The following is a 56427-nucleotide window of genomic DNA, read 5'->3' as shown; positions in this document are numbered from 1 at the left end:
GAGATCACGATGAGCGGGCCGACCCTCCGCTTCCACACCGCCACCCGCGTGGTGCTGACCGGGGCGCCCGCGCCGGCGACCCTCGACGGCGCGCCGATCGCGCAGTGGGAGCCGGTCGCGGTGCCGGCCGGCGGCGTGCTCGCGATCGGCACGGCCGAGAGCGGCATGCGGCTGTACCTGCTGGTCGAGGGCGGGCTCGACATCCCGCTGGTGCTCGGCTCGGCCAGCACCTTCGACCTCGGCGCGATCGGCGGGCACGCGGGGCGCGCGCTCGCCCCGGGCGACGTGCTCGGGCTGCGGACGCCGAGCGTCCCGAACACGGTCGCGATCGTGCCGGAGGAGGAGCGCCCCGCGTTCCCGCACGCCTGGACGCTCGCCGCGCTCGAGGGCCCGCACGCCGCTCCGGAGTTCTTCACCGAGGACGACATGGCGGTCTTCTACGCCACCGACTGGGAGGTGCACTTCAACTCGGCGCGCACCGGCGTCCGCCTGCTCGGCCCGAAGCCGCACTGGGCGCGCGAGGACGGCGGCGAGGCCGGGCTGCACCCCTCCAACATCCACGACACCCCGTACGCGGTCGGCGCCGTCGACTACACCGGCGACCTGCCGATCCTGCTCGGCCCCGACGGCCCGAGCCTCGGCGGCTTCACCTGCCCGGCGAGCGTCGCGACCGGCCACCTCTGGCGGCTCGGCCAGCTCCGTCCCGGCGACACGGTGCGCTTCGTGCCGGTCACCGCGGCGCAGGCGACGGCGCTGCTCGACGCTCCGCTCGACGAGCCCGCGGCCGGCCGCGCGGCGGTCGACGACCACGGCGTGCTGCACCGCCGGCCCGCGCACGACGGCGATCCGTCGCTGGTGCTGCGCCGCAGCGGCGACGCGAACCTGCTGGTCGAGATCGGCGAGATGAGTCTCGACCTCGCCTCGCGGATGCGCGTGCACGCGATCGCCGAGACGCTGGAGCAGGCGGCGCTGCCGGGCGTGATCGAGCTGACCCCGGGCATCCGCTCGCTGCAGGTGCACTTCGACCCGCGGACGACCTCGACCGACGCCGTCGCCGAGGCCGTGCTCGCGGCCGAGGCGCTGCTGCCCGCGACGGCCGACCTGCGCGTGCCGAGCCGCACCGTGCACCTGCCGCTGGCCTGGGACGACCCGTCGACGCGCGAGGCGATCCGGCGCTACATGGCGGGCGTCCGCGACGACGCGCCCTGGTGCCCGTGGAACATCGAGTTCATCCGCCGGATCAACGGCCTGGACAGCGTCGACGAGGTCTACCGCACGGTGTTCGAGGCCGAGTACCTGGTGCTCGGACTCGGCGACGTCTACCTCGGCGCGCCGGTCGCGACTCCGCTCGACCCGCGGCACCGGCTGGTGACCACCAAGTACAACCCGGCGCGCACCTGGACGCCGCAGAACGCCGTCGGCATCGGCGGCGCCTACCTCTGCATCTACGGGATGGAGGGGCCGGGCGGCTACCAGTTCGTCGGCCGCACGGTGCCGATCTGGTCGACGCACCACCAGGCCGGGGCCTTCGAGACCGGCGTGCCGTGGCTGCTGCGGTTCTTCGACCGCATCCGCTGGTACCCGGTGGAGCCGGAGGAACTGCTCGAGCTGCGCTCCGAGATGGCCGCGGGGCGGCTGCCGCTGCGGATCGAGGAGGGCGAGTTCGGGCTCGCGGAGTACCAGGAGTTCCTCGCGGAGAACGCGGAGTCGATCGCGGACTTCCGTGCGGTGCAGGCCGGGGCCTTCGGCGCCGAGCGCGCCGCCTGGGAGGCGTCCGGCGAGTTCGACCGCGTGGAGGCGGTGCCCGCGCCGCCCGCGTCCTCCGCCGTGGAGATCCCGGACGGCTGCGAGGGCGTCGAGGCGCCGTTCGTGGCGACCGTGTTCCGGATCGACGTCGCCGTCGGCGAGACGGTCGCGGCCGGGCAGACGCTGGTCGCCCTCGAGGCGATGAAGATGGAGGCGCCCGTGACGGCTCCGGCGGCCGGGCGCGTGGTCGCCGTGGTCGCCGAGGTCGGGGCGCACGTGGCCGCGGGCACGGTGCTCGTGGTGCTGGAGACGAGGGCCGAGCAGGCCGAGGAAGAGGACGCAGCATGATGGACGACCCCGCGCTGGACCCCGCGCTTCAGGACCCCGCGGCGCGCATCGCCGAGCGCTACCGGCGGCTGGCCGCCCGGCCCGAGGCGTTCATCGCCCTGCGGCCCGAGGCCGAGGTGGCGGCCGAGCTGGCCGCCGTCGATCCGGCGCTCCCGCTCGCCGGGCTGCTGTTCGCGGTGAAGGGCAACATCGACGTCGCGGGGCTGGAGACGACGGCGGCCTGCCCGGCGTTCGCGTGCGCCCCTGCCGAGGACGCGACCGTGGTGGCGCGGCTGCGCGCGGCCGGCGCGGTGGTGCTCGGCTCGGCCAACCTCGACCAGTTCGCGACCGGCCTGGTCGGCACCCGCTCCCCCTACGGCGCGGTGCGGCACGCGGTGGATCCGTCGCGCATCTCGGGCGGCTCGTCGTCCGGCTCCGCCGTCGCGGTGGCGCTCGGCGGCGCGGACTTCGCGCTCGGGACGGACACCGCGGGCTCCGGGCGGGTGCCGGCCGCGTTCCACGGGCTGGTCGGGCTCAAGCCGACCAAGGGCTGGGTCAGCGCCGCCGGCGTAGTGCCGGCCTGCCGGAGCCTCGACGTGGTGACGGTGATGGCGGCGGATCCGGCGATCGCCCGGCGCGCGCTCGACGTGATGGCGGGACCGGACTCGCGCGATCCGCTCAGCCGCAGCGGAGTCGCCGAGCCGTTCGCCGCCACCGCGCGGATCGGCGTCCCGCGGCCCGGGCAGCTCGGCGAGCTCGCGCCCGGCTGGGCCGAGGCGTTCGACGCCGAGGTGGCCCGCTGGAGCGAGGCGGGGGCGACGCTGGTCGAGCTCGACATCGAGGTGTTCCTCGAGACCGCGCGGATGCTCTACGACGGTGCCTTCGTGGCCGAGCGCTACGCGGCGGTCGGCGAGTTCGTCGACGCGCATCCGGACGAGGTGGATCCGGTGGTCGGCGGCATCGTCTCGCGGTCGCGGGAGCTGCCGGCCTGGAGGCTCTTCCAGGACCAGGAGCGGCTCGACCGGGCGCGGGTCGCCTCCGACGCCGTGTTCGAGCGGATCGACGCGCTGCTGCTGCCGACGACGACCGAGCACCCGACGCTCGCCGCCGTCGCGGCCGACCCGATCGGCGTCAACTCGCGGCTCGGGCGCTTCACCAACTTCGCGAACCTGCTCGACCTGGCGGCCGTCGCCTACCCCGCGGGAGTCGTCGACGGGCTGCCGTTCGGCGTGCAGCTGATCGGCCCCGCCTTCTCCGACCACCAGCTCGCCGATCTCGTCTGGAGCCGTTCATGAGCACTGCCGACCGCACCGTCCTCCTCGCCGTCGCCGGCGCGCACCTGCGCGACCAGCCCCTGCACCACCAGCTCGCCGATCGCGACGCGGAGTTCGTCGAGGCGACGACCACCAGCGCCGACTACCGGCTGTACGCGCTGTCGACCGTGCCGCCGAAGCCCGGCGTCGTGCGGGTCGCCGAGGGCGGCGCGGCGCTCGACGTGGAGGTCTACCGGCTGACGGAGGCGGCCTTCGGCTCCTTCGTCGCGGCGCTCCCCCAGCCGATGGCCATCGGCTCCGTCTCCCTCGCCGACGGCTCGCTCGTCAGCGGCTTCCTCGTCGAGCCGATCGCCCTCGCCGGCGCGGACGACATCACCGCCTTCGGCGGCTGGCGCGCCCACCTCGCCCGCTGACCGGCGCCGGATCTCGATACGCCCTCTCCGAGGGCTACTCGATCAGCATGGACGACAGCATGCGGGCCGAGAAGCGGATCGCATTCCCCATGCTGGTCGAGTAGCCCCGCAGGGGCGTATCGAGACCCGCCGTCGTCAGCAGGGCGGGTCTGCAGACTCGGCTTCCGACGCCGGTGGATCTCGATACGCCCTCTCCGAGGGCTACTCGATCAGCATGGAATGCGCCCGCTCCGCGGGCTCCTCTTTCCGCCTGGCTTTCCGCGCATCGAGACCCGCGCCTCCCGCGGGCGCTAGATCGTCGGGAGGAGGATCTCGCGGACGAGGGCGTCGAGGCGGGCGTCGGCGTCGAGGAACTGGCGGAGGGTGCGGCGGGTGGCGCCGAACGAGCCGAACTCGTCGACGGTCATGCCGTCCTCGAGGTAGGCGCGGCGGAACTCGGGGAGCTCCAGCAGCGCGGCCAGGATCTCGGCGGGGACCGGGACGTCGATCTGCGCCGGGTCGACCTCGATGCGGTTCTCGTGGATCAGCAGCTGCCACTCGAACGGCGGCGAGACGACGAGGTCGCCGCCCACCAGCTCCGACCACTGCAGGTGGTTGCGGAAGGCGGCCGAGAGGATGCGGGAGCGGTAGCCGCGCTCGCGGAAGATCCGGTACGCCTCCTTGAGCGCCGCGACGCCCGCCCAGTCGAGGTACCCGGGCTGCACGAGGCGGCGGTCGGCCGCCACCGACGCCTTGATCCAGTCGTCGAGGCGCCCGCCCATGATGGTGACGACGGAGCCGAACTCGTGGTCGGGCAGCCCCTCGGCCGCGCGGCGGTCGAAGCCGCGCTCGATCGCCTCGGCGACGGCCACGGCCTGCGCGACGGTGAACGACACCGTCGCGTTGATGCTGACGCCGCGGTAGGTCGCCTCCTCGATCGCGCGGATGCCGATCGCGGTGGCGGGGATCTTCACGATGATGTTCTCGGCGAGCTCCGAGAAGTGCACCGCCTGAGCGACGAGTGCGTCGGCGTCGCGGTGCAGCCGCGGGTCGGTCTGCACCGAGAGGCGCCCGTCCCGTCCGCCGCTCGCGCGGAACGCGGGGAGCAGCAGCTCGGCCGCCTCGATCGACATCTGCTCGATGGCCAGCCAGCCGAGCTCGCTCTCGCCCGCGGTGGGGTGCTGCTCGGCGAGCGCCGCGATCCGCGGACCCCAGACGTCGAGGTGCTTCTCGATCGTGGTGAGCGCGATAACCGGGTTGCAGGTCGCGCCGACCGCGCCGAAGGCGATCGACCGGCCGAGCTCCTCGAGGTCCGCGGAGTCGTTCCAGAGGCTGGTCGCCGTCGCGGCGCCGGCCCGCAGCGGCTCGTACGGGGCGGTCGCTGCGTCGGCGGTCACGGTGGCGCTCATGGTTCTCTCCAGGGGGTGGGGCGCGTCGGCGCCGATTGCGGTGATGCTCATTCTAGGTCGATTCTGTGCAAATGTCCTGACATTAGGGCAGCACTTGCCCGCCGAGCAACTAGCCCAGCAGCGGCTTCTGCGCCGCCCGCTGCTCCGTGTACTCCGCATACGCGCGCTGCGTGCTCGGCAGCTCCGACACCTCGGCGACGGGAACGTCCCACCAGCCCTCACCGCTCGGCGCGTAGAGCAGCGGATCGCTGTTGATGTGGATGAGCGTCGTGCGGTCCGACGCCTTGGCGGCCGCCATCGCGGTGCGCAGATCGTCGATCGAGGACTCCCCCGGCTCCACCTCGATCACATCGACGCCGTAGCTGCGCGCGTTCGCGGCGAGATCGACGGGGATCACGCTCTCGTCGAGCCCGCGGTACTGCGTGCCGTAGCGGCCGGAGCCGACCGTCTCGGACAGGTGCCCGATCGAGGCGTAGCCGTGGTTCTGGATCAGCACCACGATGATCTTCAGCCCCTCGGCCACCGCGGTCACGAGCTCGGTGTGCAGCATCAGGTAGGAGCCGTCGCCGACCATCACGACGACGTCGCGGTCCGACCCCGACGCCTCCGCCCCGCGCTTGACGCCGAGGCCGCCGGCGATCTCGTAGCCCATGCAGGAGAAGGCGTACTCGACGTGGTACCCGAGGCTGTCGCGCACCCGCCACAGCTTGTGCAGATCTCCGGGCAGCGAGCCGGCCGCCTGCACGACGACGTCCTCGGGCGCGGTCGAGGACTGCACGGCGCCGATGATCTCGGCCTGGCCGGGCAGCGCGAGGCCGGAGGGGGCGAACGCGGCGTCGACGGTCGCGTCCCACTCCGCCTTCTCGCGGCGGATCCGCTCCGCGAGCTCCTCGGACACGTGGAACCGGCTCAGCTGCTCGCGCAGCGCCTCCAGCGACTCGCGCGCGTCGGCGACGACGGGCAGCTGCGAGCCGTGCTTGTAGGCGTCGAACGCGGCGATGTTGACGTTCACGAACACCACGTCGTCGTTCTGGAACACGGTGCGGCTCGCGGTGGTGAAGTCGCTGTAGCGGGTGCCGATGCCGATGACGACGTCGGCGTCGGCCGCGAGGCGGTTCGCGGCGGTGGAGCCGGTGGCGCCGATCCCGCCGAGGTACTGCGGGTGGTCCCAGGCGAGGGCGCCGCCGCCTGCCTGGGTGGTGGCGACGGGGACGCCGGTGGCCTCGGCGAACGCGCGCAGGGCCTCCTCCGCGCCGGAGTAGATCACGCCGCCGCCCGCGACGACGATCGGGTTCCTCGCGCCGGCGATCGCGGCGACGGCGCGCTCGAGCGCACCGCGCTCCGGGACCGGGCGGCGCAGGTGCCACTCGCGCTCCCGGAGGAACGCGACGGGCACGTCGAGCACCTCGGCCTGGACGTCCTCGGGCAGCGCGATAGTGACCGCGCCGGTCTCGGCCGGGTCGGTGAGTACGCGCAGCGCGGCGAGGGCGACGGAGTAGAGCTGCTCGGGCCGCTGCACGCGGTCGAAGAAGCGCGAGAGCGGCCGGAACGCGTCGTTCACGGTGATGCCGATGTCGTGCGGCAGCTCCAGCTGCTGCAGCACCGGGTCGGCGACGCGGGTCGCGAAGGTGTCGCTGGGCAGCAGCAGCGCCGGGAGCCGGTTGGCGGTCGCGAGGGCGGCGCCGGTGAGCATGTTGGCGGCGCCCGGGCCGACGGAGGCGGCGCTCGCGTAGGTGCCGAGCCGGCGGTGCATCCGCGCGTAGCCGACGGCCTGGTGCACCATCGCCTGCTCGTTGCGCGCCTGGTGGTACGGCATCAGGGTCGGGTCGAGGGCGTTCGACTGCGCGAGCGCCTGGCCGATGCCGGCGACGTTGCCGTGGCCGAAGATGCCGAACATCCCCGGGATCGTGCGCTCGCGGTGGTCGCCGTCCACGGTCCACTGCCGGGCGAGGAACTCGACGAGCGCCTGGCTCACGGTCATCCGCTGGGTCTTGTCGGCCATCAGTGCTGTCCTCCGGTGGTGCTGGGTGTGCTGTCGGTCGTGTCTGTGCTGATCGTGCTGTCGGGCGTGTACGGGAGTCGGGGGTCGATGTCCTGGTCGTCCCAGGTGCTGCGGATCCAGCCGTGCGCCGGATGGTCGCTGATCAGCCAGGCCCGCTCCTCGCCCGGGCCGGCCATCACGTTGAGGTAGTAGAGGTCGTAGCCGGGCGCCGCGACCGCGGGGCCGTGGTAGCCGAACGGGACGAGCGCGATGTCGCCGGTGCGCACGGTCGCGTCGATCGCGATCTCGCCGGCGGGCGAGGTGGAGGTGCTGAACATCCCGAACGGCTCGGCGCCCGCGGGCGCGTCGACGCCGCGGCTGACGGCGGTCTCGAAGTAGTAGATCTCCTCGAGCCGCGACTCGTGGCCGGGGACGTCCTCGTCGTGCTTGTGCGCGGGGTAGCTCGACCAGTTCTCGGCCGGAGTGATGACCTCGCAGACGATGAAGCGGTCGGCCTCGAGCGCGCTCGGGGTGCCGAAGTTGTGCACCTGCCGGCTGGAGCGGCCGGCGCCGCGGAGCTCGACGGGGACCTCCGCGCGCGGGATGTAGCGGCTCGGGTGCGCGGTCGCGGCGGGGGCCTCCGCGATCGCGACGCGGCCCTCCCCCGACACCGTCGCGGAGGACAGCGTCGAGAGGTAAAGGACGTCGCTCGGGCCGTCGAAGACCGAGGCTCGACCCGCGAGGACGGTGGTCTCGGCGGGGCCGTCTGCCGCGTGCCGGACGGTGAAGGAGCCGGCGAGCGGGACGACGAGGCGCTCGACGCCCGCCGCGGGGAGAGCGAGCTCGTCGCCGAGGCCGAGGTCCGCGACGCGGAGGCCCGTGTGCCGCCAGCCGGGCAGGCCGACGTCGACGACGGACTCCCAGCCGTCGCGGGCGAGCGCGCCCCGCGGGAACAGCCACTCGTTGTGCGTGGTCATCTCGGGCCTTCCGTCGTGTCTCGGTGCGGGGGGGTGCTGGTGGGGCGGGTCTCGATGCGCCGCTGCGCGGCTACTCGACCAGCATGTGGCGCCTCATGCTGATCGAGTAGGGCGCGGAGCGGCCGTATCGAGATCCACCGTCCTGCAGGGGGCGGGTCTCGATACGCCGCCTGCGGCGGCTACTCGACCAGCATGTGGCTGGCGGGCGGTCGCCCGGCCGGCATGCTCGGGCGGCTGCACGGCCGGCGGTGGGTGGGTCTCGATACGCCGCCTGCGGCGGCTACTCGACCAACATGTGGCGCTTCATGCTGATCGGGTAGGCCGCGCAGCGTCCGCATTCATGCTGATCGAGTAGGGCGCGGAGCGGCCGTATCGAGATCCGCCCCTCCTGGTGGCGTGCCTCAGTTCTGGGGGAAGCCCAGGTTGATGCCGCCGTGCGACGGGTCGAGCCAGCGGCTCGTGATCGCCTTCTGCTGCGTGAAGAAGCGGACACCCTCCGCGCCGTGGGCCTTCGTGTCGCCGAACAGCGACGACTTCCAGCCGCCGAACGAGAACGTCGCGACCGGCACCGGGATCGGCACGTTGATGCCGATCATCCCGACCTCGACCTCGTTCTGGAAGCGGCGGGCCGCTCCGCCGTCGTTGGTGAAGATCGCGGTTCCGTTGCCGAAGGCGCCGGTGTTGATCAGCTCGACGCCCTCCTCGTAGGAGGCGACGCGGACGATCGAGAGCACCGGTCCGAAGATCTCCTCGGTGTAGGCGCGCGAGGTGGTCGGCACCTTGTCGAGCAGCGTCGGGCCGAGCCAGAAGCCGTTCTCGTCGCCGTCGACCTCGATCCCGCGGCCGTCGATGACGACCTCGGCGCCGTCCTGCTCGGCGATGCCGATGTAGGAGGCGACCTTGTCGCGATGCGCCTCGGTGACCAGGGGCCCCATGTCGCAGCCGCGGCGGCCGTCGCCGATGCGCAGCTTCGACGCGCGCTCCTGGATCTTGCCGATCAGCTCGTCCGCGACGGGCTCGACCGCGACGACGACCGAGATCGCCATGCAGCGCTCCCCCGCCGAGCCGAAGCCGGCGTTGATCGCCGAGTCGGCGACCAGATCGAGGTCCGCGTCCGGCAGCACCAGCATGTGGTTCTTCGCGCCGCCGAGGGCCTGGACGCGCTTGCCGTGCTTCGTCCCGGTCTCGTAGACGTACTGCGCGATCGGCGTGGATCCCACGAACGAGATCGAGCGGACGTCGGGCGAGGTCAGCAGCCCGTCGACGGCCTGCTTGTCGCCGTTCAGCACCGTGAAGACGCCGTCGGGCAGGCCGGCCTCCTTCCACAGCTTCGCGAGCCAGATCGCGGCGGTCGGGTCCTTCTCGGACGGCTTCAGGATCACGGTGTTGCCGGCCGCGATCGCGATCGGGAAGAACCACATCGGCACCATCGCCGGGAAGTTGAACGGCGAGATGATCCCGACCACGCCGAGCGGCTGCTTCGTCGAGTAGACGTCGACGCCGGTCGAGACCTGCTCGGAGTACTCGCCCTTGAGGTGGTGCGCGAGCCCGGTCGCGAACTCCACGACCTCCTGCCCGCGGGTGATCTCGCCGAGCGCATCGGAGACGACCTTGCCGTGCTCGGACGTGATGATCTCGGCCAGCTCGCCCTTCTTCGCCTCCAGCAGCTCGCGGAACGTGAAGAGGATCTGCTGGCGCTTGGCGAGCGACAGGTCGCGCCAGGCCGGGAACGCGGCCTTCGCCGAGGCGATCGCGGCGGCGATCTCGGCCTCGTCGGCCAGCGCGACCTCCTTGGTCGCGACGCCCAGCGCGGGGTCGAAGACCGGGGCGGTGCGGCCCGAGGTCGACGGCGACTCGCGCCCGTCGATCCAGTGCGGGACGACGGCGAGCTGGTGGAGCGGGGTGGTTCCGATGGTCTCGGACATGGTTCCTGTTCTTTTCTCGAAGGGGAGGGATGGAGTCAGCCGTGCACGAGCGCGGCAGCGGTGTCGACCGCCGCCGCGACGTCGCCGTCGGCCGGATAGAGGAGGGTGCGCCCGACGACGAGGCCGCGGACGCCGGGCAGTGCGAGAGCCGCACCCCACGACGCGTAGGTCTCGTCCGGGCTGCCGGTCGGATCGCCGCCGAGTAGCAGGGTCGGCAGCGTGGTCGCGGCCATCACCCGCTCCATCTCGGGGACGACGGGCAGCTTCAGCCAGGTGCAGGCCGAGGAGGAGCCGAGCCCGGAGGCGATCGCGATCGAGGTGATCACGGCGTCGGCCGAGAGGTCGTTGACGACGGCGCCGTCGATCCACTCGCTGAGGAACGGCTCGAGCATGATCGGCACGCGAGCGGCGGCAGCCGCGGTCACGGCGGCCGCGTTCGCCTCCAGCGTTGCGACCGAGCCGGCGTCGGCGAGGTTGATCCGCAGCAGCGTCTTCGCGAAGTCGAGGCCGTCGCGGACGATCCCGTCGATGTCGTAGCCGGTGAAGCGGTCGTCCATCTCGAAGGAGGCGCCGCGCAGGCCGCCCCGGTTCATCGATCCGACCACGACCTTGTCGTCGAGCAGCCCGAGGAGCGCGAGGTCGTCGATGATGTCCGGCGTGCCGAGCACCCCGTCGACACCGGGCCGCGAGAGCGCGGTGGCGAGCCGGTCGAGCAGGTCGTAGCGGTCGGCCATCGCCATGGCGTCGCCGCGCACGCCGAGAGCGCCGCGGGCGGGGTGGTCGGCGGCGACGAGGAGCAGCCGCCCGTCGCCGCCGAGCAGCGGACGGCGCCGGCGCCCGGCGAGCGCCCGCGCGACGGCGGCCGGGTCCTCGGCGCGGAGCCGGCGCAGCTCCGCGAAGTCGCGATCAGAGCGTGACATCGGTGCGCTCCTTCAGGAAGGTCTCGACCTCGGCCGTGGTGGGCATCGCCGTCGAGCACTCGCGCCGCGAGGCGACGATCGCGCCGGCGACGTTCGCGAAGCGGAGGATGCGCTCGAGGTCCCAGCCCTCGACGAGCCCGTGGATGAGCGCCCCGCCGAAGCTGTCCCCGGCGCCGAGGCCGTTGACGACCTCGACCGGGAACGGCTCGACCTCGACCGTCTCGGAGCGGGTCTTCGCGAGGACTCCGCGGGGGCCCTGCTTGACGATCGCGAGCTCGACGCCGCGGTCGAGCAGCGCGTCGGCCGCGCGCGACGGGTCGGTCTCGCCGACGGCGATCTCGCACTCCTCGCGGTTGCCGACCGCGACGGTGACCCACTCCAGCGCCTTCGCGACCTCCTGCGACGCCCGCTCCGGCGAGCGCCAGAACATCGGCCGGTAGTCGAGGTCGAGCACGGTGAACGGCCGGCGGTCGCGCGCCTGCCAGGCGACGAAGTGCGCCGAGCGGCTGGGCTCCTCCGTGAGCCCCGTGACGGTCGACCAGTAGACCGTCGCCCGGACGATCGCGTCGAGGTCGAGCGACTGCGCGGTGATCGCCAGGTCGGGCGCCTTGGGCTTGCGGTAGAAGTACAGCGGGAAGTCGTCCGGCGGGAAGATCTCGCAGAACGTCACCGGCGTGGCCAGGTCCGGCTCGGTGCCGACGAACTCGTCCGAGACGCCGAGCCGGACCAGCTCGCGCTTCACGTAGCGGCCGAACGGGTCCTCACCGGCCCGCGAGATCAGCGCGGCGGAGTGCCCGTGCCGGGCGGCCGCGATGGCGACGTTCGCGGCGCTCCCGCCGAGGTACTTGCCGAAGGTCTCGACGTCCTCGAGCCCGAGGCCGTCCTGCAACGGGTAGATGTCGACCCCGACCCGGCCGATGGTCAGCACGTCGTAGGGCGTGGTGGAGGTGCTCATACGACCCTGTCCACCTCTCTGTCGGCCGTGGCTCCGGCGGTGACGACGATCGGGGATCGAGGCCGGGACTCCGGCCGGCTCAGGAAGGCCTCCTCGAAGGCGTCGAGCGCCGCCTCGGAGTCGGTCGACGGCCACGCCTCGAGCCCGACGACCCCGTCGTAGCCGAGGACGCACAGCTCCTGCGCGACGGCCGGGTAGCGGATCTCGCCGGTCCCGGGCTCGCAGCGGCCGGGCACGTCGGCGACCTGGATCTCGCCGATCCAGGGCAGGCAGCGGCGCACGAGCTCGAGCAGGTTCCCCTCGCCGATCTGCGCGTGGTAGAGGTCGAGGTTCAGCCGCAGACCCGGGCGGTCGACCGCGCTGACCAGCGCGAGGGTGTCCTCGGCGCGGGCGAACGGGGTGCCCGGGTGGTCGACCGCCGTGTTGAGGTTCTCGAGGGTGAAGACCCGGCCGCGCTCCTCGCCGAGCGCGGCGAGCCGGCGGAGGGTGTCCTCGGCGCGATCGCGGTCGTCGGGCGTCACCTCGGTGCCGGGCCGGACGGGCAGGCCGCCCGGCGCGAGGCCGGTGCCGTGCAGGTTCAGCCGCGGGCTGTCGATGATCTCGGCGGCCGCGAGCGAGATCTCGGCCGTGCGGAGCGTCTCGGCGATGCCGTCGGGCGTGATCAGATCGCCGGTGAGGTAGCCGGTCATCGACGAGAAGGTCGCTCCGATCGCCGCAAGCGCGGGCAGGTCCTTGGTGGACCAGTCCCAGATCTCGACCTCGAAGCCGCGCTCGTGCAGGCGGCGGACGCGGTCGACGAACTCGAGCTCCGGGAAGAGCATCTCCGCGGAGGCGGCGAGGCGGACGGTCACGGCCGGCGCCCTACAGCTCGACGCTCACCGAGACGCGCTCGACCGCGGAGCGGGCGGCGGCGTCGGCGAGGACGAGGGCGGCGCGGCCGTCGGCGAACGTGGGGCTCGTCGACTCCTCGCCGCGGGCGAGCTTGATGAACTCGGTGAGCTCGGCCCGGTAGGCCACGGAGTACCGCTCGAGGAAGAAGTCCTGGTACGGCGGCTTCGCCTGCACGCTCGTGCCGTTCGAGACGCTGACCAGGCTGGTGAGGGCGTTGGCGACCTCGATCGAGCCGTCGGCGCCGAAGGCCTCGATGCGCTGGTCGTAGCCGACCGAGCTGTGCCGCGAGTTGGTGATCGAGACGAGCGCACCGGAGGCGGAGCGGAGCGTGACGACCGCGGTGTCGAAGTCGCCGTGCTCGCGCGCGCCGGGGTCGAAGGTCGTCGCGCCGGTCGCGGTGACCTCGACGATGTCGGGGAGGAAGAAGCGCGCCATGTCGAAGTCGTGGATCGTCATGTCGCGGAAGATGCCGCCGGAGACGCCGATGTAGGCCGCGGGCGGGGCGGCGGGGTCGCGGCTGATGATCGAGAGCTGCTCCAGCGCGCCGATCTCGCCGGCGGCGACGCGGGCGCGCGCCTCGGCGAAGGCCGGGTCGAAGCGGCGGTTGAAGCCGAGCGCGATCGGCACTCCCGATGACGTGACGCGCGGCAGGAGCGCGTCGACCCGCGCGATGTCGAGGTCGATCGGCTTCTCGCAGAGCGCGGGGATCCCGGCCGAGATCGCGGCCTCGAGCAGGTCGACGTGCGTCGCGGTCGGCGAGGCGATCAGCACCGCGTCGATCCCGCCGGAGGCGAACATCTCGGCGGCGTCGGTCGTCACCGTTCCGCCGTAGCGGGCCGAGACGGCGTTCGCGCCGTCGACGAACGGGTCGCAGACCCAGGCGAGCGTCGCCTCGGGGTCGGCGGCGATGTTCGCGGCGTGCACCTGGCCGATGCGGCCGGTGCCGACGAGTCCGAAGCGGAGAGGGGTGTCGGTCACGGCGGTGTCCTTGCTGCCCGGGGGCGGTCTGGGGGGTCGGGGTTCGAGAGGGGCGCGGTCAGGCCCAGGCGCGCAGGGCCTCGCGGTTGACGGCCTGGTCGTCGCGGCGCTCGTCGCGGAACGCGGCGAGGTCGGCGTCGGGGGCGTTGAGGACGTCCTGCTCGACGACCACCCAGCCGTCGTAGCCCTGGGCGTCGATCGCGGTCATCACCGCGTCGAGGTCGATGTCGCCGCGGCCGAAGGCGACGAACGACCCGGAGGACCAGACCTCGCGCATCCCGCCGCCGGCCGCGAGGACCCGGCGCAGCTCGGCGACGTCGACGTCCTTGAGGTGCAGGTGGTTGATCCGGGAGCCCCAGCGCTCGACGGCCGCGACCGGGTCGCCGCCGCCGATCAGCAGGTGACCGGTGTCGAGGGTGAGGCCGATGTCGACGGCGCCGAGGAAGCGGTCGATCTCCTCCGGCGACTCGATGTACGTGCCCGCGTGGTGGTGGAACGTCGGCTCGAAGCCGGCCGCGCGGACGGTGGCGGTCGCGCGCTCGACGTTGGCGGCGAGCCGCGACCAGCGCGCGTCGTCGAGCGGATCGGCGCCGGCGCCGCGCCCGGGCGAGGAGCGCCGGACCGCGGAGCCGTCGTCGGCGAGGGTCGGCAGCGGGAGCCGCGCGGGGCCGTGCTCGGACGCCTCGGCGAAGAGGCGGAGCGCGGCGTCGAGCTCGGGCAGCGACGCCGCGAAGGCCTCGTCGTCCGAGAAGGGCAGCTGGATCCAGCCGCCGGCGACGTCGAGTCCCGACCGTTCGAGGCGCTGGCGCAGCTCTCGTCCGCGGCCGAGGTAGCCGGCCGGTCCCAGGTCGACGCCGGTGTAGCCCGCCTCGGCGAGCACGTCGACGAGGTCGTCGGGCGAGACCGTGTCGGCGCCCTCCGGGGTGAGCTCGAAGACGCCGAAGCTGACGGGGGCGCCGGCGACCGCGGCCTTCACCGGGACGCTCCGGGGACGACGAACGCAGGGGCGGCGTGCACGAGGGCGCGGCGGATCATCTGGACCATACGGCGGTGTACAACTCCTCGACGGGGCGGTCTTTAATGTCCTTACAATAACACAATGGGACGGACTGCTGAGCTGCCGACGTGCGCTGCATAATGTAGTGACGCCGACGGGTGTCGAGGACGACGGGTGACCGGCGGAGGGGGACGACATGGCGCTGCAGGAGGAGCACGCCCTGCCGATGGACCTCTTCATGGACCTCGACCGCTCCGGGCCCATCCCGCTCTACCACCAGATCGCGACCCGCCTCGAGCGGGCCATCCTCGACGAGACGCTCCCGGCCGGCTCCCGGCTCGAGAACGAGGTGTCGCTCGGCAACCGGCTGGGCATGTCGCGGCCGACCATCCGCCGCGCGATCCAGGACCTCGTCGACAAGGGCCTCCTCGTCCGCCGCCGCGGCATCGGCACGCAGGTCGTGCACGGCAGGGTCACCCGCAACGTCGAGCTCACCAGCCTGTTCGAGGACCTCCAGCGCTCCGGCCAGAGCCCCACGACGAGCACCCTCTCCTCCACCGTCGGCACGGCCGACGAGAAGACCGCCGAGGCGCTCGGCGTCGAGGTCGGCTCGCCCGTCCTGCACCTCGTGCGGCTGCGGTCCGCGGACGGGGTCCCGCTCGCCGTCCTCGACAACACCCTGCCGGCCGACTTCGTCGACCTCGACCTCGGCGCCCTCGAGTCGCACGGCCTCTACCAGCTGCTCCGCGCCCGCGGAGTGGCGATGCGCGTCGCCAAGCAGCGGATCGGCGCCCGCGCCACGACCCCCCGTGAGGCGCAGCTCCTCGACCTTCGCAAGGGCGCCGCGGTCCTGACGATGACCCGCACCGCCTTCGACAACTCGGGCCGCGCCGTCGAGTACGGCCAGCACTGCTACCGCCCCGACCTCTACTCCTTCGAGATCACCCTCGTCGACCGCTGACCCGCGGCGGGGTCGCCGCATGCTGGTCGAGTAGCGCGCAGCGCGTATCGAGACCCCCGTGCCGGCGGTGGGCGGATCTCGATACGCCCGCTGCGCGGGCTACTCGATCAACATGAATCGCCGCATGCTGGTCGAGTAGCGCGCAGCGCGTGTCGAGACCCCCGTGCCGGCGGTGGGCGGATCTCGATACGCCCGCTCCGAGGGCTACTCGATCAGCATGAATCGGCTCAGCGGCGGAACCCTGATGGACGGGCGCGAGCATGCTGCACAGCACGGGCGGGCACGCCCGTCCCATGCTGGTCGAGTAGCGCGCAGCGCGTATCGAGACCCCCGTGCCAGCGGTGGGCGGATCTCGATACGCCCTCTCCGAGGGCTACTCGATCAGCATGAAGGCGTCAGTTCCCGTCGCGGCGCAGCCGGGCCTCGCGGCCGGCGATGTGCACGCCGAGACCGGTGATGCCTGCGGTGAACGCGACGATCACGCCGAGCATCCCGTAGACGCTCCCCGCGCCCGCGGCGAACGCGCCGATCAGGAGCGCGATCGAAGCCAGCACGATCAGGACGGCGCCGGCGATCTCGCCGCCGCTGGATCTCCTCAGCACGTCTCGCATGCCTCCAGACTGCGGCGCGCGGCACGCCCGCCGCAAGGTCGCCGAGGTGAACGGAGATCCACAGCCGGCCCCGTTAGACGCCCACCCGCCCCCGCCGCAAGCCCGAGAGCCGCCGCGCCGCGCCGACCAGACTGGAATCATGCAGCAGCTGACCTACGCCTCCAAGAGCATCGTCACCACCGACGCCGTCACCGAGGCCCTCCTCGACCTCGTGACCGCGATCGACCGGCAGGAGCACTCGGAGGCCGTCAGCGTCCCCGCCTTCACCGACGAGGGCGTGCTCATCGAGGCCAAGATGACACTCGACGCGAGCAGCGAGCTCGTCGCCGTGCCCGTGGAGCGGGCCGTGGACGACGAGGCCGCGACCGAGGACGCCGTCGCGAAGGCCGTCGAGGACATCCGCTCGCGGATCAAGAACAACAAGCGCACCGTCGCGCGCCCCGTCGTCGAGCCGGACCCGGAGCCCTACAACTACGAGGAGTTCTGAGCGTTCCGCTTCTTCAGCTCTGCACGCAGAGCGCGACGGATGGTCGATCGGAACGCAGGAACGTCCAACCGTGACTGCCGAGTGCCTCCTCCTTCCTCCTCCCTGATCCACCTGTCGAACTCGAGCGCCGCCTCCTCAGGCGCAGTCCGTCGGCCCTCGACCCACTCCGCGTGCAGGTCCGCTTCTTCGAACGGGCCGCTCGTCACCTCGTCGAGCCGGTCGATCGGCACGATCACCCTCGAGGAGTGGTGGACGAATCGTTGGAGAAGAAGATCGACGCCCGTCGGCGCGAGTGTGGCCACCCGAGGGAGCGCGACGAGCACGGACGACTCGACCACCGACGGCTCGGCGAAAAGTCCCTCATGGTGCCCCGCCGGTCCGAGCAGCGCCGGCAACGGCATGGTCTTGTAGTCGGCCTTCGCCCAGTCGGACCGCGGCCGCGAACAGGGGCGGACAGGGACGACGAGGAGACGCGGCAAGAGCTCCGGCCCGCGTCTGAGCGCGCACGGGTGCTGGACGACCTGCACCAGCTCGTCCGCCGAGTCGAACACGTCTCCGGTGAAGAGCGGACGGTGGGTCTCCACCTCTTCGCCGCATGCCGCGTAGAGGTCGAGCAGCGATGTCGGTGTCTGAAGCTGGAGCACTAGGACGAGGACTTCGGTGCGATCGAGAGCTTCCCGTCTGCTCCGACGACCGTCTCGAACGAGTCGTCGACGCGGGTCGTCCTCCATTCGGGGTCGAAGGCGTCCAAGACGGCCTCCTTCGGGACGGATTCGTAGTCGACCGCGTGCTGGATCAGGAGATCTCTCCTGTCGGCGATGAGGAGATCGAGACCGGTCACGAAGACGTCGCGGACGATCGGCATCTCGAGCCAGGAAGCCGGGTCCGAGATCATCCGGTCGTGCAGTTTGTCCAGCACGGCCGCGAAACCCGCAAGACGGAGCCGATTCTCCCCCGTCATGGTTTCGCCCTGACGCCACTTCTTCACGGCAGCGACACTGACGCCGACCACACTCGCGATGTCGCGCCAGGCGATCCCCTGGTCGCTCAGGTACTCGAGCACCTCGACAGGACTCTCGGCCGCACGCTTGTTCGTCAGAGCGTCCAACTCCGCGTCACTCGCCTGCCGGTGCAGGACATGGACGCGCTTGGTCAGAGTCCAGGACTCGCGGCGCAGGACATCCGCCTGACCGACCATGGCGCGAGCCGCCTCGCCACTCGATCGCTGCGTCGCCGTCTCGTACAACCGTCCGCCGGTGAGACGGTCCGAACGTGTTCTCTCCGCCATCAGAGCAGCACTTCCTTCCTCAAGCGATCGGTGATGAGTTTCTCGAAGATCGTGCCGATCGGAGCATGAAGTCGATCGCACGTCGCGAGGGTGCTCTCGACATCGAAGGTCTCGAGCCGGGCACTGTCAGCCCTCGTCCACGACGCATCCGTGTCGAGGAGGAAGAACGGGCCGCCCGGGCTGGGACTGCGGCGGACGAGGGTGGGTGTCGATTCGATCGCCTCCTCCCGCGCGGCCGAGTACCGCACTGCGACGACATCTCCCTCCTCGTCGAGCGAGAACGCTGCGAGACCTCGGTGGACCTGGAGATGAAGGCTGTCGCCGTCCAGATCGAACGCCGGAGCGGTCACGCTCGGCACGAGCCACTCCGACCAGTCCACATCACCGTCGCCGTCGCCGTCGCGGTCGGGAGGCTGCGGGACGCGGATCTCGTTGATGTACCGAAGACCGACGCGCTCGGAGGCATCGATGGGGCTGATCCCGTGACGCGCTCGGATCGCGGCTTCGATCGTGGTCCGGAAGCCGGGCCAGCCCTCGTACGACGTCGTGCTGATCGTCAGCGCCTCCGGCCCGAAGGAGATGTTCAGATGCCGACCCCGGGACATGAGCAGGGGACCCCCTTCGACCTCCAGCCGAGCGATCGGAGCAAGGTCGCCCAGGACCGCTTTGACGGCGTAGACCTCTTCCTGACGCAACGGGCTCGGTGGGTGCGCGAGTTCGAAGACGACGAGTTCGAGCGGCGCGTTCACGTATCCGGATCTGAGCGTCATCCCTCAACGATACTGAAACGGCAACCAGAACAGTGACTTACTCAGTTCCGCTCCTGCTCATGGCGTGGAACGACCGGTCGAAGGAGAGACCGCCACCTCGCTCGCAGGCGAGGAGAAGCGGGCTCGTGCTTCAGAGCCGCCCGTCGAGGTCCTTGACCACGCGGCCCGACTGCAGCACGGCTCGCACCGCCGAGGGGTCGCCCAGCGCGGCGATGTCGGCCAGCGGGTCCGCGTCGGTCAGCACCAGGTCGGCGAGCTTGCCCGGCTCGACCGAGCCGAGCTGCGCGTCGAGCCCCAGCAGGCGGGCGCCGCCGAGCGTGCCGGCACTCAAGGCCTGGAGCGGAGTGAGCCCGACGGCGACCAGCTGCGCCAGCTCGGCGAGGTTCCGGCCGTGCGGGTGCACTCCGGCGTCCGTGCCGAGGGCGAGCGGGACGCCCGCCGCGACGGCTCGGTGCACCGAGTCCAGCCCCCGCTCGCGCAGCAGCTCGCGCTGTCGCAGCCGCTCGGCGGTGGTCGTCGCGGGGTCGAACTCGCGGACCAGGATGCTCAGGGTCGGCACGAGGGTCGTCCCCCGCTCGCGCATCAGCGCGATGGTCTCGTCGGAGAGATCGTAGCCGTGCTCGATGCTCGTCGCGCCGCCCAGCACGGCGTCCCGCGCGGCGTCGTCGGAGAGGGCATGCGCGGTGATCGGCCGGCCGCCGCGCTCGGCGAGCAGCTCCGCGATCAGGGCGACCTGCTTCTGCGTGATCCCCACGTCCCGCGCGTCGTCGTTCGGGGAGCCGAGCCCGCCCGAAGTCGCGACCTTGATCACGTCGGCACCGGTGCGCACGAGCGTCCGGACCATCCGGACCACGTCCTCGTCCGTGTCCACGAGGCCGGGCGCGGGCATGCCCGGGCGCACGGCCCAGGCCGGCAGGCTGCCGTTGCGGTGGTGCGGATCGGCGTGGCCGCCGGTCGGCGAGAGCATCGCGATCGCGAGGTGCAGTCGCGGGCCGTCGACGGCTCCGCGCGCGACGGCCTCGCGGTAGCCCGGGGAGAGCCCGTCGAGGTCGCGCGCGGTGGTGACCCCCGCGTCGAGCGTGCGGCGGAGCAGCCCGGCGATCTCGAGGACGTCCTCCTCCGGGAAGCGCTCGCGCGCCGTCTCCGGGGCGACGGGCACCATCGCGAGGTGCACGTGCACGTCGACGAAGCCCGGCAGCAGGAACGCGCCGGAGACGTCGACCGTGCGACCGTCAGGCCCGGGATCCGCACGGCGCGGCCCCGCGTAGGCGGTCACGCCGTCGCGGATCTCGACCTCGGAGTCCTCGAGTGGAGCGGCGCCCGTGCCGTCGACGAGCGTCGCGCCGACGAGCCGGAGCACGCCCTCGGCCACGGGGGTGAGGGGCAGTCGGGCGGTCATGCGCTCTCCTTCGCGGGGATCGACGCCGCTCCGGTGAGGCTGAAGCCGGGCGAGCCCGGGTCGGCGTCGAGCAGGCGGCGGGTGTACCAGTGCTGGGGGTCGGCGTAGATCCGCTCGACCGGGCCTGCCTCGACGACCTCGCCGCGGTAGAGCACCACGACCTCGTCGCTGACCCGCTGGACGACGGCGAGGTTGTGCGAGATGAACATCATCGTCAGGCCGAGCGACTCCTTGATCCCGGCCAGCAGGTCGAGGATCTGCCCCTGCACCGAGACGTCGAGGGCGGAGGTGATCTCGTCGGCGATCACGAAGGTCGGGTCGATGATCAGCCCGCGGGCGATCGCGACGCGCTGGCGCTGGCCGCCGGAGAACTCGTGCGGGAACCGGTGCCGCATGTCGGCGCTGAGGCCGACGCGCTCCAGCCAGGCGACGATCAGCTCCTCGTTCCGGCCGACGCGGGCGCGGACCGGGTCGATCGCCTCGGCGAGGGTCTGCGCGATGGTGCGCCGCGGCGAGAGCGAGGAGTAGGGGTCCTGCGGGATCATCTGCGTGCGCCGGCGGTAGGCGTGCATCGCCGCCCGGTTCGCGGCCACGACGTCGACGCCGTCCACGGTCGCCGTGCCGGCGGCCGCGCGGACCGAGCCGACGAGCACCTTGGCGAGGGTCGACTTGCCGGAGCCGGACTCGCCGACCACGCCGACGGTGCGGCCGCGCTCGACCCGCAGGTCGACGCCGTGCAGGACCTTCGCGTGGCCGAAGACCACGTCGAGACCGCGGACGTCGACCATCGCGGAGGACGCGGCGGCTCCGGTGGCCGCGGCGGCGCTCACGAGCGCACCTCCGGCGGCGTCGGCACGGTCACGACCGGCGTCGCGGCGAGCAGCTGCCTCGTGTACGGATGCATCACGGTCTCCTCCGAGAGGTGGGCGATGTCGTCGATCCGCTCGACGATGCGGCCGTCCTTCATCACGAGGACGCGGTCGCAGAGCGCCCGGACGACGCCGAGGTCGTGCGAGATGAAGAGCACGGCGGTGCCGGAGTCCTCGTTCATGCGCTTGAGCACGCTCAGCACCTCGCGCTGCACCGTCACGTCGAGCGCGGTGGTCGGCTCGTCCGCGATCAGCAGGTCGGGCTTCGCGCTCATCGCCGAGGCGATCATCGCGCGCTGCTTCATGCCGCCGGAGAGCTGGTGCGGGTACTGCCGCAGGCGCCCCTCCGGATCGGAGAGCATCACCGAGCGGAAGCCGCGCAGCAGCAGGTCGAGCGCGTCGCGACGGGAGTGGCGCAGGCGGATCCGCAGCACGTCCGAGAGCTGGGTGCCGAGGACCATGGCGGGGTTCAGCGCGGTGCCCGGGTCCTGGTAGATCAGGCCGATCTTCGCGGCGAGCACCCGGTCCGGGACGGGGCCGAGCAGGTCGGTGCCGCCGAGCTCGAGCCGGCGCGCGGACGCCTCCAGGCCCTCGCCGAGCAGCTTCGCGACCACGGACGCCGTCAGCGACTTGCCCGAGCCGGACTCGCCGACGATGCCGAGCACCTCGCCGCGGCGGATGGCGAAGGAGAGGTCGGAGACGAGCTCGCGGCCGGTCGCGCCGTGGCGGACGGTGATGCCGTCGGCGACGAGCACGGCGTCGGCGGGGGCGGGTGCGGCGGTCGAGGAGTCGGCGGTCGCGGAGCCGGTGGCCCTCGTCATCCGGGCCCGCGTCGTGTTCGAGCGCGGGTTCGCCGCCGCCGCCAGGCCGTCGCCGACCAGCAGCGCCGCGAAGGAGGCGACAGTAAGGGCAAGCGCCGGGCCGAGGATGACGACCGGGTTCACCGAGATCCGGCTCAGCCCGTCGTTGAGCAGCGTGCCCCAGTCGAAGGCGGGCGTCTGCGCGCCGAGGCCGATGAAGGAGAGACCCGAGATCTCGACGAGGGCGCCGGAGAAGGCACCGGCGACGAGGATCAGCGTCGGCTCGGCCATGTTCGGCAGCACGTGCCGCAGCGCGACGAGGTGCGTCGGCACTCCGGTCAGCCGGGCCGTGGTGACGTACTCGCTCGCCGCGATCTTGGAGGCGAGGTTGGCGGTCAGCCGCGCGAAGCCGGCGATGTTGGCGACCGCGATGGCGACCACCACCTGGACGACGCCCTGGCCGAGGATCGCGGCGACGATGATCGCGACGAGCATCGTCGGGTAGCTGACGGCCAGCTCGATCGCGCGCAGCCCGAGCTCGCGGACCCGGCGCGGGGCGAGCCAGACGCCGATGCCGACCGCGATGCCGACGATCGCCGAGAGCACGGTCGCGGCGAGCGCCATCAGCACGGTCGAGCGGGTGGCGACGAGGGTGCGGGCGAGCATGTCGCGGCCGAGGGTGTCGGTGCCGAGCGGGTGCTCGGCGGTCGAGCCGAGGCTGGGGCTGCCGCCGAGGCCGGTGGCCTGGCCCTCGAGCGCGATCGGGGCGATCAGCGCGGTGAGGGCGATCACGCCGAGCAGGCCGAGCCCGATCACGAGCCCGGGATTCCAGGCGAAGGTGCGCGCGCCGGCGGGCTTCAGGCCGCGGACGGCGGGGAGGGACTCAGCCACGCTGCTCTCCGAGGGTGCGCGGGTCGATCAGACCCAGGATGACGTCGATCACGAGGGTGATCACGAGGGAGATGAGCCCGATGACGAAGACGGCCGCGCGGATCACCGGGTAGTCCTTGTCGATCGCGATCGCCTGGACGATCACGCCGCCGAGGCCGGGCCAGGCGAAGACCGCCTCGGTGATCAGCGCCGAGCCGAGCAGCGCGGTGAGGATGATGCCCGAGAGCGTCAGCGCCGTGGTGAGCAGGTTGGGCAGCATGTGCTTGGCGTAGAGGGTGAGCGCGGGCAGCCGCCAGCCGCGGGCCGTGCGCATGTAGTCCTGCTCGAGGATCACCGCGGTCTCGCGGCGGACGATCCTCGCGACGGAGCAGGTGCCGCCGACGGTGAGCGAGGCGATCGGCAGGATCGCGGCGGTGCCGAAGTCGTAGGCCGGCGAGTACGCGGGCGGCAGCACCTTCAGCAGCACCGCGAAGACGACGACGAAGCCGGTCGCCAGCACATAGGTGGGCACCGAGGAGATCAGCCCGGTGACGGTGCTGAACACCGCGTCGAGCCAGCGGCGGCGGTCGCCGCGGGTCGCGACGCCGACCGCCATGCCCAGCGCGATGCCGAGCACGAGCAGGAGCAGCACCGCGGAGATCGTGATGGTCAGCGTGTACGGCACGGCCGTCATCACGAGGTCCATCGCCGGGATCGTGTAGCGGTAGGAGGCGCCGAAGTCGCCCTGCAGCACGCCGAGCAGATAGGTCCAGAGCTGCGCGGGCAGCGGCTGGTCGAGGCCGAGCTGGGTGCGGACCAGCTCGACCTGGTCGAGCGAGGCCGACTCCCCCGCGATGGCGATCGCCGGGTCGCCGGGGATGAGCTGCACGATCAGGAAGGTGACCAGCACGAGCAGCGCGAGGTTGACGAGCAGGCCGAGGGCCCGACGGAGGAGGAATCTCCGCCAGGCCCCGCCGAGGGTGCCGGCGCGGACGGCGGCCGGGGTCGGGCCCGCACCTCCCGCGCCGGACGACCCGAGGCCCAACGATGCAGCGGTGGTGGCGGTCGTGGTGCTCATCGCGTCGTCTCCTCGTGTCGTCCGGCTCGGGTGGGCTGCTCGGGTGTTCAGGGCGTCAGCGGATCAGGACAGGATCCGCATGGCCGAGATGTCCCAGTAGCCCGAGAACACCGAGGTCGCGAAGCCGGAGCGGGCCACGTAGCGGTGCGTGTCGGTGATCAGCGGCGTCATGTCGACGCGCTCGAGGATCGTCTTCTGGGCGGCGAGCAGGTTCTCGCACTGCGTCTCGGTGTCCGAGGCGGCCATCGCGGCCTCGTAGTACGCGACGCCCTCGGGGTTGTCGCTGGAGGCGACGTTGGTGCCGCCCTCGGCGTAGGTCGGGCCGAGGTAGCGGGCGATCGTGGTGTGGATGAGGCCGGGGCCGGCGTTCTCCGCCGCGATCGCGACGTCCCAGGTGGCGGGCTCGGTGCGCATGGCCTTCGACCAGTCGGCCGGGTCGAGCGCCGAGACGGTGACGGTGGCGCCCGCGGCGCGGAGCGACTCGGCCAGGTAGTCGGCGGCCGGGTCCCAGTTCGACATCATCAGCAGGCGGATCGACTGACCGGTGAGCTCGGGCGTCGCGGCGGCCGGGTCGTACTTCTGGACGAGCGACTCGTCGTCCAGCGCGCAGCGGTAGCTCGCCGCGTTGACGGTGTACTGCGGCACGCCGAGGCCGTCGAGACCGGCGGAGTTGAAGCCCTGGGTGTCGATCGCCTGGGCGACCGCGGCGCGGAGGTCCTCCTTGCCCTCGAAGATCGAGCCGGAGCCGGGGGCCTCGTTGAAGACGAGGTTGTAGGCCGAGCTGGCGAAGGTGACGGTCGTGTAGGCCGGGTCGTCCTCGAAGCGCAGCGCGTTGGAGTCGTAGAAGCGGGCCAGGTCGACGCCGCCGGACTCGAGCAGGTTGGCGCTCGTGTTGGAGTCGGACTGCACGGTCAGGTTGATCGTCTTGGCGGGCTCGCCCTCGACGTCCTGCCAGTCGGGCCAGGCGTCGTAGTCGTCGCGGAGCGTGTAGGCGGCGCTGACGCCGGCCGACAGGTTCGACAGCATGTACGGGCCGGACCAGGCGCCGTCGACGGTGCCCGCGGCGAGGCCCTCGGGGTCGGCCAGACCGGCGGGGCAGATGATGCCGGTGCCGGGGCGGGTGACGCCGCCGAGCAGCTGCGAGTAGGGCTCGCTGAGCGAGATGGTCAGCGTGCCGGCCGCGTCGTCGGGGGTGAAGGTCGCGTCGCCGGAGCCGAAGGCCTGGTTCTTCCAGGTCTGCGCGCCCGAGTCCTCGAGACCGGTGAGGTACGTGAAGGAGTCGGCGACGACGGTCGGCGTGATCGCGGTGCCGTCGGCGCAGGTGGCACCGTCGCGGAGGGTGAACGTGTACTCGGAGGCCGAGACGGCGTTCCACTCGGTGGCGAGGCCGCCGATGTAGCCCTCGGTCTCGCCCTGGCGGAGCAGGGTGTCGAAGCCGAGGCGCGCGACGGTCACGTCGGCGTCGGCGGAGGCCTTCGCGGGGTCGAAGGTGGACGGCGCGTACCAGAGCTCCGCGTTGATGGTGTCGGTGGTGCCGGCGGTGCCGGTGGCGCTCTGCGGGGCGCTGGTGGTCCCGCAGGCGGTGAGCGCGAGGCTCGCGACGGCCGCCAGTGCGACGCCGGCGAGCAAGCTCTTCCTGACCATGGTGCTGTCCTCCAAGGGGTACGGGTGGTGCATCGGGGGCGGGGCGGAGTTGCTCGGGGGGCCGCTCAACTTGGATCCAATCTAAGGCAATACGGATCCCATTGTGTTTCGTCGGGATTACATCTGCTCGGCGTCCCCCGCCGCGTGCCCGTGCACCGTCCGCCCGCCGACCACCGTGCGCAGCACGCGCGCCCCGGCGAACTCCTCCGCCGAGCACTCCCCCGGGTCGACCGAGAGCAGCACCAGGTCGGCGAGGAAGCCGGCGCGGAGCATCCCGCGGCGGTCCTCCGCGAACGCCGCGTGCGCCGCGCCCCGCGTGTAGCCCTCGACGGCCTCGAGCACCGTGAGCGCCTGCTCCGGACCGAGCGGGTCGGGCAGGCGGCGCATCCGGCGGCTCACCGCGGTCGCGACCACCCGCCGCGGATCGAACGGGAAGTAGGGGGCGTCGGAGCCGAGCGCGATCACGGCGCCGGAGTCGCGCCAGTCGCGCATCGGGTTCACCGGGTCGGCCCGCGCGCCGAGCCGCTGCGCCAGTCCGGCCGCGTTGCTCCAGGCGATCGAGGGCTGCAGCGAGGCGACGACGCCGAGTCGGGCCGCGCGCTCGCGGCTCTCGGCGCTGGGCTCGAGGTAGGCGTGGATCAGCTGGCAGCGCAGGGCGGCGATCCACTCGGGCGGGCCCGCCGCCTCGAGGGCGTCGAGCACCTCGGCGACCGCGCGGCTGCCGACCGCGTGCACGCCCAGGCCCCAGCCGCGGGCGACGCACTCCGCGGCGAGCCGCGCGAACTCGGGCGTCTCGATCCGCTGCACGCCGTGGCCGCCGCCGCCGGGCCAGGGCTGCTCGAGGAGGGCCTGGCCCTTCATCCCCTCGCCGTCGTAGTAGACCTTGATCGGGCCGAGGCGGAGCAGCTCGTCGCCGTCGCCGGTCGTGCCGTCGACGGTGTCGAGGAGGGCCAGCGCCTCGTCGACGCCCGGGACTCTGGCGGTGCCGAGCTCGGGGTAGGGCATCGCGACGACGCGCAGTGACAGCTCGCCGCGGGCGTGCGCCGCGCGGTAGGCGGCGAGCTCGTCGAGCGTGACGGCCGGGTCGATGACGCCGGTGAAGCCCAGCTCGTGCAGCAGCGGCTGGATGCGGAGGAGGGCCGCGCGGCGGTCCTCGGGGGTGGGCGGGGTGTCGCCGAGCCAGTCCGGGGCGTCCGGATCGGCGTCCGCGTCGGCGAGCATCGCGGCCGAGAAGGCGTCGGCTCCGGCGCCCGCGTCGAGCAGCTGCAGGGCCTTGAGGCCCGCGCGCTGGGCGTGCGAGTGCGCGTCGATGAAGCCGGGGAGGAGGGTGCCGTCGAGGTGCTCCTCGGGGGTGCCGGCGGGGGCTGCGGCACGGACCTCCTGCAGGGTGCCGACCGCGGTGATCCGGTCGCCCTCGATCAGGAGGGCCTCGGCGAGCGGGTGGTCGGGGTCCATCGTGCGGATGCGGGTGACGAGGAGGCGGGGCGCGGTGCCGTTCTGCGACTCAGGCATCGATCGTCTCGCGGCGGTCGAGCCAGTCGTGCACGTCGGCCGCGGTGACGAGGGCGTCGCGCTGGAGGTACTCGATCGCCTCGAGGGTGGCGGCGTGCGCGCGCTCGCTCGAGCCGGCGACGCAGTCGGTGAGCACCCGGACGGCGTAGTCGTGCTGGTGCGCGTCAGCCGCCGTGTAGTGGATGCAGACGTCGGTGAGGCCGCCGACCAGCAGCAGCGTGCCCGCGCGGTACGCCTTCAGCACGATCTCGAGCTCGGTGCCGAAGAAGGCGGAGTAGCGGCGCTTGCGGATCACGAACTCCTCCGGCCGCGGCTCGAGCCAGGACGCCAGCTCGGTGCCCGGGTCGCCCTCGAGGCAGTGCGGGCCCTCGGCGCCGTCGAGCTCGCGGCCGATGTCGATCAGGTCGCGCTTGTGCACCTCCTGCACGAAGACGACCGGCACGCCGGCACTACGGCAGTGCGCGATCAGGTCGCGCACCCGGGGCGTGCGCTCCGCTCGGCCGCTCATCACGGGGATGCCCGGCGTCGGCAGGCCCGAGGCGGCACCCCCCTGGATGTCGACGACGAGCAGGACGGGAGTGCCGGAGACGGCGAGCATGCGGGTGGATCCTTCCGGGTGGTGCGCGGGTCGGGTGAGGTGCCCCCACGTCCCCGGCGGAGCGAGGGGCGAGGCCCGTCGTCCGCCCGGCAAGTCTGGCCAGGCGATCGTTCGGGCGGGGGTCGGCCGTGTTTCCCCGGGGTAAAACCTCGGATCGCTCGGCATGTGGAGGAGAGTCGGCTCCTCCGGTGCGCAGAAGTTGTCGTACTCGCGCACCCAGTACGACAACTTCCGGAGAGGGGCGTGAGCAGCGCAGGGCTCGGCGGATCCGCTGCGCAGAAGTTGTCGTAGCGGGTGGGCGAGTACGACAACTTCTGCGGGGCGGTGCGGCCGTCAGACCGGGCGGGCTGCGCGGCGGCGGCGGTGCGGGAGCAGGGTGGCGACGGGGACCGGGGCGAAGGCGTCGGCGACGGCGACCCAGACGGTCGCGTCGGGGGCGTGGTCGCCGAGGAGCTCGGCGCAGACGCCGCACGGCTCGATCAGGTGCCGCGAGCCGCCGGGGCGCTGCAGCACTCCGACGATCGAGACGACCGGGGAGCCGGCGACGACCGCGGCGCTCAGTGCGGCCGACTCGGCGCAGACGGAGGCCCGGCCGGCGCTCGCCTCGACGTGCAGGCCGGTCACGATCCGCCCGTCCACGAGCCGCAGCGCCGCCGCGACCTCGTGCACGCCGGTCCGGTAGCGCGCATCGAGGATCACCGAGGCGGTCTCGAGCAGCTCGCGGTCCGGTGCGGACATCCCGGCGGGAGGCCCGTCGAGCACCGGCCGATCGAGCACCGGGCTCTCCGGCACGGCTCGCTCCGGCACCGACGGCACCGGCACCACCCGCTCCGACGCCGCCCCCTCGGTCACGACCAGCCCAGGATCCGCGCCATGTTGCCGCCCTCGACCAGCGCGCGGTCGGCCTCGTCCGGGATCGCCTTGGCGATCTTCATCCGCTCGAGGTCGAAGTCGCTGCCCGGCCACTCCGAGCCGAGCAGGATCTTCTCGGCGCCGAGCCGGGCGTAGGCGCGCTTGACGTCGGACATCAGCGTCGCCGAGGTCTCGAGGTAGATGTGCGGATTGCGCTCGGCGACGATGATCGCCTCGGGCACGTTCCAGACCGCGCCCATGTGGGCGATGATCGTCGGCACTCCGGGGAAGCCCTTGGCGATCTCCTCGATGGCGAACGGCGCGCAGAACGCGTCGTCGAGGGCGTTGATCAGCACGGGCAGGCCGAGCTCGTCGCAGACCTCGAACAGCGGGTCGAGCAGCCCGTGGTCGGCCACGTGGTAGCCGTGCAGGCTGGGGTGCAGCTTGAGCCCGACCAGGCCGCCGTCGGCGAAGCGGCGGATCTCGTCGGTCGCGTTCTCCCACTGCGGCATGACCTGGCCGAAGCCGAACAGGCGGTCGGGGTGGGCCTTGACGAGGTCGATCAGGAAGTCGTTCTCGATGCCCTGCGCGAGGGAGCAGACCATCGCGCGGTCGACGCCGGCGGCGTCCATCCGGTCGAGGATGCGCTGGGGGTCGAACGGGGTGTAGGCGGGGGGCTTCTCGCCGGGGCGGACCCCGCTGAGGTAGTCGCTGCGGCCTCGGCGGTCCTGCGTGGTGTTGTACGCGTCGATGATCATGCGGCGTCTCCTTCTTCCATGGTCGTGCGGGGGGCGTGCTGGGTGTCGTGCGGCGGGTGGGGTGTCGTCCGGGGGCGCAGCGGGATGCTCAGCCGACCGCGGCCATCGCGCCCATGGCGACGAGCGCGGCGAGGGAGGCGAGTCTCCGGGCGGTGTCGAGGCGGCCGGGGCGACCGGCGAGGGCGACGCGGAGCGTGCACGCCGCGTAGACGGCGACGGCGGCGCCGAGCGGCAGGGCGAGTCCGCCGCCGTGCGTGTGCCCCGCGCTCGCGAGGGCACCGGCGGTGGGCGCGGCCTCGGCGACGAGCACGAGGACGGCGGCGAGCAGCATCCCGACGGCGTGCAGGGCGTCGGCGCCGTGCCGCCGGACGCCTCGGCCGCGGCGCACCCGGTCGACGAGGGCGGCGACGAGCGCGCAGCCCGCGAGCAGTGCGGACCAGAGCGGCGCGGGCAGGAGGTGCAGCGCGGGCAGGTGCACGTCGAGCATCGCGGCGAGCATGGCCGCCTCGGCGACGAGCCAGCCGCGGCCGACGCCGCGCCAGCCGGCCAGGCCGAGCGCGAGGGAGGCGGCGGCGCCCACGAGCATCACGACCAGCAGCACGTCCATGCCGGCCTCCTGACCTCGATCGGTCGCCACGGCGGGCAACATTGGATCCAATCTAAGGCTGTGCGGATCCATGGGTCAAGCCGGACGCAGGAGCGGGCTCGCCGCTCGACGACACCGACCCTCGCGTGGGATCCAATACCTGCCATGATTGGATCCCGGCCGACCTGGCCGCTGATCGGAGGGGATCATCGCGTGACGACCCAGGGCGACAACGCACTCGTGGACGATCTGGCCGCCCGGATCCGGGCGAAGATCATGTCCGGCGAGATCCCGATCGGCGCCCCGCTGCGCCAGGCCGAGCTCGCGACGCAGTTCGGCATCAGCCGCACCCCGGTCCGCGAGGCGCTGCGGCAACTGCAGACGGGCGGGCTGATCGAGGTCGTCCCCAACCGCGGCGCCGTCGTCCGCGTGCCGGTGCCGTGGGAGGTGCGCGAGGCCTACGAGGTCCGCGCCGAGCTGGAGTCGCTCGCCGCCCGCCGCGCGGTCGACCGCCTGGACGATGCGACGATCGCCGAGCTCCGCTCCGTCAACACGGCGATGTACGAGCGCTCGCTCGCCGTCGCTGCCGGCACCGCGGCCGAGCGCGACGGCAGCGCCAACGACCAGTTCCACGGGCTTATCTACCAGGCCTCGGGCAACACCCGCCTCAGCCGGATGCTGATCGAGATCAACGACGCCTTCCCGCGCAACGTCTCGGGCCTGGTCCTCCGCGAGAACTCGCGCCACCGCGAGGAGAACTTCCGCGAGCACGAGCAGATCGTCGAGGCCTTCGTCGCCGGCGACCGCGAGCGCGCCGCCGCGATCATGCGCGAGCACGTCCTCCGCGCCGGGGAGCACCTCGCGCACTGGTACGAGCGGCGCTCCTCGACGGTGTTCACGGGCTGACGGGCGCTCGCTCGCGCATAACGTCAGCCAGGAGTCGCCGTCATCGCCCATCGGCGATGGACACGCTTCTCAGCTGATGTTGTGCGCCGGAGTCAACTCCGCGGCACCGTCGACCCGCGGATCAGCAGCTCCGTCGGCAGCAGCGTCGCCCGGGGGACGTCGTCGCCGGCCAGCAGCCGCACCAGGACCTCGGCCATCGCGTCGCCGAGGCCGGCGGCCGGCTGGCGGACGGTCGTGATCGGCGGCTCGGCCGCCTCGGAGGAGTAGTCGCCGTCGAAGCCGGCCAGCGCCACGTCGCCCGGCACGCTCAGCCCGCGCTCGCGCAGCACCGCCAGGGCACCGGACGCCATCTGGTCGTTGGAGGCGAAGACCGCGTCGACCGGGCGGCCGGAGTCGAGCAGGCGCCGCATCGCCTCGGCGCCGTCCCGCGGGGAGTAGTCGCCGATCTCGACGAGCGAGGCGTCCAGGCCCGCCGACTCGACGGTCGCGCGCCAGCCGGCCAGCCGGTCGATCGCGCCGGGCATGTCCTGGCGGCTCGCGATCATCGCGGGGGCGCGGCGCCCGAGGCCCAGCAGGTGCTCGGTGACCTGGCGCGCCGCTCCGACGTTGTCGACGTCGACGAAGTGGCTGTCGTGGTCGTCGAGGCTGAGCGGGCGTCCGCCGAAGACGAGGGGGACGCTCGCGCCGATGCGCGCGTAGGAGTGGTCGCCGCTGTGGTGCGACACGACGAGCGCGCCGTCGACGTTGCCGCCGAGGAGGTAGCGGCGGGTCTTGTCGGGCGTGGCCTCGGAGGCGATCACGATGTTGAGCATGTAGTCGGTCGCGGCGAGCCGGGTCGCCGCGCCCTGCACGACGGCGGCGAGGAACGGGTCGCCGAAGACCTTGCCGATCGACTCGGGCACGAGGAGGGCGAGGACCTGGGTCCGGCGGCTGGCGAGCGAGCGCGCCGCGCGGTTGGGCACGTAGCCGAGCTGCTCGATCGCGAGGCGGACGGCGGCCTGCGCCTCGGCCTTCACCTTCGGCGAGTCGTTGACGACCCGGCTGACCGTCGCCCGGGACACTCCGGCGAGCGCGGCGACGGCCTCGAGCGTGGGTGCGGCCGGTGCGGTGTCGTGACTCATGCGTGCCTCTCGAGCGGTGGTCCCCCGGGCCCGAGAGTAGCCGAGGGGGCGGGCGGGGCTCGAGACGCCCCTGGCGACTGCTCGCTCACCGTCCATGCCGACCGCCGGCGCCGGGAGGCGGGTCTGCAGCTCCTCCCTGCTGAGGACGGCGGGTCTCGATACGCCCCTCCGGGGCTACTCGACCAGCATGATGGCGGCCGGTCCCTGCTGATCGAGCAGGCCGCACAGCGGGCACCTCATGTTGATCGAGTAGGCCGCACAGCGGGCACCACCCATGTTGATCGAGTAGACCGCGCAGCGGGCGTATCGAGATCCACCATCATCCGCAGGCCGGCCCGAAGACCCGATCTGCTGACCAACGTGGGTCTCGATACGCCCCTCCGGGGCTACTCGACCAGCATGATCGCCGCGACCGCCGACGACGCTCGACCAGGGCGAGTGCCGGTCAGCCCTTGACCGCGCCGCCCATGATGCCGGCGATCAGCTGCTTGCCCGCCAGCGCGAACAGCACGAGCAGCGGGACGATCGACAGCACCGCGCCGGCCAGCACGATCGAGTAGTCGACGTAGTAGCCGGACTGCAGCTGCGACAGGGCGGTCTGCAGGGTCGGGTTGGTCGGGCTCAGCACGATCAGCGGCCAGAGGAAGTCGGTCCACGCCATCATGAACGTGAACAGCGCGAGGATCGCCATCGCGGGCCGCGCGGCCGGCACCGCGACGGTCAGGAAGGTCCGGAACTGATTCGCTCCGTCGACCCGCGCCGCCTCGATCAGCTCGTCCGGGATCACGTCGACGAGGTACTGCCGCATGAAGAACACGCCGAACGCGGTGACCAGCGTCGGCACGATGACGGCGCCGAGGGTGCCGGTCCAGCCGAGCTGCCGCATCAGGATGAACAGCGGGATGATGCCCAGCTGGGTCGGGATCGCCATCGTCGCGATCACGGTGATCATCAGCCCGTCCCGCCCGCGGAAGCGCAGCTTCGCGAAGGCGTAGCCGGCCAGCGTCGAGAACGAGACGACCGAGAGCGTGATGATCCCCGAGACGACCACGCTGTTCAGCAGCGCCGTCCAGAACGGGATCGCCGTGAAGACCTGCGCCGCGTTGGCGAGGAAGTTGCCGCCCGGGATCAGCGGCAGCGTCTCGCCGCGGGTCGCGTTGCTCCCGCTGGCCACCACGAACGACCACCACAGCGGGTAGGTCGAGCCGAGGATGAAGGCGCTGAGCAGTCCGTAGGTGAGGAAGCCGGGGCGGTCGACGCGGCCGGCGCCGGAGGAGCGCGGGCGCCGGATGCGTCGCTCGGGCTCGGCCGCGACAGCGGCAGGAACGGTAGGAATCGTCGCGGTCATCGGTCGCTCACCTTCTGCGCCGGTCGGCGCGTGCGCGTTCTCACGCGGTTCTCGACGGACGCGATCCGCCGCGAGATCGCGAAGTTCACCAGTCCGATCAGCACGATCAGCAGGAACAGCAGCCAGGCGACCGCCGCCGCCTCGCCGAAGTTCTGCCGGAAGAACGCCATCTCCCAGAGGTAGAGGACGGTCGTCTGGAACTGGCGGTCCGAGCCGCCGATGCCGCCCGCGTTCGAGACGTCGAAGAGGCGCGGCTCGGCGAAGATCTGCAGCCCGCCGATGGTGGCCGTGATGATCACGAAGATCAGGGTCGGCCGGATGCTCGGGATCGTGACCGAGGTGAAGCGGCGGAACGAGCCCGCCCCGTCGAGCGCGGCCGACTCGTGCAGGTCGCGCGGCACGGCCTGCATCGCGGCGAGCAGGATGAGCGCGTTGTAGCCGGTCCAGCGCCAGTTGACCATCGAGGCGATCGCGATGTGGCTGGCGAGGCGGTCGTTGGTCCAGTCGATCGGGGCGATGCCGACCAGGCCGAGCAGGTTGTTCGCCAGGCCCTCCTGGTCGCCGAAGATGCTCGAGAAGATCAGCGCCACGGCGACGGGCGAGACGACGTAGGGCAGCAGCACGCTCATCCGCCAGAAGGTGCGGGCGCGCAGCGACTGGTCGAGCACCGCCGCGAGCACCAGGGCGACGGCGAGCTGCGGGATCGTGGAGAGCAGGAAGATGCTCAGCGTGTTGCCGATCGAGTTCCAGAAGAAGCGGTCGCCGAGCACCGCGGCGAAGTTGCCGAGGCCGACGAAGTCGCCCTGGCCCTGCAGCAGCTGCCAGTCGTAGAGCGAGACCACCAGCGTGTAGACGAGCGGGAAGGCTCCCGTGATCGCGAACAGCAGGAAGAACGGCGAGATGTAGAGGTAGGGCGACGCCTTGACGTCGAAGCGGCTCATCCGCTGCCGCGCGGTGAGCGGCAGGCGGGGCGCGGGGCGGCGGCCGGGAGGCGGCGCGGCCGACGCGGTCGGCGGGGTCAGGGTGCTCGTCATGGGTCGCTCTCGTCGGTCGCTCTCGTGGGGGGACTCGTTCGTGGACGCGTCGTGGGACGCGTCATGGGACGCCTCGTCGGACGCGTCATCGGAAGGAGGGAGGGAGGGCCCCCGCCCGGCCTGCTACCGGACGGGGGCCCTGTCAGCGGGAGCGGGTCAGTCGACCAGCTCGTCGAGGAGCGAGAGCGCCTCGTTCCAGCCCTTGTCGCCGTCGAGCTCGCCGCGGTCGACCTTCTGCAGGACCGGGCCGAAGACGTTCTCCTGGATCAGCGAGTCGTCCGGTCCCTTGTACTGGGCGACGACGCCCTGGGCGCGCTCGGCGAGGATCGCGCCGGTCGGCGAGCCGTTCAGCGCCGGGTCGGGCGCGGCGGCGGAGGCGAGCTGCTCCTGGGCGGAGACGGTGCTCGGGAACGGGCCGGTCGCGTCGAACGCGGCGATCTGCTGCTCCGGCTCGCTCAGCCAGGAGGCGAGCTCCGCGGCCTCGGCGGGGTGCTTCGACTGCGTCGGGACGGAGAGGAACGAGCCGCCCCAGTTGGCCGCGCCGCCGGGGAAGACGTCGGCGAAGTCCCAGCCGGTGGCCTCGGGGTCGCCGCCGCCGGCCTCGACCTGCGCCTTCACCTGGCCGAGCATCCAGCCCGGGCAGACGAAGGTCGCGAAGGTGCTGTCGGTGAAGGACTTGCCCTTGTTCCAGTCCCAGGCCTTCTGCGCGGCCGAGAGTCCGGAGGCGGCGCCGTCGGTGATCCAGCCCCAGCGCTCCTGCAGCTCGGCGTTGCCGTCGATGTTCAGCTCGCCGTCGGCGGTGTAGTAGCCCTCGGGGAGCTGATTGACCATGGCGTTCCAGACGAAGCCGGACTGGTCGTACCAGGCCTTGCCGGTCGCGTCGTGGTACTGCTTCCCGGCCGCGAAGTAGTCCTCCCAGGTCGCGTCCGCGCCGCCGAGCAGCTCCGCGACGGCGGCGCGATCGGTGGGCAGGCCCGCGGCCTCGAAGGCGGCGGTGCTGTAGCAGAGACCCTCGGGGCCGATGTCGGTGCCGTAGCCGATGACGCGGCCGTCGGGGTCGACGGCCTGCTCGTACTTCCAGTCGACCCAGTCGGCCTTGCGGTCCTCGATGCCGTGGTCGCGCAGGTCGACGAACTGGTCGGAGACCTCCATGATCGAGCCGAGCCAGCCCTCCTCGATCGCGACGACGTCGGCGAGGCCGGAGCCCGCGGCGAGCTTGGTGAACGCGTCGGTCCGGGCGTTGCCGCCGGTGTCGATGTTGTTCGGGACGATCGTGACGCCCGGGTGGGCGGCCTCGTACTCGGCGTAGAGGTCGTCGAACCCCATGGCGCCGAACGTGGTCACGGTCAGTTCGATGTCCCCGCCCTCGGCCGCGCCGGATCCGGACGAGCATCCGGAGACGAGCAGGGCCAGGGTGGCGGCGCCGGCGATCGCCGTGGCGATCCTGGCGCGTCGTGATTCGAGCACGGTCACTCCTTCGTGATGGGTGTCAGGGCACCCCTGGGGGCGCTCTCACGGTGCTGTGCTGCCGTGTGTGAGAGCGCTCTCACGAGGTATGAGGCGAGCATACGGAGCGGGTCGCGGGGAGGTCAAGCGTTTTGTGAGAGCGCTCTCTTTCGATACCCGGGGTGAGTCCTGGAGCAGGTTCGGCTCGCGGAATCGCCCTCGGCACGCGAAGTCGGGCCGGAACCGCGAGCCGGGGGTGCTTCCGCGAGCCGGAGGCAGCGCCGGGCGACGTCCGGCACGCGGAACGGCCTCGGGCACGTGGAAACCGGACGAAACAACGTGCCGGAGCTGGTTCAGCGAGCCGGAGGCGTGCGAGCCCGAGATCCCCCGGGACCGCGGGCGGCTCCGGACGGTTCCGGCGCACATCCGGCACGGTTCCGGCACGCGGAACGGCCCTCGGCACGCGGAAATCCAGCAGATCTGCGACCCGGAGGCGATCCGACGCGCCGGAGTCGGCTCGGGATACCTCCGACACGCGGAATCACCCTCGGCACGGGGAAACCCGCGGAAACGACGAGCCGGTGCTGACCTGGCGAGCCGCAGGTGACGCCGAAGCAACTCCGGCACGCGGAACCGGGCGGAACAGCGAGCCGGAGGTCGCCTCACAGGCCGGAGGCGGTTCCCGGATCGAAGGCGTCTCGAGACCGCCTCTTGACGTGGCACTTGTTTTTCACAAGCATGGGCGCAGACGCCGCGGCTCGCGGCTCCCGCCGAGAAGGAGAGACCGCCATGACCTCGATGTTCGTCAACCTGCCCGTCACCGACCTCGAGCGCGCGAAGGCGTTCTACGTCGCGCTCGGCTTCTCGATCAACCCCGCCTTCTCCGACCACAACGCGGCCTGCGTCGTGGTGGAGGAGGACCACAATTACTTCATGATCCTGGTGCGCGAGTACTTCCAGACCTTCAGCGACCTGCCGATCGGCGACCCGGCCGTGAACCCCTCCGTGTCGACCGCGATCTTCCTCGACACCCGCGAGGCGGTCGACGCCACCGTGACCGCGGGGCTCGCCGCGGGCGGCTCCGAGTCGCGGCCCGCCTCCGACTACGGCTTCATGTACCAGCGCCAGGTCTCCGACCCCGACGGCAACCTGCTCGAGTTCGGCTGGATGGACCCGGTCGCCGCGGCGCAGGGGCCGGAGGCGTACACCGGCGAGCAGGCCTGAGGGCGATGGCCGCACGCGACTACGGGCAGTACTCGGCGCTCACCCGCGCGGTCGAGCTGGTCGGCGAGCGCTGGGCGCTGCTGATCGTCCGGGATCTGCTGGTCGGGCCGCGCAGGTACAGTGAGCTCGCGCAGGGACTCGCGCGCATCCCGAGCAACGTGCTGGCCGGCCGGCTGAAGGAGCTGCAGGCGGCCGGGATCATCCGGCGGGCGCCGCGCTCGCGCATCATCGTCTACGAGCTGACGCCCTACGGCCGCGAGCTCGAGCCGATCGTGCTCGCGCTCGGCGCCTGGGGCTTCAAGGCGCTGGGCGATCCGCGCGAGGAGCAGGTGATCACCCCGGACTCGATGACGGTGGACCTGCGCACCGCGTTCCGGCCGCAGGTCGCGGCCGAGCTGCCGGCGACGGTGTACGCGGCGCAGGTCGGACCGGCCGGGCTGCTGATCCGCGTCGACGGCGCGGCGCTGGACGTCACGCGCGGGGAGGTGCCGGGCGGGGAAGTGCCGGTGGATCTCGCGTTCTCGACCGGCGCGGACATCCGGCTGCTGCTGTCGGGCGAGCTCGCGCCGGAGCGGGCGATCGCGACCGGCGCGGTCACGGTGCTCCGAGGACGCGACGCGCTGCTCGGGCGCTTCGCGAGCACGTTCCACCTCGCGGCGTGACGCGCTGCACTGCGGTCGCGCACCGCGGAGCGGGCCCCCTGCATGCTGATCGAGTAGCCCACGCAGCGGACCCCCTGCATGCTGATCGAGTAGTCCGCGCAGCGGACGTATCGAGATCCACCGTCGCTCGGAGGGCGGGTCTCGATACGCCCCTCCGGGGCTACTCGACCAGCATGCAAGGGACCCTCCGGGCTACGCGACCAGCATGGAAGGGTGACGCCCCGCTCAGCGCGGGCCCCCTGCATGCTGATCGAGTAGGCCGCGCAGCGGACGTATCGAGATCCACGCCGGTTCGGAGGGTGGGGTCTCGATACGCCCCTCCGGGGCTACTCGACCAGCATGCTGGGGGCCCTCCGGGCTTGCTCGACCAGCATGGAGGGGCTACTCGGCCGGCATGCGGGCGGAAGGGCTGGCCGCTGAGCGAGGGGCGGCTGGCCGCGCAAGGGGCCTCCGGGGCCGCGCGGCCGGGAGCCGACTGGGCGCGCGGCTCCCCCGGCGCCCGCGGGTGCTGGAGTGGCGGTTGCCCTCGCGCGCCGCGGGGCCGTCCACGACCCGCGGAGGAACCCCCATGCCGTCATCGAAGCCCGCCAGCCGCACCACGAGTGAGCAGCGGAAGGAGCACGCCGAGCAGTACTCCGCCGCGGCGCGCTACGCCTCCGAGGCGTTCGGCACGTTCCTCCTCGTCGCGGGCGGCGTCGGCACGGCGATCTTCGCCTCCGCCTTCCCCGACGACGGCAACGCGCTCGGCGTCGGCTTCCTCGGCGTCGCGCTCGCCTTCGGGCTCACGCTGGTCGCCGGGATCTACGCCGTCGGTCACATCTCGGGCGGTCACTTCAACCCGGCCGTCTCGATCGGGTTCGCCCTCGCGGGGCGGACGGAGTGGCGGCACATCCCCGGCTACATCGTCGCCCAGATCGTCGGCGGTGTCGTGGGCGCCGGAGTCGTCGCGCTGATCGCGGCCGACGGGCCGGCCGGCTACTTCGACGCCGCCCGCGACTCGGGCTTCGCCTCGAACGGCTACGGCGCCGCCTCCCCCGGCGGCTTCGGGCTCGGCGCGGTGATCCTGGCCGAGGTCGTGCTGACGGCCGTCTTCGTCGGCGTGATCCTCTCCGTCACCGCGAAGAGCGAGTACAAGGCCGTCGCCCCGCTCGCGATCGGCCTCACGCTGACCCTCGTCCACCTGATCAGCATCCCGATCAGCAACACCTCGGTGAACCCGGCCCGCTCGATCGCGGCCGCCGTCTTCGCCGGGCCCGATGCGCTCGGGCAGGTGTGGGTGTTCCTGCTGGCGCCGGTGCTCGGCGCGGCGATCGCCGGCCTCGCCTCGAAGACGCTGCACCGCAGCCGCTGACGCACGGGTCCCGCCGACAGCCGCGTCGACAACGCAGAAGTTGCGGTAGTCGAGCGCGACTACCGCAACTTTCGAGGAGTGGGGGCGCCCGGCGGGCGGGATCTCGATACGCCCGCACGCGGGCTACTCGATCAGCATGCTGCGGCGGCCTGCATGAGGGGCGGACTGCTCGGTCAGCATGCAGTGGGAGCGGTCGCGGACCCTTTGCTGGTCGAGTAGCCCCGGAGGGGCGTATCGAGACCCCACGTGGTCAGGACGGGGGATCTCGATACGCCCGCAAGCGGGCTACTCGATCAACATGTCGGGGGCGGACGCCGGAACCATGCCGCTCAGCCGACGAGCATCGCGAAGCCCTGGGCGGGGAGGGTGACCGGGGTCGCACCCGTGGCGGGCGACTCGCTCACCAGGGCGCCGTCCTGCGCGTAGACGCGGAGGGTGCCGGTGCCGTCGACCGTGGTCGGCTGGGGCGACGCGGTCGAGTTGCGGACGAGCTCGGTGCGGCCGGTGTCGCCGACGAGGACCAGGCGCGAGACGACGGGGCGCACGAGCAGGGCGTCGAGCTTCGTCTCGCCGGACAGGGCGCGGACCTCGACGGTGGTCGCGCTCGCGGGGAGCGTGCGCCGCAGCTTCTGGGGCAGCAGGATCCCGGACGCCTCGGTGACGCCCTGCGCGCCGACGGTGCTGGTGAGCACGTCGAGCGGGCGGCGGCCCGAGTTCCAGAGGCTGATCGGGGTCTTCTCGGTGCCGCGCTCGGCGGCGAAGATCACGGCCTCGACCAGGCGGTCCTGGGTCGCGGAGCCGACGGAGATGGTCGCCGAGCGGCGCCAGTTCGTGAGCGACAGGTAGGAGCCGCTCCAGCCGGACTCGCCGGTCCACGCCGACTCCGGGGTGACGACCGTGCCGCCGCGGGCCGACTCGGCCTCGACGAGGCGGAGGCCGTCGCGGCTCGCCTGGGTCGTGACCGCGGTCGCGCGGGCGGCGACCGACGGGTGCGCGTCGAGCGCGAGCATCGACAGCAGGCCGTGGATGGTGCTCTCGGCGCCGCTGTTGCGGTTGACGCTGCCGTCGGCCTGGACACCGTCGTAGGTGACTCCGGTCGCCGGGTCGTAGACGGGGGCGCCGCTGAGGTTGAGGCCGAAGAACCAGGCGCCCTGCACGCCCGCGAGGTCGAGGTAGGCGGTGGGACCAGTGGCGCTGGATCCGGTCGCGTCGGCGAGGGCGAGCGAGTTCTGCAGCCGGGAGTCGGCGCCGTAGGCGATCTGCACGCGGTCGGTCGGCGTCGGGTTCCAGCCGTTGTCCGGGCCGCCGGCAGTCAACAGCTCGGGGGCGAACCGGGCGGCGTCGACGACGGCCGGCTCGAGGAGCGACGGGTCGCCGAGCGCGATGGACGAGGCGGCCAGGCCGCCCGCCATCTGCGACGACCAGGAGTGCCAGAGCGAGCGGGACTTCGTCCAGGGCAGGATCGCGCCGTAGGGCCAGGAGGTGGTGTCGCCTTGAGTCGTGGTGCGGGCGTAGGCGGCGACGCCCTCGGCGAGCTTCGCGGTGCTGGCGCGCACGGCGGCGTCGTCGGGCGCGGCCGCGACGTAGGCGGAGAGGCCGAGCAGCGCCTCCGCGGTGGCGTCGGCGCCGTCGACGATCAGCCAGGCGGGCACGTCGACGCCGTCGGCGACCGCGTACTCGCCGTAGCGGGTGAGCACCTCGCGGTCGACGGCGGAGACGCCGAGGCGCAGGCGATCCTGCAGGAAGGCGGCGAAGTCGGGGTTCTCGTCCTGGAACGCCGCGTAGCCCTCGCCGAGCGCCCAGAGGGTGCGGGCGAGCCAGTAGCTGTCCTCGGAGTCGCTCGGGTCGGGCAGCTCGACGGGTTCGGCGCTGGGGTTCAGGTCGCCGTCGGGCTGCATCCAGAGGACGACGTTGCCGGCGTCGGCGCCGTCAGTGGTCTGGAAGTAGGCGAGGGAGCGGAGGGTCTCGTAGGCCTTGTCGCGGCTCGCCGTCGAGCCGGTCTGCTGCCAGTGCCGGAGGTAGACGACGGCGGCGCGGGAGACGTCGTCGGTGTTGTAGGCGCCCTGCGCCCAGTCGCCGGTCGCCGGGTCGAGGGGGCCGCCGCCGACGCGCTCGAAGGTGCCGCCGTCGCGGGCGTCGGCGTAGGTCCACGGGAGCACGAGGTCCGGCTCCTCGGCGAGGCGGTAGGTGCTGTGGCCGGCCTGCGGCTGCGGCGTGGCGGTGTCGAGCAGGAAGTCGAGGTGCGCGGTGTTGGTCAGCGGCTCGGCGGCCTGCGCCGGGGCCGCGCCGACGGCGAGGCCTCCGGCGGCGAGGGCGGTCGCGACCAGGACGGCGGCGGCGCGGGGTCTGAAGTTCGTCATTGAACTCTCTCCTTGAGGGGGGTGGTGGCTGGGGGTGGGGGATCTCGATACGCCCGCGGAGCGGGCTACTCGATCAGCATGAAAAGGCGCCCACGGCGCGGAATCGGAGGCAAGGCGCCCGCTCTGCGGGCTCGGTGGGGCGATTGCATGCTGGTCGAGTAGCCCCGGAGGGGCGTATCGAGACCACACGTGCTCAGGACGGTGGATCTCGATACGCCCGCGGAGCGGGCTACTCGATCAGCATGAGAAGGAGGGCGGGCTGGATCGGCGGGCGCCGCCTCATGCTGGTCGAGTAGCCCCGGAGGGGCGTATCGAGACCCGGCGCCTGCAGAACGGCGGATCTCGATACGCCCGCAAGCGGGCTACTCGATCAGCATGAGACGGCGCCCGCTCTGCGGGCTCGGCGGGTGGGCGCCCGCTCTGCGGGCTCGGTGGGCGCCCGCAGCGCGGGCTCCGCCGCGCCTACTCGTCCGTGCGGAGCAGGCGGGCCGCGCCGATCTTGGAGTCGGCCATGCCGTAGAAGACGAAGTGGCGGCCGTCGATCTCCTCGATGGCGGTGGGGAAGACGACGTTGGGGACGATGCCGCTGCGCTCCTCCTCCGTCTCGGCCTCGAGCAGGGGCTCGGAGGTGCGGGCGATCACGCGGGAGGGGTCGTCGGCGTCGAGGAGGATGGCGCCGGCCGCGTAGTTGACGTGCTGCTGCTGCGAGAAGGCGCTGTCGATCGTGCCGGTGACGCCGTGGTGCAGCAGCAGCCAGCCCTCGGGCACCCGCAGCGGCACGGGGCCGCCGCCGATCTTCAGCTCCTCGTAGGCGAACTCGGGGCCCGCGACGAAGCGGTGCCGGGTCCAGCGGGTCAGGTTCGCCAGGTCGCGGTCCACCTCGTCGACCGGCACGTAGCTGATCCAGATGCTCTGCCGCGGGTCGTCGACGCCGGCGGGCAGCCGCACGCCCTCCCCCGGCCGGGTCTCGCCGAGGTCCCACATCGGCCGGTGCAGCACCGCGAAGCAGCGCGTGCCGTCCGGCGCCGCCACGATCTCGGGGAAGAACACCGTGTCCTTGTTGTGGAAGAGCCCGAGGTCGATGTCGAGGGCGTCGTCGTAGGCGAAGGTCACCGGGCCGAGACGCCGCCAGTCGCGCAGGTCCTCCGAGACGGCGAGCGCCGTCCGCGGCCCGAGCGGCCCGTAGGCGACGTAGGTCATCACGTGCAGCCCGAGCGCCTCGATGAAGGTGACCCGCGGATCCTCGACGCCCGAATGCGTCGCCCCGCGCTCGAAGCCGCGGTCGGGCGCAAGCACGACGCCCTGGCGCTCGACGCCGACGGGCACGCCGCCCTCGACGAGCACGCGGGCCAGACCGATCCGGGAGACGTTGCCGGCGGCGACCATCCGGGGCAGCAGGTACAGCTCGCCGTCCGGGCCGCGTCCGCTGCCGGGGTTGAGCACCCCCTCGGCCTCGAGCGGCTCGCCGGCGAGCGGCTCCATCACGACGCCGACGCGCTCGAGGCGGTAGGGGACGGCGGTGCGAGTAGTGGCGGTGGTACCGGGGGTGGGAGTCATGGTCATCCTTTCACTCCGGATCCGAGATCCGTCGAGACGAAGTAGCGCTGGAACACGATGAAGAGCACGACGACGGGGGCGGCCAGCACGACGGCGCCCGCGAGGATCGCGCCGAACGGGTTGTCGGTCGACGACGCGACGTTGGAGATGTAGTTGGCGAGGGACACGGCGAGCGGCTGCAGCGACGCGTCCTTCGTGATCAGGAACGGCCAGAGGAACTCGTTCCAGGGGCCGATGAAGGTGAGCAGCACGGCCGTCACGAGCGCGGGGCGCACGAGCGGCAGCGCGATGTTCCAGAGCAGCTTGATCTCGCCGGCCCCGTCGATCCGCGCGGCCTCGAACAGCTCCTTGGGCAGCTGCAGGAAGTACTGGCGGAAGATGATCACCGCCGTCGAGTTGATCGCGAACGGCAGGATCATGCCCAGGTGGCTGTCCGCGAGTCCGTAGTCGCGGGCGATCAGCACGTAGAGCGGGATCTGCAGCAGCTGGAACGGGATGACCTGCACCAGCAGCGCGAGCGCGAACACGGCGTTGCGGCCGCGCCACTCGAGCATCGCGAGCGCGTAGCCCGCCAGCACCCCGAAGACGATCGTGCAGAGCAGGACGCCGCCGGTGAAGATCCCCGAGTTGATCAGGCCGGTGAGCAGGTTGATCCGCTCATTGACGTTGACGTAGTTGTCGAGGGTGAGGTTGCCCGCCTCCGGGATCGCCCCGGCCAGGGTGGGGTCGGGGTCGGTCTGCAGCGAGCCGATCACCATGTAGTAGAAGGGGAACAGGAAGACGATCGCGCCGAGCGCGAGCACGACACCGCGCAGGATCACGGCCGATCGACTCGAGGCCGGGCGCTTCCGCCGGGTCGGCGGGGCGGCGGCGGCGGGGACCGCGGAGGTCGCGCCTCCGGCACTGGCGAGCGTGCTCATGAGTTCCTCTCCCCGGCGAAGCGGTTCTGCAGGTAGGCGATGACGAGCACGAGCAGCACCAGCACGACGCCGATGGCCGAGGCCACGTCGGGCTGCCCCTGCTGGATGCCGAGCTGGTACATCAGCAGCACGGGCGAGGCGGAGGCGCCGTTGGGGCCGCCGCCGCCGGTGAGCAGGTAGGGCTCGGTGAAGAGGTTCGCGCCGGTCACGGTGGAGACGAGCAGCACCAGCAGCGTCGCCGGCCGCACGCTCGGCACGGTCACCGACCAGAACTGCCGGATGCGGCCCGCGCCGTCGGTCGACGCCGACTCGTAGAGCTCCTTCGGCACGTTCTGCAGCGCCGCGAGGTACAGCAGGATGTAGAAGCCGAGCTGCTTCCAGGTGACGTAGAGCGCGATGATCGGCATCGCCAGCTTGTCGTTGATCAGCCAGGACGGGTCCGGCGCGAGCGGCCCGAGCAGGCTGTTCACGAGTCCGTTGCCGTTGAAGAGGAACAGCCAGACGCCGACGACCGCGACACTCGCGGTGACGTAGGGCACGTAGAAGCTGACCCGGAGGAACGTGCGCAGGTGCACGACCTTGTCCAGCGCCGAGGCGAGCAGCAGCGAGAGCACCACCGTCAGCGGCACGTTGATCACCAGGAAGATCCCGATGTTGCCGAAGGAGCGGATGACCTGCGGGCTCGAGAACGCGGTGACGAAGTTGTCGAAGCCGACGAACGGGCGCTCGACCTGCACGCTGGGAGCCGCGAAGAAGAAGTCGTGGAAGGCGATGTAGACGGAGTAGCCGACCGGGAACGCGAAGACCGCGAGCACGAACAGCAGGTAGGGGCTGCCGAGCAGCAGCCCGAACGGCTGCGGACCGAGGACGCGGCGGAGCAGGCTCCGCTTGTCCTGGGGCCGCGCGGCTCCGGCGCCCTGCGACGCCGGAGCCTTCGGGGCGAGAGTCGTCATCTCACTGCCGTCCGGCGTCTCACTGCTGGCCGGCGAGCCCGGTGACGGTCTCCGCCGCCCCGTCGAGCGCCGACTGCACGTCGCCGTCGCCGAAGATCACGGTCTTGCCCCAGGCGTCGCGGATCGCCTGCAGCATCTGCACGGTGTTCGGGCCGGAGGGCACCTCGATGGTGCGGCTCGCCTGGTCGCCGAAGCGCTGATAGGCGGGGTTGGCCTCGAAGTAGTCGGCGTAGGTGGTCTGCAGGTCGGTGCGCAGCGGCATCTGGCCGGTGGTCTCCAGCAGCGAGCGGTCCTGCTCCTCGCTGGTGGCGAACTTCAGGACGTCCCAGGCGGTGCCCTTGTTCTCGCAGGCGGAGTAGAGGCCGACGTTCTTCGCGTCGCTGAAGGTCCAGGTGTCCTCGGCGGGCGTGCCGTCGGGGGTGGGCACGGAGACGGAGCCCCAGTTGAGGTCCTCGTAGACCGAGACCGCCCACGGGCCGACGATCGACATCGCGGCCTGGCCGTCGGCGAACGCGTCGCCCTGGTACTGCTCGCGGCCGGCGAGGCCCTGGTCGTAGAGGCTCTTCCAGAAGTCGGCGACCTGGTAGCCGGCGTCGTCGGCGAAGGTGGCCTTCCCGTCCTCGACCAGCCCCGTCCCTCCGGTCGCCGCGGCGTAGAGCGGCATGAAGTCGAACTGGGTCTGGAAGAACTCGCTGGTCGGCGCGGGCTGGATCGCTGCCGGCGCGGCTCCGGACTCGACGAGGGTCTTCGCGGTGGCGGTGAACTCGTCGTAGGTGGCGAGCGAGGGGTTCTCCGGGTCGAGGCCGGCCGCGGTGAAGATGTCCTTGTTGTAGAAGATGACTACCGGGTTGCTCTTCCACGGCATCTGGAAGTAGTCGCCGTCGGCGTTCTGGTACTGCTCGGCGAGGTCGCCGCTGCGGGTCTCGATGTAGTCGACGCCGTCCTCGAAGGTCGAGAGGTCGACGAGTCCGCCCTGGCGCTCGAACTGACCGACCGCGCTGGGTGCCGTGTTGAAGACGAGGCAGGGCGCGTTCCCCGCGGTGATCGCGGCGCCGATGACCTCCTCGCTGCTCTTGCCGGCCGGGATCTCCTGGCCGGTGATCTGCTCGTCGGGGTGGTCGGCGTTCCAGGCGTCGACCATCGTCTTGCCCCACTGCACCTCCTGCTCGTTGTTCGAGTACCAGATGGTGATCGGGCCGGTCGCGGTCAGATCGGTGGAGGCGCCCCCTCCGCCACCACTGCAGGCGGTCAGTCCGAGGGTCGCGAGCGAGGCGATGCCCACTCCGGTCAGCCAGCGTCTCTTCATCGAGGCCATGGTGTTCTCCTTGTTCTGCGCGTGCGCGGCGGTGCGCAGGCGCGTCAGTGGATCGGGTTCAGGGGGTCGGGTTCAGGATTTGGGACCGCGGTGCGGCGGTCGAGTGGCGGACCACGAGTCCTGCGGGCTCGAGGTCGACGTCGGGGGCGGTGCCGTTCTCGATCAGGTCGAGGAGGGTTCGCGCGGCCGCCTCGCCCCAGCGCGCGGGGCGCGTGCGGGCCGAGGTCAGCGACGGGTAGACGTGCGCGGCGATCTCGGAGTCGTCGAAGCCGGTGATCGAGAGGTCGTAGGGCAGGCGCAGCCCGCGGGTGTGCGCGACGCCGAGGCCGGCGATGGCCATCGGGTCGTTCGCGAAGACGATCGCGGTGGGCGGCACGGCGGAGTCGAGCAGGGTCTCCGTGGCGCTCGCGCCCTGGCCGGCGCTGAAGTCGGTGACGACGACCGGGCCGGGCTCGAGGCCGGCGTCGGCGCAGGCACGCTCGAACGCCTCGCGCCGGCGGAGGGAGTGCAGCAGGTGCCCGGAGCCGGCGACGTGCGCGATGCGGCGGTGGCCGAGTGCGGCGAGGTGCTGCACCGCGCCGGTGATGCCGGCGGTGTCGTCCATCACGACCGCGGGCGAGGTCGAGCCGTCGAGGCGGCCGAGCGTGACCGCGGGCAGGCCGAGCTCGGCGAGCAGCGCGGGGCGCGCGTCGGCCTCGCGCAGATCGCTGAGGAAGACGCCGTCCACGCGGCGGTCGGCGGCGAGCGTGCGGTAGACCGCCTCCTCCGAGGCGCCCGGGTCGACGACGCTGAGCACCAGCACCCGGCCGTGCTCGGCGAGCACCCGCTCGACCCCGGAGATGAAGGCGGGGAAGAACGGGTCGGCCGCGATGACCTCGGGGTCACGGGCGACGACGAGCCCGACGGCGAAGGAGACGCTCGTCGACAGCGAGCGGGCGGTGAGGCTCGGCCGGTAGCCGAGGTCGGCGGCGACGCGGAGGATCCGCTCGCGCGACTCGGGCGAGACGCCCGGCCGGTCGTTCAGCGCGAAGGAGACGAGCGCCTTGCTGACGCCGGCCGCGCGGGCGACGTCGAGGATCGTCGGTCGTGCCGCCATGGCCGCGCCTCCTGCTCGTCGTCGAGTCCGGGTCTGAACCGGTTTACTTAACCGGTTCAGGCACCGTAGCATCCATGCGCGGACGGGGGGAAGTGCCGGCGCCGCGCTGACCCCCGGATCGAGACCTGCGCCCACCCCATGCTGGTCGAGTAGCCCCGCAGGGGCGTATCGAGACCCGACGTCGCCAGCAGGGCGGGACTGCAGACTCGACTTCGGGCGGTGGTGGATCTCGATAGGCCCGCTGCGCGGGCTGCTCGATCGGCATGGAGGCCTGCGATGCGGGCTGCTCGATCGGCATGCAGACCGCCCTAGCCGCCGGCACGTCGAAACCCGACGATTGCCGGAGAAGGTCTATGCATACGCATTGAGGGTGTGAGACAGTCGGTTGTCGCGACAGGCAACCCGAAACTGCCGTCGTGACGAAGACCTGAGCGGCACGGGCATCCCGAGCGGCGCACCTCGCGTGCGGCGCTGCCCCGCCGCTCTCACGCCCGCCGCCGGCCCGTCTCCTTCCGGAGCGCCCGGGCCCGGGCTCCTCACCCCCAAGGACACCCTGATGAACGACACCCGCCTGCGCTCCACCCTGCCCACCTCGCCCACCCTGCCCCGACGCAGCGTCCTCTCCGGCGCCGCCTGGTCGGTCCCCGTGATCGCCGTCGCGATCGCCACGCCGGCCGCCGCCGCCTCGACCGCCCCCGAGGCCGACAAGGGCCCGATCACCGGCACCATCGCCTTCACGCCGGTCCAGTACCACGGCACGCGCGCCGGCGACCGGGTCGACTTCCCGGTCCTGACCGGCGTCGTCACGATCTCCCGCGGACCGCTGCCGACGAAGGTCTTCCTCAACTTCTCCGAGGTCAGCGAAGGACGCGTCGACCTCCGCCGCGACGCCGGCCGGTACGTCGCGGTCGACCCGGCGACGGGCCGCTTCGAGGTCCACGGCGTCTACAACGCGATCGTCGGCGGCGACAACCCGTTCGGCTTCGTCTACGCGGGCGTCGAAGCGGAGGACGCGGACGGCGCCGTCTTCGGCTACACGGTGGCCGAGCTGATCGGCTGATCGGCTGATCGGCTGATCGGCTGATCGGCCGGGCCCGTCGCCGACCCGCGGGCCCGCCTGGACTACTTTGAACCGACGGTGCTCCCGAGGCACGCGTCGAGGAGGAGCAGCCCATGCCGCCCGAGGGCCAAGGATTCTCGCCCGAGCCGCTCCAGAACATCGTCGAGCGCCTCGCCGGCGTGCTGGGACGCTCGGTCGCCGTCGACGACGCGGAGCTCCAGCTCCTCGCGCACAGCGCGCACTTCGGCGACGAGGACCAGGGCCGGGTCGAGTCCCTGGTCGGCCGCTCCGTCTCGCCGGAGCGCGCCGAGTGGGCGCGGCGGGCCGGGGTGCTCCGCGCGACCACCGCGTTCTTCACCGATGCGGCGCCGGAGCTGGGGCTTCGGCGCCGCTACGTCGCCCCTGTGCGCGTGGACCGCGAGCTCGCCGCGGTGATCTGGATCATCGACGACGAGACGCTCACCGAGGCCGACTTCGCCGCGGTCGACCGGGCCGTCGACGACATGCGCACCGTGCTCGTCCGCCGCGCGATGACCTTCGACGACGGCCTCCAGCAGGTCGAGGCGCAGGTGCTCGCCCTGCTCTCCGATCGCTCCGACGACCGGATCGACGCGGCCGAGGAGATCGCCGCGGGCGGCCTCTTCCGCGGCTGCGTCGCCTATCAGGTGCTCGGCCTCGTGCTCGGGACGGGCGAGGGCGACCGCCCGATCGGCGCCCCGGTCCGGGTGATCGCGCGAGCCGTCGCCCCGCACAGCTCCGGGGTCGCCGTCGCCCGCACCGATCAGGGGGTCGTCGTCCTGGTCGGCTACTCGGTCGCCCCCGCCGACGACCGGATCGACGCGCTCGTCGACGCGCTGCGGCGCGGGCTCGAGAGCGCCGGGATCGCCGCCACGCTCGGCGTCGGCGCGCTCGTCTCGGAGCTGGGCGACGTGCTGCTCTCGCACGAGCAGGCCGAGTGCGCGGCCCGCGTCGCCGGGGTGACCGGTGTCGGCGGGACCCGCTGGGACCGATCGGGCCTGGACGGCATGCTCGCGGCGCTGCTGCCGGCCGGGCTGCCCGCGCACCTGGTGCCGCCCGAGCTCGGGCGCGCGATGCAGGACCAGTCCGAGGACAACATCCTCGCCGTGCGCACCTTCCTGGCGAACGCGGGCAACGTCGTGCAGACCGGCGCGGACCTGCATCTGCACCGCACCACCGTCTACTACCGCCTCAGCCGCTTCGCCGAGACGACCGGGCTCGACCTCGCCGACGGCGACACCCGGCTGATGCTGCAGCTCTGGTTCCGGATGGCGCCGTACGTCCGGATCGACGAGGCCTGACTCGCCGAGGGGGCTGACGGGCCGAGGGCTGACTGGCCGCGGGAGGCAGGCGACACCGGCGCTCCGACAGCCGTCGAGCCGGATCCGCCGACCCTTCGACAGCAGCACGTGACCCCGCGGCGCGCCCTCTGCCTACCATCGGGCATGCCTTCGAATCCTGGACCCGTCTGCGTCGTCGGCGCGGGCATCATCGGCGCCTCCGCCGCCCTGCACCTGATCGAGCTCGGCGCCCGCGACGTCACCGTGATCGACGCCGGCTCGCCGCTCAGCGGCACCACACCGGCCGGTGCCGGCTTCGTCGCCCGCTACGGCGCCGACAGCAACCGCCGCATCGGCACGCACGCGATCCCGCTCGAGGAGTACGGCCTCTCCTTCTACCGGGGCCTGCACGACGACGGCGTCGAGATCGAGTACTCGGCCAACGGCAACATCGCGATCGCCCGCACCGAGCGCACCCTGACCACCCTCGTCGAGGGCATCGTCCGCCACCCGCTGGCGTCCCCGGGCACCCGCGCGCTGAGCGCGGACGAGGTCGCGGCGATGACCTTCGGCGCGGTCGACCCGGCGAGCGTCGTCGGCGGCGTGCTGCTGCCCGACGCGATCCAGGTCACCACCGGCCTCGCGCTGCAGGAGGTCCTCCGCCGGGCCGAGGCGCTGGGCGTCCGCTTCTCCTGGGGGACCGAGGCGACCGGGATCCGGCGCGACGGCGACCGGGTGACCGGCGTCGAGACGACGGCGGGCGTCGTCGACGCCGCGACCGTCGTGCTCGCCGCAGGAGCCTGGACCCCCTCGCTCCTGGGCACCGTCGGCCGGGCGCTGCCGCTCATCCCCACAGTCGCCACCCGCTTCGTCTCCGAGCAGGCCGGCCTCTCGCCGTTGATGCCGACCGTGCAGAGCCTCGACCTGGGCCTCTGGCTGCGCGAGCTGCGCGGCGCCTTCTCCTGGGGCGGCGGCTTCGCCTACCGCCGCGTCTCGGTGCTCGAGCGCGAGGAGGGCCTGGAGCGCGCCTTCGCCCGCCCCGTCTCGCCGCAGCTGATCGAGGCGCAGCGCGAGTACCAGGCGGCCGTCGCCGAGGTGTTCCCCGCGCTCGCGGGGCTCGGCACCGCCGAGATCATCCAGGGCGTCCCGGTCTACTCCGTCGACGGCGGCCTCTACATCGGCCCCGTGCCCGAGTGCGACGGCCTCTGGGTGCTCGCGGGCGACAACGAGTCCGGAGTCACGCACGGGCCCGGCATGGGCCGCCTCGCTGCCGAGATGATCACCGGGACGGAGCCGTTCGCCGATCCCGAGCCGTTCCGCCTCGACCGCGTCGACCCCGCGCTCTACCCGGACGAGGCGTCGATGATCGCGGCGATGGCCGGCGACCGCGTGCTGAAGGCGATGCGCTGACACGCGGTCCGCGCTGACCGGCCGCCCGGCCGCCCTCCCGCTCCGCGGCGGGGGCGGCCGTTCGTCGTCAGTCCCGCGGCAGAGCGAGGGCGGTGAGGATCGCCGTCTCGGCCGCGACCGCGCGGTCGAGCTCCCGCAGGTCGACGTTCTCGTCCGGTCCGTGCACGCGCGAGTCGGCGTCGGCGATCGCGGTGATGCAGACGACCGACTCCGGGAATGCTGCGGCGAGCGCGCTGACGACGGGGATCCCGCCGCCGCCGCCGAGCAGGTCGGGCGCCCGGCCCCACGCCTCGCGCAGAGCGTCGACCACCACGGCCGAGATCCGCGCGTCGCTCCACGGCTCGCTCCGGCTCACCTCGTCGACGCGGACCTGCGCGCCGAAGGGCCGGTGCGCGAGCAGGTGCGCTCGGAGCGCGGCCGCCGCGTCGGCGGTCGCGAGGCCGGGCGGCACCCGCAGCGACAGGCGCGCGCGCACCCAAGGGAGGAGCACGTTCGCCGAGTCCGCGACGGCGGGCGCGTCCACTCCGAGCACGGACAGGGCCGGCGACGCCCACAGTGCGGTCGCCAGGTCGTCCGCGACGTGCACGCCGTCGAGCAGCCCGAGGCGGGCCCGGAACGCGGCGGGATCGACGCGGGCGGTCGCGGGTCCCGCGATGCGCAGGCCCGGCACGGCCACCTCGCCGTGCTCGTCGTGCAGGGAGGCGGCGAGCCGGCAGAACGCCGTCAGGGCGTCGAGCACCCCGCCGCCGTTGATGCCGCTGTGCGCGGGCTCGGTCATCACGGCGACCTCGACGTCGACCGCGAGCAGCCCCCGCAGCGACGTGGTCAGGGAGGGGGTGCCCCGGGTCGCGTTCACGCCGTCGTTCACGAGGACGAGCGCGGGCGGCTCCGGGAGCGCGAGGCCGGCGAGCAGCGCCGGGGCGCCGGGCGAGCCCACCTCCTCGCCGCCGTCGAGGAGCACGATCAGACCGAGCCCGCGACCGGAGCCGGAGCCGGAGTCGGCGTCGGCGTCGAGCGCGTCGATCGCCGCGAGGTGCGCGACCACGCCCGCCTTGTTGTCGGCGCTGCCCCGGCCGACGAGGACGTCGCCGCGGCGGACCGGGACGAACGGGTCCGTCGTCCAGCCGGCGCCCGCGGGCTGCACGTCGTGGTGCGCGTAGAGCAGTGCGGACGGGACGCCCTGGCGCAGACCCCGCGTCGCCGCGACGGACGGGCGGCCGGCGCCGTCCTCGACGAGCCGGACGTCGAAGCCGCGCTCCCGCAGCGCCCCCGCCAGCAGCGCGGCGCTGCGGTGCAGGTCGGGCAGGCGCGCGGGGTCGGCCGAGACGGTCGGCAGCGCGACGAGCTCGCCGAGCAGCCGGGCGCGCTCCTCGCGGTCGACGAGACCCCGGCGCGCCGGGTCGTGGGCCGCCGGGTCGCCGGCCATCAGGCCACCGCCCGGACGACGGCGTCCTCGGCCGCGACCTCGGCCAGGGCCGCGGCGAGCCGGTCGACCGCCGTCCGCGGCACGCCGGCGAGGTTGATCCGCCCCGAGGGGAGGCCGTAGGCGCCGAACTCGCGCTGGAGCCGGTGCATCGCCGCCGGCGACAGCGGGAGCGACAGGAACAGGCCCCGCTGCTCGCGCAGAGCGGCGAACCGCGAGGGCGCGCCCGCCGCGAGCGCGCCGGCGACCAGGCCGTCGCGGAGCCGGGTGACGCGGTGGCGCATCCGCTCCAGCTCGTCCCGCCACGACCGCTCGAGCTCCTCGTCACCGAGGATCGTCGCGACGATCGCCGCCCCGTGGTGCGGGGGCTGGGAGTACGCGGCGCGCGCGATGCCCTCGAGAGTGCTCATCGCCCCCGGTGTCCCGCTCGGGTCCAGGAGCAGGAGGGCGCAGCCGACCCGCTCGCTGTAGAGGCTGAACGCCTTCGAGCAGCTGACCGAGACCACGGCCTCGGGGACGCGGGCGAGCAGGCGGCGCATCCCGGCGAGGTCCTCCTCGAGGCCGTCGCCGAGGCCGTAGTAGGCCTGGTCGACGAAGGGGATCACGCCGGCGCGGACGATCTCGTCGGTCAGCCGGTCCCACATCGCCGTGGTCAGCGACGCTCCGGTCGGGTTGTGGCAGTTGCCCTGCAGCAGCACCGCGTCGCCCGGGCGGGCCGAGCGGAGCGCGTCGATCGTGGGCTCGAGCCAGGGCAGCCCGGCCTCGTCCACGAACGGCACGGACTGGACGGCGAGCCCCGCGGCGCGGAGCACGGGCGCGTGGTTCACGTAGGAGGGCGCGCCCAGGATCACCCGGCGCCCCGGATCGAAGTGCGCGAGGAACTCGGCCAGCAGCCGCAGCGCACCGGTGCCCGCGACGGTCTGCACGCCGATCGCCCGCTGCGCCAGCTCGTCGCCGAGCAGGAGGGTGCTCATCCGCGCGGTGAACTCGGGGTGGCCGCTCGGGCCGCGGTACTGCTTCGACTCGCGGCGCTCGAGCAGCCGGCGCTCGGCGGCGTGCACGGCGTCCATCACCGGGGCCTGCAGGCTCTCGTCGCGGTAGACGCCGAGGGTGAGATCGAGGCGATCGGGCCGCGGGTCGGCGGCGTAGCGGCGGGTGAGCTCCCAGACGGGGTCCGGAGCGAGGCTGTGCGCGGTGACGATCATCGGGGACTCCTGGTCGGGGACGGGGTGCGGGACGGGGCCGGGCGGATCGGGGACGGGCGGCGACGAGGAGGGGCGGCGCCCGCGGGCACTGCGCGGGGCGCCGCGTTCGCGACCACCACGCCGAGCACGATCACGGCGAGCCCGACGAGCTCGCTCACCGGCGGCACCTCGCCGAGCAGCGGCAGGGCGAGCAGGGCGGTGACCACCGGGCTCAGCGAGCCGAAGGCCGCCGCGCGCCCCGCGCCGAGCGAGCGGACGGCGACCGTGTAGGCGAGCGCCGCGACGACGCCGACTCCGATGCCCTGCACGAGGCCGAAGACGGCCACGGCGCCCGGATCCGCCGAGCCGGAGAGCAGGGTGGTCGGCAGGGCGCCCGTGACGGCGGCGAGGAGGCTCAGCACGAAGGACGGCGCGCAGACCGCGACCACCACGGAGACCGGCGTCAGCCGCGTCCGCCGCAGCCCGAGCGTGTACACGGCCCAGAGGACGCCCGCGCCGAGCAGGATCGCGATCCCCGCGGTGACCGTGGCCGCCGAGGTGAGCAGCACGATGAGGACGACGCCGACCACGATCGCACCGAGCCCCGCGAGCCGGGTGCGGCTCGGGCGCTCCCGCAGCAGCGGCAGGGCGAGCACGGCGACGAACACCGGCACCGAGCCCGGGATCACCAGGCCGACGAGGGCGGCGCTCGTGAGGCTCCCGCCCGCGGCCGCCGTCAGGAAGTAGGGCAGCCCCGCGCCGAGCGCGAGGCAGGCGAGGGTGAGCGGCGACTCGCGCCGGATCGCCCGCAGGGCGCCGGGGACCGCGGGCGCCAGCACCAGCAGCGGCACGCCGAAGCGCAGCAGGGCGACGTCGCCCGTGCCGAGTCCCGATCCGCCGATGCCGCGGATGCTCAGCGCGAAGCCGGCCCAGGTGGCCACGGTCGTGATCATCGCGAGGCTCCCGACGAGCGCGGAGCGCGGGGGCGGTGTCATGACGGTCCTCTCGGCGGGCCGGCGGATCCCGGCTCCTCCGAGGCTAGGTGGCGGGCCCCGGCGCACGATTGCGGATTCGAGCGCGGAAGTGGCCCGCGGGAGCAGGATCTGCCACAGTCGGCGACATGGACGACATCGACGTGCGCATTCTCGAGGAGCTCCAGCGGGACGGGCGCCTCAGCAACCAGGATCTCGCCGACCGGGTGGGCCTCTCGCCCTCGCCGTGCCTGCGCCGGGTCCGCCGACTGGAGGAGGACGGCGTGCTGATCGGCTACCGCGCCGTCGTCGACCCCCGCGCGGTGGGCCTGGCGATCACCGCCTTCGTGCGGCTGCGCCTCGAGAGCCACAGCCCCGAGATCGTCGAGCAGGTCGAGGCCGCCATCCGCGGGATCCCGCACGTGACCGAGGCGTACCTGATGGCAGGCGACAGCGATTTCCTGCTCAAGATCGCCGTCGAGGACCTCGAGGGCTACGAGACGCTGGTACGCACGAGGATCCGGATGATCCCCGCACTGGCGTCGATCGAGACCTCCTTCGCCTACGGAGTGACCAAGCCGCAGTCCCCTCTTCCCGCGCGCCGGTGAGCGCGCGAGGCGCCGTCCGGCCGTTCAGACAGCTGTCGGAACGGCCGCCCCGAGAACGCGAATCCTGACGGGGAGGGGCGCGGGACGCACTGCCTAGCGTGAGACGGGCCGGATCGACCGGCGCTGCCGGAAGGAGCCCCGTGTCCGTCTCCCTGCCCCTCGTCCTCCCCGGGCGTCGCGGCGTGAAGAGCGCCTCGAACCCCCTCCTGCGCTATCTCTTCCTCCGATTCCTGCTGATCGTCCCGACGGTGCTCATCCTCGTCACGATGGTCTTCTTCCTGATGCGCCTGACCGGCGACCCGATCACGGCCGCCCTCGGCGGTCGCCTCTCGGCCGCCGAGCTGGCCACCCGGGTGGCGGCGGCCGGCTACGACCGCCCCGTGATCGTCCAGTACGTCGAGTACCTCGGCGGCGTCCTGCGCGGCGACTTCGGCACCACCCTCAGCGACAACCGCCCGGTCACCGAGGTCCTCGCCGTCTACGGCGCCGCGACCTTCGAGCTCGCCGGCTACGCGCTCCTGGTGGCCCTGATCGTCGGGGTGCCGCTCGGCGCCCTCGCCGCCCGCCGGCGCGACCGGATGCCGGACATCGTCCTGCGCGTCCTCGCGATCCTCAGCTACGCGACCCCGGTCTTCTTCGCCGGGCTGCTGCTCAAGCTGATCTTCGGCGTCGTCCTCGACCTGGTGCCCACCGCGGGCCGCTCGAGCACCGGGACGGAGCTCCTGCTCTCGACGATGCCGCAGCCGACCGGGCTCTTCCTGGTCGACGCGCTGCGCACCGGCGACACCTCCGCGGTGACGGACGTCCTCGCCCATGCCGTCCTGCCGGGGCTGACGCTCGGCCTGCTCACCGCCGGCACCTTCCTCCGCCTCGTGCGCACCAACATGATCGGCACCCTGCAGGCCGGCTACGTCGAGGCGGGCCGCTCCCGCGGCGTCTCCGAGGGGCGGCTCGTCTCCCGGCACGCCTTCCGGCCCGCCCTGATCCCCATCATCACCGTCATCGGGATGCAGATCGCGATGCTCCTGGGCGGCGCGGTCCTCACCGAGACGACCTTCGAGTGGCGCGGCCTGGGCTTCATGCTCGGCCAGTACCTCGCCGCCCGCGACTTCGTCGCCGTGCAGGGCATCGTCGCCGTGCTCGCGATCATCGTCGCCGTCACGAACTTCGTGGTCGACGTCCTCGCCGCCCTGATCGACCCCCGAGTGAGGTTCTGAGATGACCACCGCCGTCGCCCCGCCGCGCCTTCTGCGCGACCGCCTCCCCCTCGTCGCGCAGGTGCGCAGCAGCGCCGGGTCCCAGCGCGCGATGCTCCTGATCGGGCT

At 72.7% G+C, this 56427-nt stretch carries 51 protein-coding genes (2 of these 51 running past the window's edge); 15 read left to right on the top strand and 36 right to left on the bottom strand.

The window, feature by feature from the left end:
- The 3 genes in view from uca to HQQ86_RS20995 are tightly spaced (each overlapping or abutting the next) and all read left to right on the top strand, a layout consistent with a single transcriptional unit that may run on beyond the window.
- Positions 1-2094, top strand: the 3' portion of a protein-coding gene (gene uca, locus HQQ86_RS16130) for an urea carboxylase (protein ID WP_173289249.1). 1503 nt of this gene lie to the left of the window's left edge; only the last 2094 of its 3597 coding nucleotides appear in the window; its start codon lies beyond the left edge, outside the window; it ends in the stop codon at positions 2092-2094.
- A complete protein-coding gene (gene atzF / locus HQQ86_RS16125; RefSeq protein ID WP_216845568.1) occupies positions 2091-3368 on the top strand; it encodes an allophanate hydrolase in 1278 nt (425 codons plus the stop codon). Before uca ends, atzF begins: the two co-directional genes overlap by 4 nt.
- Positions 3365-3760, top strand: a complete 396-nt coding sequence (locus tag HQQ86_RS20995; protein ID WP_216845567.1) for a hypothetical protein — start codon at positions 3365-3367, stop codon at positions 3758-3760. The genes atzF and HQQ86_RS20995 overlap by 4 nt, the downstream gene beginning before the upstream one ends.
- Before the next feature lie 290 nt (positions 3761-4050).
- On the opposite strand, the gene HQQ86_RS16120 is transcribed toward HQQ86_RS20995, so the two are convergent.
- The 9 genes from HQQ86_RS16120 to HQQ86_RS16080 form a co-directional block, all read right to left on the bottom strand.
- On the bottom strand, positions 4051-5148 hold the full coding sequence (locus tag HQQ86_RS16120) for a transaldolase family protein (protein ID WP_173289248.1): 1098 nt from the start codon (positions 5146-5148) through the stop codon (positions 4051-4053).
- A 109-nt stretch (positions 5149-5257) separates the two neighbouring features.
- Positions 5258-7150: a 3D-(3,5/4)-trihydroxycyclohexane-1,2-dione acylhydrolase (decyclizing) gene (iolD, locus tag HQQ86_RS16115; RefSeq protein WP_173289247.1), complete on the bottom strand. Its 1893-nt coding sequence runs from the start codon at positions 7148-7150 to the stop codon at positions 5258-5260.
- A complete protein-coding gene (gene iolB, locus HQQ86_RS16110) occupies positions 7150-8106 on the bottom strand; it encodes a 5-deoxy-glucuronate isomerase (RefSeq protein ID WP_173289246.1) in 957 nt (318 codons plus the stop codon). Before iolB ends, iolD begins: the two co-directional genes overlap by 1 nt.
- Before the next feature lie 401 nt (positions 8107-8507).
- A complete protein-coding gene (locus tag HQQ86_RS16105; RefSeq protein WP_173289245.1) occupies positions 8508-10031 on the bottom strand; it encodes a CoA-acylating methylmalonate-semialdehyde dehydrogenase in 1524 nt (507 codons plus the stop codon).
- Positions 10032-10066: 35 nt separating this feature from the next.
- A complete protein-coding gene (locus HQQ86_RS16100) occupies positions 10067-10951 on the bottom strand; it encodes a deoxyribose-phosphate aldolase (protein WP_173289244.1) in 885 nt (294 codons plus the stop codon).
- Positions 10938-11906 (bottom strand): 5-dehydro-2-deoxygluconokinase, encoded by a 969-nt coding sequence (gene iolC / locus HQQ86_RS16095; protein WP_173289243.1) that lies wholly within the window; start codon positions 11904-11906, stop codon positions 10938-10940. The genes HQQ86_RS16100 and iolC overlap by 14 nt, the downstream gene beginning before the upstream one ends.
- Positions 11903-12757 carry a TIM barrel protein gene (locus tag HQQ86_RS16090; protein WP_367948687.1) on the bottom strand — a complete coding sequence of 285 codons (855 nt, stop codon included), beginning with the start codon at positions 12755-12757 and terminating at the stop codon, positions 11903-11905. The genes iolC and HQQ86_RS16090 overlap by 4 nt, the downstream gene beginning before the upstream one ends.
- A gap of 10 nt (positions 12758-12767) precedes the next feature.
- Positions 12768-13775, bottom strand: coding sequence for an inositol 2-dehydrogenase (gene iolG, locus HQQ86_RS16085; protein ID WP_173289242.1), 1008 nt, complete (start codon positions 13773-13775; stop codon positions 12768-12770).
- Between the two features lie 58 nt (positions 13776-13833).
- Entirely contained in the window at positions 13834-14751 is a 918-nt protein-coding gene (locus HQQ86_RS16080; RefSeq protein ID WP_173289241.1) for a sugar phosphate isomerase/epimerase, read from the bottom strand.
- Positions 14752-14968: 217 nt separating this feature from the next.
- On the opposite strand from HQQ86_RS16080, the gene HQQ86_RS16070 reads away from it, so the two are divergent.
- Complete coding sequence (locus HQQ86_RS16070; RefSeq protein ID WP_301952334.1) at positions 14969-15733, top strand: GntR family transcriptional regulator; 765 nt, start codon at positions 14969-14971, stop codon at positions 15731-15733.
- A gap of 395 nt (positions 15734-16128) precedes the next feature.
- Here HQQ86_RS16070 and HQQ86_RS16065 read toward each other — a convergent pair whose 3' ends face one another.
- Positions 16129-16344, bottom strand: coding sequence for a hypothetical protein (locus HQQ86_RS16065; protein ID WP_173289239.1), 216 nt, complete (start codon positions 16342-16344; stop codon positions 16129-16131).
- A 139-nt stretch (positions 16345-16483) separates the two neighbouring features.
- Between HQQ86_RS16065 and HQQ86_RS16060 the strand changes: the two genes are divergently transcribed.
- Positions 16484-16831: a hypothetical protein gene (locus HQQ86_RS16060; protein ID WP_173289238.1), complete on the top strand. Its 348-nt coding sequence runs from the start codon at positions 16484-16486 to the stop codon at positions 16829-16831.
- Here the strand turns inward: HQQ86_RS16060 and HQQ86_RS16055 are convergent.
- The 13 genes from HQQ86_RS16055 to HQQ86_RS15995 form a co-directional block, all read right to left on the bottom strand.
- A complete protein-coding gene (locus HQQ86_RS16055) occupies positions 16816-17562 on the bottom strand; it encodes a hypothetical protein (RefSeq protein ID WP_173289237.1) in 747 nt (248 codons plus the stop codon). The two genes, HQQ86_RS16060 and HQQ86_RS16055, sit on opposite strands and share 16 nt — an antisense overlap.
- The gene (locus tag HQQ86_RS16050) at positions 17475-18200 is read right to left on the bottom strand and encodes a transcriptional regulator (RefSeq protein WP_173289236.1); all 726 of its coding nucleotides are present in this window, start codon (positions 18198-18200) and stop codon (positions 17475-17477) included. The genes HQQ86_RS16055 and HQQ86_RS16050 overlap by 88 nt, the downstream gene beginning before the upstream one ends.
- On the bottom strand, positions 18119-18889 hold the full coding sequence (locus HQQ86_RS16045; protein ID WP_173289235.1) for a TIGR04255 family protein: 771 nt from the start codon (positions 18887-18889) through the stop codon (positions 18119-18121). Before HQQ86_RS16045 ends, HQQ86_RS16050 begins: the two co-directional genes overlap by 82 nt.
- Positions 18890-19019: 130 nt before the next feature.
- Positions 19020-20288, bottom strand: a complete 1269-nt coding sequence (locus tag HQQ86_RS16040) for an amidohydrolase family protein (RefSeq protein WP_173289234.1) — start codon at positions 20286-20288, stop codon at positions 19020-19022.
- Positions 20285-21118, bottom strand: a complete 834-nt coding sequence (locus HQQ86_RS16035) for an ABC transporter ATP-binding protein (protein WP_367948686.1) — start codon at positions 21116-21118, stop codon at positions 20285-20287. Before HQQ86_RS16035 ends, HQQ86_RS16040 begins: the two co-directional genes overlap by 4 nt.
- Positions 21115-22848 (bottom strand): dipeptide/oligopeptide/nickel ABC transporter permease/ATP-binding protein, encoded by a 1734-nt coding sequence (locus HQQ86_RS16030; RefSeq protein WP_367948685.1) that lies wholly within the window; start codon positions 22846-22848, stop codon positions 21115-21117. Before HQQ86_RS16030 ends, HQQ86_RS16035 begins: the two co-directional genes overlap by 4 nt.
- Positions 22841-23905, bottom strand: coding sequence for an ABC transporter permease (locus HQQ86_RS16025; RefSeq protein ID WP_173289233.1), 1065 nt, complete (start codon positions 23903-23905; stop codon positions 22841-22843). The genes HQQ86_RS16030 and HQQ86_RS16025 overlap by 8 nt, the downstream gene beginning before the upstream one ends.
- A 63-nt stretch (positions 23906-23968) precedes the next feature.
- Complete coding sequence (locus tag HQQ86_RS16020; protein WP_173289232.1) at positions 23969-25549, bottom strand: ABC transporter substrate-binding protein; 1581 nt, start codon at positions 25547-25549, stop codon at positions 23969-23971.
- A 117-nt stretch (positions 25550-25666) separates the two neighbouring features.
- A complete protein-coding gene (locus HQQ86_RS16015) occupies positions 25667-27061 on the bottom strand; it encodes an amidohydrolase (RefSeq protein WP_173289231.1) in 1395 nt (464 codons plus the stop codon).
- Positions 27054-27659, bottom strand: coding sequence for a cysteine hydrolase family protein (locus tag HQQ86_RS16010; RefSeq protein ID WP_123705883.1), 606 nt, complete (start codon positions 27657-27659; stop codon positions 27054-27056). The genes HQQ86_RS16015 and HQQ86_RS16010 overlap by 8 nt, the downstream gene beginning before the upstream one ends.
- Before the next feature lie 333 nt (positions 27660-27992).
- The gene (locus tag HQQ86_RS16005; RefSeq protein ID WP_216845565.1) at positions 27993-28511 is read right to left on the bottom strand and encodes a hypothetical protein; all 519 of its coding nucleotides are present in this window, start codon (positions 28509-28511) and stop codon (positions 27993-27995) included.
- A complete protein-coding gene (locus HQQ86_RS16000; protein WP_173289230.1) occupies positions 28508-29269 on the bottom strand; it encodes an amidohydrolase family protein in 762 nt (253 codons plus the stop codon). The genes HQQ86_RS16005 and HQQ86_RS16000 overlap by 4 nt, the downstream gene beginning before the upstream one ends.
- A gap of 88 nt (positions 29270-29357) precedes the next feature.
- A complete protein-coding gene (locus HQQ86_RS15995) occupies positions 29358-29906 on the bottom strand; it encodes a hypothetical protein (RefSeq protein WP_173289229.1) in 549 nt (182 codons plus the stop codon).
- Between the two features lie 162 nt (positions 29907-30068).
- Between HQQ86_RS15995 and HQQ86_RS15990 the strand changes: the two genes are divergently transcribed.
- Positions 30069-30761: a GntR family transcriptional regulator gene (locus HQQ86_RS15990; RefSeq protein ID WP_207901612.1), complete on the top strand. Its 693-nt coding sequence runs from the start codon at positions 30069-30071 to the stop codon at positions 30759-30761.
- A 92-nt stretch (positions 30762-30853) separates the two neighbouring features.
- Here HQQ86_RS15990 and HQQ86_RS15985 read toward each other — a convergent pair whose 3' ends face one another.
- The 4 genes from HQQ86_RS15985 to HQQ86_RS15970 all read right to left on the bottom strand — a co-directional run bounded on the left by HQQ86_RS15985 (position 30854) and on the right by HQQ86_RS15970 (position 35731).
- Positions 30854-31882: a LacI family DNA-binding transcriptional regulator gene (locus tag HQQ86_RS15985; protein WP_173289228.1), complete on the bottom strand. Its 1029-nt coding sequence runs from the start codon at positions 31880-31882 to the stop codon at positions 30854-30856.
- Between the two features lie 445 nt (positions 31883-32327).
- Positions 32328-33230, bottom strand: coding sequence for a carbohydrate ABC transporter permease (locus tag HQQ86_RS15980; protein WP_173289227.1), 903 nt, complete (start codon positions 33228-33230; stop codon positions 32328-32330).
- Entirely contained in the window at positions 33227-34264 is a 1038-nt protein-coding gene (locus tag HQQ86_RS15975; protein ID WP_173289226.1) for a carbohydrate ABC transporter permease, read from the bottom strand. The genes HQQ86_RS15980 and HQQ86_RS15975 overlap by 4 nt, the downstream gene beginning before the upstream one ends.
- Before the next feature lie 156 nt (positions 34265-34420).
- Complete coding sequence (locus HQQ86_RS15970; protein WP_173289225.1) at positions 34421-35731, bottom strand: ABC transporter substrate-binding protein; 1311 nt, start codon at positions 35729-35731, stop codon at positions 34421-34423.
- A 768-nt stretch (positions 35732-36499) separates the two neighbouring features.
- Here HQQ86_RS15970 and HQQ86_RS15965 point away from each other — a divergent pair.
- The 3 genes from HQQ86_RS15965 (at position 36500) to aqpZ (ending at position 38947) form a co-directional block, all read left to right on the top strand.
- Positions 36500-36934 (top strand): VOC family protein, encoded by a 435-nt coding sequence (locus HQQ86_RS15965; RefSeq protein ID WP_173289224.1) that lies wholly within the window; start codon positions 36500-36502, stop codon positions 36932-36934.
- A gap of 5 nt (positions 36935-36939) precedes the next feature.
- Positions 36940-37596 carry a helix-turn-helix domain-containing protein gene (locus HQQ86_RS15960; protein ID WP_173289223.1) on the top strand — a complete coding sequence of 219 codons (657 nt, stop codon included), beginning with the start codon at positions 36940-36942 and terminating at the stop codon, positions 37594-37596.
- Positions 37597-38164: 568 nt separating this feature from the next.
- A complete protein-coding gene (gene aqpZ, locus HQQ86_RS15955) occupies positions 38165-38947 on the top strand; it encodes an aquaporin Z (RefSeq protein ID WP_173289222.1) in 783 nt (260 codons plus the stop codon).
- A gap of 329 nt (positions 38948-39276) precedes the next feature.
- Here aqpZ and HQQ86_RS15950 read toward each other — a convergent pair whose 3' ends face one another.
- The 6 genes from HQQ86_RS15950 to HQQ86_RS15925 all read right to left on the bottom strand — a co-directional run bounded on the left by HQQ86_RS15950 (position 39277) and on the right by HQQ86_RS15925 (position 47148).
- Positions 39277-41307: a hypothetical protein gene (locus tag HQQ86_RS15950; RefSeq protein WP_173289221.1), complete on the bottom strand. Its 2031-nt coding sequence runs from the start codon at positions 41305-41307 to the stop codon at positions 39277-39279.
- Between the two features lie 462 nt (positions 41308-41769).
- Complete coding sequence (locus tag HQQ86_RS15945; RefSeq protein ID WP_173289220.1) at positions 41770-42864, bottom strand: glycosidase; 1095 nt, start codon at positions 42862-42864, stop codon at positions 41770-41772.
- Positions 42865-42866: 2 nt separating this feature from the next.
- On the bottom strand, positions 42867-43784 hold the full coding sequence (locus tag HQQ86_RS15940) for a carbohydrate ABC transporter permease (RefSeq protein WP_123447430.1): 918 nt from the start codon (positions 43782-43784) through the stop codon (positions 42867-42869).
- On the bottom strand, positions 43781-44737 hold the full coding sequence (locus HQQ86_RS15935; RefSeq protein ID WP_173289219.1) for a carbohydrate ABC transporter permease: 957 nt from the start codon (positions 44735-44737) through the stop codon (positions 43781-43783). The genes HQQ86_RS15940 and HQQ86_RS15935 overlap by 4 nt, the downstream gene beginning before the upstream one ends.
- 19 nt (positions 44738-44756) lie before the next feature.
- Positions 44757-46052 carry an extracellular solute-binding protein gene (locus tag HQQ86_RS15930; protein ID WP_254072140.1) on the bottom strand — a complete coding sequence of 432 codons (1296 nt, stop codon included), beginning with the start codon at positions 46050-46052 and terminating at the stop codon, positions 44757-44759.
- A gap of 58 nt (positions 46053-46110) precedes the next feature.
- On the bottom strand, positions 46111-47148 hold the full coding sequence (locus tag HQQ86_RS15925) for a LacI family DNA-binding transcriptional regulator (protein ID WP_173289218.1): 1038 nt from the start codon (positions 47146-47148) through the stop codon (positions 46111-46113).
- Between the two features lie 556 nt (positions 47149-47704).
- Between HQQ86_RS15925 and HQQ86_RS15920 the strand changes: the two genes are divergently transcribed.
- From HQQ86_RS15920 to HQQ86_RS15910, 3 genes are all read left to right on the top strand, one after another.
- Entirely contained in the window at positions 47705-48208 is a 504-nt protein-coding gene (locus HQQ86_RS15920) for a hypothetical protein (protein WP_173288832.1), read from the top strand.
- A 113-nt stretch (positions 48209-48321) separates the two neighbouring features.
- Positions 48322-49527 carry a CdaR family transcriptional regulator gene (locus HQQ86_RS15915; protein WP_173252313.1) on the top strand — a complete coding sequence of 402 codons (1206 nt, stop codon included), beginning with the start codon at positions 48322-48324 and terminating at the stop codon, positions 49525-49527.
- Positions 49528-49671: 144 nt separating this feature from the next.
- Positions 49672-50916, top strand: coding sequence for an FAD-binding oxidoreductase (locus HQQ86_RS15910; RefSeq protein WP_173289217.1), 1245 nt, complete (start codon positions 49672-49674; stop codon positions 50914-50916).
- A gap of 67 nt (positions 50917-50983) precedes the next feature.
- Here HQQ86_RS15910 and HQQ86_RS15905 read toward each other — a convergent pair whose 3' ends face one another.
- Genes HQQ86_RS15905 through HQQ86_RS15895 form a run of 3 tightly spaced genes read right to left on the bottom strand, consistent with a single transcriptional unit; the run spans position 50984 to position 54518 of the window.
- On the bottom strand, positions 50984-52342 hold the full coding sequence (locus tag HQQ86_RS15905; protein ID WP_173289216.1) for a M20/M25/M40 family metallo-hydrolase: 1359 nt from the start codon (positions 52340-52342) through the stop codon (positions 50984-50986).
- Positions 52342-53544, bottom strand: coding sequence for an aromatic amino acid transaminase (locus HQQ86_RS15900; protein WP_173289215.1), 1203 nt, complete (start codon positions 53542-53544; stop codon positions 52342-52344). Before HQQ86_RS15900 ends, HQQ86_RS15905 begins: the two co-directional genes overlap by 1 nt.
- Positions 53541-54518 (bottom strand): DMT family transporter, encoded by a 978-nt coding sequence (locus tag HQQ86_RS15895; protein ID WP_173289214.1) that lies wholly within the window; start codon positions 54516-54518, stop codon positions 53541-53543. The genes HQQ86_RS15900 and HQQ86_RS15895 overlap by 4 nt, the downstream gene beginning before the upstream one ends.
- Positions 54519-54643: 125 nt before the next feature.
- Between HQQ86_RS15895 and HQQ86_RS15890 the strand changes: the two genes are divergently transcribed.
- The 3 genes from HQQ86_RS15890 to HQQ86_RS15880 all read left to right on the top strand — a co-directional run.
- Complete coding sequence (locus HQQ86_RS15890) at positions 54644-55102, top strand: Lrp/AsnC family transcriptional regulator (RefSeq protein ID WP_173252308.1); 459 nt, start codon at positions 54644-54646, stop codon at positions 55100-55102.
- A gap of 152 nt (positions 55103-55254) precedes the next feature.
- A complete protein-coding gene (locus HQQ86_RS15885; RefSeq protein WP_254072185.1) occupies positions 55255-56319 on the top strand; it encodes an ABC transporter permease in 1065 nt (354 codons plus the stop codon).
- Position 56320: 1 nt separating this feature from the next.
- Positions 56321-56427: the 5' end (the start) of an ABC transporter permease gene (locus tag HQQ86_RS15880; protein ID WP_173289213.1), read on the top strand. The gene runs 847 nt beyond the window's last position; 107 of the gene's 954 nt are visible here — the first part of the coding sequence; it begins with the start codon at positions 56321-56323; its stop codon lies off the right edge, out of view.

This window comes from Rathayibacter sp. VKM Ac-2857, from assembly GCF_013205025.1.
Lineage (GTDB): Bacteria > Actinomycetota > Actinomycetes > Actinomycetales > Microbacteriaceae > Rathayibacter.
This window is presented reverse-complemented; position numbering and strand designations above follow the sequence as displayed.

What these genes read in the sequence shown, in the direction of transcription:
- atzF (WP_216845568.1), top strand. Translation starts at nt 2,091, where the DNA reads ATGATGGACGACCCCGCGCTGGACCCCGCGCTTCAGGACCCCGCGGCG.
- HQQ86_RS20995 (WP_216845567.1), top strand. Translation starts at nt 3,365, where the DNA reads ATGAGCACTGCCGACCGCACCGTCCTCCTCGCCGTCGCCGGCGCGCAC.
- HQQ86_RS16120 (WP_173289248.1), bottom strand. Translation starts at nt 5,148, where the DNA reads ATGAGCGCCACCGTGACCGCCGACGCAGCGACCGCCCCGTACGAGCCG.
- iolD (WP_173289247.1), bottom strand. Translation starts at nt 7,150, where the DNA reads ATGGCCGACAAGACCCAGCGGATGACCGTGAGCCAGGCGCTCGTCGAG.
- iolB (WP_173289246.1), bottom strand. Translation starts at nt 8,106, where the DNA reads ATGACCACGCACAACGAGTGGCTGTTCCCGCGGGGCGCGCTCGCCCGC.
- HQQ86_RS16105 (WP_173289245.1), bottom strand. Translation starts at nt 10,031, where the DNA reads ATGTCCGAGACCATCGGAACCACCCCGCTCCACCAGCTCGCCGTCGTC.
- HQQ86_RS16100 (WP_173289244.1), bottom strand. Translation starts at nt 10,951, where the DNA reads ATGTCACGCTCTGATCGCGACTTCGCGGAGCTGCGCCGGCTCCGCGCC.
- iolC (WP_173289243.1), bottom strand. Translation starts at nt 11,906, where the DNA reads ATGAGCACCTCCACCACGCCCTACGACGTGCTGACCATCGGCCGGGTC.
- HQQ86_RS16070 (WP_301952334.1), top strand. Translation starts at nt 14,969, where the DNA reads ATGGCGCTGCAGGAGGAGCACGCCCTGCCGATGGACCTCTTCATGGAC.
- HQQ86_RS16065 (WP_173289239.1), bottom strand. Translation starts at nt 16,344, where the DNA reads ATGCGAGACGTGCTGAGGAGATCCAGCGGCGGCGAGATCGCCGGCGCC.
- HQQ86_RS16060 (WP_173289238.1), top strand. Translation starts at nt 16,484, where the DNA reads ATGCAGCAGCTGACCTACGCCTCCAAGAGCATCGTCACCACCGACGCC.
- HQQ86_RS16055 (WP_173289237.1), bottom strand. Translation starts at nt 17,562, where the DNA reads ATGGAGGACGACCCGCGTCGACGACTCGTTCGAGACGGTCGTCGGAGC.
- HQQ86_RS16045 (WP_173289235.1), bottom strand. Translation starts at nt 18,889, where the DNA reads ATGACGCTCAGATCCGGATACGTGAACGCGCCGCTCGAACTCGTCGTC.
- HQQ86_RS16040 (WP_173289234.1), bottom strand. Translation starts at nt 20,288, where the DNA reads ATGACCGCCCGACTGCCCCTCACCCCCGTGGCCGAGGGCGTGCTCCGG.
- HQQ86_RS16025 (WP_173289233.1), bottom strand. Translation starts at nt 23,905, where the DNA reads ATGAGCACCACGACCGCCACCACCGCTGCATCGTTGGGCCTCGGGTCG.
- HQQ86_RS16020 (WP_173289232.1), bottom strand. Translation starts at nt 25,549, where the DNA reads ATGGTCAGGAAGAGCTTGCTCGCCGGCGTCGCACTGGCGGCCGTCGCG.
- HQQ86_RS16015 (WP_173289231.1), bottom strand. Translation starts at nt 27,061, where the DNA reads ATGCCTGAGTCGCAGAACGGCACCGCGCCCCGCCTCCTCGTCACCCGC.
- HQQ86_RS16010 (WP_123705883.1), bottom strand. Translation starts at nt 27,659, where the DNA reads ATGCTCGCCGTCTCCGGCACTCCCGTCCTGCTCGTCGTCGACATCCAG.
- HQQ86_RS16000 (WP_173289230.1), bottom strand. Translation starts at nt 29,269, where the DNA reads ATGATCATCGACGCGTACAACACCACGCAGGACCGCCGAGGCCGCAGC.
- HQQ86_RS15985 (WP_173289228.1), bottom strand. Translation starts at nt 31,882, where the DNA reads ATGAGTCACGACACCGCACCGGCCGCACCCACGCTCGAGGCCGTCGCC.
- HQQ86_RS15980 (WP_173289227.1), bottom strand. Translation starts at nt 33,230, where the DNA reads ATGACCGCGACGATTCCTACCGTTCCTGCCGCTGTCGCGGCCGAGCCC.
- HQQ86_RS15975 (WP_173289226.1), bottom strand. Translation starts at nt 34,264, where the DNA reads ATGACGAGCACCCTGACCCCGCCGACCGCGTCGGCCGCGCCGCCTCCC.
- HQQ86_RS15965 (WP_173289224.1), top strand. Translation starts at nt 36,500, where the DNA reads ATGACCTCGATGTTCGTCAACCTGCCCGTCACCGACCTCGAGCGCGCG.
- HQQ86_RS15960 (WP_173289223.1), top strand. Translation starts at nt 36,940, where the DNA reads ATGGCCGCACGCGACTACGGGCAGTACTCGGCGCTCACCCGCGCGGTC.
- aqpZ (WP_173289222.1), top strand. Translation starts at nt 38,165, where the DNA reads ATGCCGTCATCGAAGCCCGCCAGCCGCACCACGAGTGAGCAGCGGAAG.
- HQQ86_RS15950 (WP_173289221.1), bottom strand. Translation starts at nt 41,307, where the DNA reads ATGACGAACTTCAGACCCCGCGCCGCCGCCGTCCTGGTCGCGACCGCC.
- HQQ86_RS15945 (WP_173289220.1), bottom strand. Translation starts at nt 42,864, where the DNA reads ATGACTCCCACCCCCGGTACCACCGCCACTACTCGCACCGCCGTCCCC.
- HQQ86_RS15940 (WP_123447430.1), bottom strand. Translation starts at nt 43,784, where the DNA reads ATGAGCACGCTCGCCAGTGCCGGAGGCGCGACCTCCGCGGTCCCCGCC.
- HQQ86_RS15935 (WP_173289219.1), bottom strand. Translation starts at nt 44,737, where the DNA reads ATGACGACTCTCGCCCCGAAGGCTCCGGCGTCGCAGGGCGCCGGAGCC.
- HQQ86_RS15930 (WP_254072140.1), bottom strand. Translation starts at nt 46,052, where the DNA reads ATGGCCTCGATGAAGAGACGCTGGCTGACCGGAGTGGGCATCGCCTCG.
- HQQ86_RS15925 (WP_173289218.1), bottom strand. Translation starts at nt 47,148, where the DNA reads ATGGCGGCACGACCGACGATCCTCGACGTCGCCCGCGCGGCCGGCGTC.
- HQQ86_RS15920 (WP_173288832.1), top strand. Translation starts at nt 47,705, where the DNA reads ATGAACGACACCCGCCTGCGCTCCACCCTGCCCACCTCGCCCACCCTG.
- HQQ86_RS15915 (WP_173252313.1), top strand. Translation starts at nt 48,322, where the DNA reads ATGCCGCCCGAGGGCCAAGGATTCTCGCCCGAGCCGCTCCAGAACATC.
- HQQ86_RS15910 (WP_173289217.1), top strand. Translation starts at nt 49,672, where the DNA reads ATGCCTTCGAATCCTGGACCCGTCTGCGTCGTCGGCGCGGGCATCATC.
- HQQ86_RS15905 (WP_173289216.1), bottom strand. Translation starts at nt 52,342, where the DNA reads ATGGCCGGCGACCCGGCGGCCCACGACCCGGCGCGCCGGGGTCTCGTC.
- HQQ86_RS15900 (WP_173289215.1), bottom strand. Translation starts at nt 53,544, where the DNA reads ATGATCGTCACCGCGCACAGCCTCGCTCCGGACCCCGTCTGGGAGCTC.
- HQQ86_RS15895 (WP_173289214.1), bottom strand. Translation starts at nt 54,518, where the DNA reads ATGACACCGCCCCCGCGCTCCGCGCTCGTCGGGAGCCTCGCGATGATC.
- HQQ86_RS15890 (WP_173252308.1), top strand. Translation starts at nt 54,644, where the DNA reads ATGGACGACATCGACGTGCGCATTCTCGAGGAGCTCCAGCGGGACGGG.